A 57671-nucleotide genomic window follows, 5' to 3' on the forward strand; every position below is an offset into this window, starting at 1 on the left:
TTGGAGCGATACAAACAACACTTATGATTTAAGTCTAAACAAAGACCTAAATCTAACAGACGGAAGTATTACATTTGGTGATAGCTATATCAAAAACGGTGAATTTGTAGTTGCTAATGACGGCAATAAAACAACTATTACTCCAAATGGTTTAGTTGTAAATAGTGACGGAAAAACACTTAAATTTACAGATAACAATGTAAGTGTAGGCGGAAATCAAATTCACGATGTTGCAAAAGGAACTGCTGATGATGATGCTGTAAATGTTGCTCAACTTAAAGAAGCTAACACAACAGTTACTTCTAACAATGGCTCTGTTGGTGTAGTTAGAACAACTAAAACAGACGGACATACTAACTATGACCTAAATATCACAGATAGTTTAGAAAACATAGCAAGTATCATTGGTGGCGAAACTAAATACGACGGCAATAAAACAATCATCACTAATAACATAGGCGACACAGGCAAAAACACTATCCATGAAGCTATTAAAGCAGTTGATAAAAACATAACAGTCAATGGCTGGAATGAAGCAAATACAACAGACGGAAATCTACAACTAGCTTGGAGCGATACAAACAACACTTATGATTTAAGTCTAAACAAAGACCTAAATCTAACAGACGGAAGTATTACATTTGGTGATAGCTATATCAAAAACGGTGAATTTGTAGTTGCTAATGACGGCAATAAAACAACTATTACTCCAAATGGTTTAGTTGTAAATAGTGACGGAAAAACACTTAAATTTACAGATAACAATGTAAGTGTAGGCGGAAATCAAATTCACGATGTTGCAAAAGGAACTGCTGATGATGATGCTGTAAATGTTGCTCAACTAAAAGATGTTGTTGAAGCAAACATTACCAAAGTTACGGTCAATGGTGGCGTAAAAGCTCCTGATAGTGGTTATACCGACGGTAACCTACAACTAGCTTGGGGCGGCGATAGCAACAATACTTATGATCTAAAACTTAACAAAGATTTGGATCTTACAGGCGGAAGTGTCAAATTTGGCGACAATACATATATCAACGCAACTGAATATGTCATAGGCACAAGCGACGGTAATACTACTATCACTTCTGATGGCATTGTTATAAGCAAAAATAGTAAAAACGATATTCAAATCACACAAAGCAACATTAGCATGGGTGATAATGTTATCCATGATGTAGGTGCAGGCGTTGATGATACCGATGCCGTAAATGTTAGCCAACTTAAAAAAGCAACAGAAGGCAATCGCACTAAATTTACTATTGAAGGTGGCGTAGTAGCAGGAACAAACGGCACTTATACGGGTTCAAATTTATTACTAACACAAGGCAAAGATTCTGAGGGCAACTATACTTATGATTTAAAACTTGCCGATACAATCAAAATCGGTGGCGGTAGCGGTCAAGACGGCAACATAACCGTAGCCGATAAAAACGGCAATAATGGTGTTAGTATAAGTGTTGCTAACGGTACAGGAAGTATCGCTATAAACGGCGATAGTGGAACTAGTGCTACTATTACGATAGGCAAGGGCGATAATTCTTTAACAAAAACAAACCCTACTAGAATTATCTATAAAGATCAAGACGGCAACAATATGCAAGTTGCTACACTTGATGACGGAGTTAAATATAAAGGTGATTATGGCAGCGAAATAGCTAAAAATTTAAATCAAACACAAAATATCAAAGGTAATCACACAGGTGGTGAAAACAGCTTAACAAACGGCAATATCGGCGTGGTTAATGACGGAAGCGATTTGATTGTTAAGCTTGCAAAAGATATTGACTTAGGACAAGACGGAAGCGTAACTATCGGAAATACTGTCATCAATAATAGTGGTTTAACTATCGGTAGCGGTTCAAATACAATCAAAATCACCGATAATAATATTAGTATGGGCGGACAGCAAATTCACGATGTCGCAGCAGGAACGGCTGATACAGACGCTGTTAATGTTGGTCAGTTAAAACAAGTTCAAACAAATGTTACAAATATCCAAAATGATGTTACAAATATTACAAATATTGTAGGCGATCCAACTGGCGATAAGTTAAAAACATATAATGTTAAAGATAAAACGACTTATGTGCCAAATACCGTCGTCGATGCTATCCAAAAGATGAATTCGCAGGGTATTAAATTCTTCCATACGAATGACGGAAGCTGGGAAGGACAAGATCCTGCCATAACACAAGGCGCAAACAGCACAGACGATGCAAGTGCAGGTGGAAAATTCTCAACTGCGATAGGCGTTTTAGCTTCTGTTGAAAAAGGTGCAGATAGTGGTTTGGCTATCGGTAACGGCGCAACTGTAAAAGAAAATTCTAAAAATTCTATCGCTATTGGTGTAGGTTCGACTGTAAATGGTTCAAATTCTATCGCTATTGGAACAGGAAACAAAGTCCTAGCTAACAATGCTGGTGCTTTTGGTGATCCAAATACCGTAGCAGCGGGAGCAGACGGAAGTTATGTTATTGGTAATAACAATAATATAACAACAAATGATACTTTTGTAATAGGAAATAGTTCAGATCCTAATACACCAAAAGTAACTGTTGCAAATTCATTATTCTTTGGTAATGACGCAGCCTATGTCGATGAAAATACAAAAGGTAAAAATGGTAAGCCAGTTTCAAAAGGTAACGCAAAAGGCTACAAGGACGACGAAGTTAAAGCTACAAACGCAAACGGCGATGAAGTTATTATCGGTGTGAAAAAATTTGCAGGCGGCGATCAAGTCGTAGGCGTAGTAAGCGTCGGTAACGGCTCACAAACACGCCGAATTCAAAATGTCGCTCCGGGCTTAATTGGCAAAGATAGCACAGACGCAATCAACGGCTCACAACTATACTCTGCATTAGAGGGCGTAGCTGAGCATTTAGGCGGTCAAGTAGCTCAAACAAATCAAGCCGTCAATAACCTAGCAAATCAACTAGGCGAAGCTAAGAAAGAGTATAGAGGCGGTATCGCTTCTGCTATCGCTATCGGTAACTTGCCACAATCAACAATCCCAGGCAAAGGCATGCTAAGCGTTGGAACTGGTTATTATAAAGATCAAGGTTCATTGTCGCTAGGGCTTTCAAAAATGTCTGATAACGGCAAATGGATATTTAAGTCATCATTGTCTTATGATACGCAAGAAAATGTAGGCGCAGGATTGTCATTAGGCTTCCATTTCTAAAAATGGTATAATGCGAAACCGAATTTAAATTCGGTTTCGTTTTTGTAAATTTAAAGGTTAAAAAAATGAAAAAAACTATAATATCGGCTTTGGCTTTGGCAGGAATTTTATTTTTTAGTGGTTGCACCACTAGAATAAGTGATAATATTCCAGACGACGGTGTTATGCAGTGGGACGATGTAACTTTTCCTGATTCAGAAAAAACTTGGATCGATGCTCCAACTCACCCAAATTCAGAGAATTTAGGCAAAATCGAAAAAGGTATGAGTAAAGATCAAATTTATTTTCTAATCGGACATCCGCACCATCAAGAAGGTATGTATGCCGTTAGAGAATGGGACTATCTGTTTAATTTAAAGACAAAAGCAGGAGAACCTGATAAAATTTGTCAATTTAAAGTTATTTTTGATAAAGATTATAAAGTCGGAAGCACATTTTATAACCCAAAAGGTTGCGCAGGTGTTCCGCCCGTGCAGTTGCAAAATCAAAATTTAGAAATCGAAACAGATTTATTGTTTGATTTTGATAAAGATACTATTAAAGCAGACGGCTATGAAAAAATAGCTCAAAAAGCCAATGAAATCGATAGAAAAATGGTTCAAAAAGTGCAGGTCTTAGGCTATGCTGATAGACTTGGAGACGAAAGCTATAATCAAACTTTATCGCAAAAAAGGGCAAATGCTGTTAAAAATGAGCTTGTCAAACAGGGCATTCCGGCTGATGCTATCATAGTAGCGGGCATGGGAACAACAGATCAGGTTGTATCTTGTAGCGGCATAAAAGGTGCAGAGCTTAAAGAGTGTCTAAGACCAAATCGTAGAGTTATTATACAAACAAATTATTAAAAATTCGGATCAAATTTGATCCGAATTTTACATTCAAAAGGGGTTAAATTTGAAAAAATTATTTTTTATATTTCTTTTTATTGCAAATTTATTCGCTATTGAAGATACTAAATTTATCGCTTGTGAAAAAGGCGACAGTGGGGCCTGTTATGAAATCGGGCTTTTGCTTTATATCGGGCAGAATATCCAAAAAGACGACGACGGAGCGTTTTTATTTTTCAAAAAAGCCTGTGAAAGTGGTCATGAAAATGCCTGTATCGCACAAGCTCAAATGTTCGAAAATGGTCTAGGAACTAAAAAAGATACCACTACGGCACTAAATTTATATGAAAATATTTGTAAAAAAAATAATATTTTAGCGTGTCAGGGCGCTGAAAGACTGCATTCTGCGTCAAATAAAAACAAAAAACGCCTAAGCGAAATAAGGGCATTTTTATGTAAAAACGGACAAGATGACTACTGCGAAAATGCCAGTGTTACGCTAGAAAATACAAAAGCTATCGCAAGGCTTGATAGTGATTGCAAGAACGGAAATAAGGATTCTTGCGAGACTTTGGTAAATTTGTATTTTAAAGCGCAGGGAACACCTGAAAATATCCAGGCCGCGATTTTTTATACAGATCGTCTTTGCAAACTTGATGTAGGCACATCGTGTCGAAATTTAGCTATCATTTATCAAGGCAGAAGTGATATAGAAAATGCGAAAAACTACTACGCAAGAGCATGCGCAATGGGCGATAAAATTTCATGCACTGAGTATAAAAAACTTACGAAATGATTTTTTATTTTGTAGAATTAGGCAATAAATTTGGAGAATTGTTCTATTAAATTTGCTTTTAAATTTGGTAAAATTCGCTAAATTTACAAAAAGATTTTACACAATGCGAAAGATTTTAAAAAGAATTATGCTAGTTTTTTTGGTTTTTGTTTTAGGACTAATTATTTTTTGGATTGACATTGAAGGTGTTTTTTTAAGTGAAATTTCATCAACAAAACAACGCATTTTTAATTCACCAAATTTCATTAACGGCAAGGCGAAAAATATCCAAAACACCGCGATTATGATTCAAAATGATGAATTTAAAAGTAACGATAAAAACGAAGTTAGGCGAATGTTTTTTAATCCAAACAATCCAAAAAAAGTGCCAAGCGTAAAAGGAGATTTTAAAAATGAAAAGGGCGATTATTTTGCGTGGCTTGGGCATTCTAGCATTTTGTTTAAATTTAAAAATTCAACATTTTTAGTCGATCCGCTTTTTGAAAATTCTGCTTCGCCGTTTCCTTTTGTGGTATCGCCGTTTAACGGAAGTAGTGTATTTAGCGTTAGCGATTTGCCAAAAATCGATTATCTTATCATTACGCACAACCACTATGATCATCTAAATCGCACAACTATCAAAAAACTGGCAAAAAAAGATGAAATCAGGGCCGTTTTTGTTCCGCTTGGAGTAGGAAAATATCTTAAAAGTTGGGGCTTTGATGAAGCTAAAATTTTTGAGTTTGATTGGAACGAAAGCCTAGAAATTCAGCCGAATTTGAAAATTCACTGCCTAAGTGCTAGACATTTTTCAGGTAGAGCGATTTTTGATCAAAGAAAAAGTCTTTGGGCTTCATTTTTGATTGAATTTGATGATTTTAAGGTATTTTTCGGTGGCGATAGCGGATACGGCGAACACTTTAAAAAATTTGGCGAAAAATTTGGAAAACTAGATTTGGCATTTTTAGAAAACGGACAATATGATAGCGCATGGTCGCAAATTCACATGTTTCCATCCCAAATGCTACAAGCAGCAACGGATTTAAAAACGCAAATTTTAATGCCGATTCATAACTCGAAATACAGAATTTCTTACCATGTTTGGAATGCGCCTTTGCGTAATATTACAAAAATTTATGAAAATTCAAACTTTGATTTTACACTTATAACGCCTAAAATCGGCCAAATCGTGCCGCTTGATTTAAAAAATTTCAGAAGCGAAAAGTGGTGGGAGTAGTTTTGTAAGCAATTCTTTATGAATTTTTAAATTCAGTAAATTTTAATATATCTAAAATTAACCTTTTTTTGGATAGAATTTAAGAATTCCAAAGGAGAGTTATGAATTTTCAGACTTCTAAATTGAACCTTTTGTTTTTCGGAATTTTGTTTGGATTTTCTATCTATTTTATTATTTGGGGCTTCGGATTTATCGGCTCTGGAAACAAGATTGTATTTTTACTCTCCACTCTTTTTGGCATTTTTATGGCATTTAATATCGGTGGAAACGATGTCGCAAACTCTTTTGGCACAAGCGTTGGAGCTGGAACGCTAAGCATCACACAAGCCCTTTGTGTTGCGGCGATTTTCGAAGCAAGTGGTGCGGTTATCGCAGGGGGAGAAGTAACATCGACTATTCGAAGTGGAATTATCGCACTTGAAGGAATCGATGTAAATCCAAATGACTTTATATTTTTGATGATGAGTGCGCTCTTTTCGGCTGGACTTTGGCTACTTTTTGCTAGTAAAAAAGGGCTTCCTGTATCAACTACTCACGCAATCGTCGGTGGCATAGTCGGCGGCGGATTAACTCTTGGATTTTTAATGCAAAATCCTGACATATCGCCGACAAATTTGATAAAATGGGAAAAAGTAGGCACGATCGCCATTTCGTGGGTGGCTTCGCCACTGATTGGTGGAATTTTATCTTACACTGTTTATTCTGTCATTAAAAAATACATTATAAATTATAATAAAATCGCTCAGATTAAAATCGAACGGATAAAAAAAGAGAAAAAAGAGCTTCGAAAAAAACAGAAAAAAATTTATGAAACCCTAAACGATATTCAAAAAGCTGCTTACACACAAGCCATAAATCACGATATAAATGCTATGGAAAATCCTGATTTTACGCCCAATGAACTTGATAGCGATTATTATAAAAAACTAAATGAACTTGATAAGAAAAAAGAGAATTTAAAATCCCACAAAGCGCTTGAACTTGGAATTCCTATGGTTGCTGCTGGTGGAGCCATGGTGGTTTCAGGTGTTTTTATTTTTAAGGGGTTAAAAAATTTAGATTTAGGGCTAAGCAATTTTCATAATTATCTTATAATTGGCATGATAACGCTGATAGTTTGGCTCGCGATGTTTATTTTTGCTAAGACTTTGCGTCGCTCGGATCTGGATAAATCGACATTTTTAATGTTTTCATGGCTTCAAGTTTTTACTGCTTCTGGTTTTGCTTTTTCGCACGGCTCAAACGATATAGCAAATGCAGTTGGTCCATTTGTAGCGATCTTAGATACACTTGCTACAAATTCGATAAATCCGTACACCCCTACAAACCCGATGATAATGCTAACTTTTACAGCAGCCCTAGTAGCTGGACTTTGGTTTATGGGGCGAGAGGTTATCTCGACTGTGGGCGGAGGATTGACTAAAATTCACCCGGCATCAGGATTTAGCGCAGAGATTAGCTCGTCTGCTGTGGTTATGGCGGCTTCTATTTTTGGGCTACCGATTTCATCGACGCATGTTTTAATCGGGGCGATTTTAGGCATAGGGTTAGTCAATAAAAGCACAAACTGGGGACTGATGAAGCCAATCGGCTTAGCATGGATTATCACACTACCAGCGTCAGCTTTAATGGCAAGTTTTTGGTTTTTGGTTTTTAGAGCTATATTTTAGGGCGGTTTAATTTGCCGAAATATTTTCTATAAAATTTACTGAATTTTTTGAAATTCCCAAGAAATCGATTTGAAATTCGTTTGAAAAATTCTCCTTCATCATAAAAAAATTTATTGTTTTTAAAATTTTTTCAAATTTGGATTTTGTAAGGCGATATGCTGTTTCATATTCGCCAAGCGTGGCTTTTACTTCGATAAAATGCAGGATTTCATCTTTTTTGGCGATTATGTCGATTTCGCCGAAGCGAGAGTGGAAGTTTCGGCAAAGTATCGTAAAGCCGTGATTTTGTAAAAATTCACAAGCCTTGCTTTCCGCCGAAAATCCAAAAATATACTCTTTGAGCCCCATTACTCTTCTATTCGTATCATAAAAGGTCGTCCGGTAACAAATTCTTGCGAATCTAACTCGCTCATCGCCTTTTTGACATCTGCTTCAAGGCTGGTGTGTGTGGTAAAAAATAGCGTTACGGACTCTTCTGTTTTTAGTTTTGGTTTTTGCAAGAAGCTGTCTATTGAAAGGTTATTTTCGCTTAGCAAATTTGTGATTTTGGCTAAAACGCCTTTTTCGTCTTTTACGCGAATTCGCAAGTAATATTTGGTGCGAATTTCTTGCATAGGCAAAATGCTAAATTTGTTTTGAAGCTCTTTTTTATAGCCTAAAATCGGGTTTTTATTTCCCCTAGCGATGTCGATTAGGTCGCTTATAACGGCACTTGCAGTAGCGCTCCCACCAGCACCCGGACCATAAAACATGCTTTCACTCATACAATCCCCAAAAACGCCAACTCCGTTCATAGCGCCATCAACTTTTGCAAGCATTTTATCTTTTGGCAAAAGTGCAGGATGAACGCGAAGCTCGATTTGCGTGTCGCTTACGCGTCTTGCAATCGCTAAAAGCTTGATGACATATTCAAAATCATTAGCAAAATAGATGTCTTCTTGCGTGATACGATCTATGCCTTTGATTAAAATATCTTCTGGGTTTCCATGAACACCATAAGCGATACTAGCTAGGATTAAAAGTTTGTGAGCTGCGTCAAATCCGCCTATGTCAAAGGTCGGATCGGCTTCTGCATAGCCTAGTTCTTGCGCTTTTTTCAAGGCTTCATCAAAGCTCTCGCCCTTTTGCATCATATTTGTTAAAATATAATTACTAGTGCCGTTTAGTATGCCAATAATCTTTTCGATTTTATTTGCGCTTAGCCCTTCGCGTAAAGCTTTTATGATAGGAATTCCACCTGCCACACTGGCTTCATAGCCAAAAGGCGTATTCGCAGCTAAATCTTGCAACGCATATCTGTGATAAGCAAGAAGAGCTTTATTTGCAGTTACGACGGCTTTTTTGCGTTTTAAGATATGGCTTACTATTTCATAAGGCTTTTCAACGCCACCCATAAGCTCGACAAATACATCAATGTCGTCGCGGTTTATGACTGAGTTTATATCATCGCTTAGGGGCAAATTTGCCGTGCGTTTTTTGCTTAAATCACGCACAACGCCGATAACAGGGTTGATTTCAACCCCAGCCCTAGCAGTAATGACACTTTTATTTCGCAAAAGTATATTTGCTACTTCATTTCCGACCGTTCCGACACCTAGTATTGCGATATTCATTATAACTCTTTCAAATATTGTTTTATATTTCGTGCTGCTTGGCGAATTCTATTATCATTTTCTATGAGAGCGATTCTGACATAGTTATCCCCGGCTACGCCAAATCCGCCACCGGCACTTACAGCGACTTTTGCTTTGGTTAGAAGCTGTTTTGCAAATTCGTTCGAACCGATATTTCCGACTTTTGCAGGAAGTTTTGCCCAAACAAACATACTTGCTTTTGATTTTGGTATTTCCCAACCTGCTGCGCCAAAACTCTCAACTAAGACATCTCGTCTATGCTCATACATAGCTCTAATCTCTTCAACGCACGATTGATCGCCGTCAAGTGCGACTGTTGCGGCTACTTGGATAGGAGTAAACATACCGTAATCAAACCATGATTTTATTTTTTTTAGTGCAAAAATAAGGCGTTTGTTTCCGCAAACAAAGCCGACACGCCAACCTGCCATATTATAACTTTTTGAAAGCGTATAGCACTCAACAGCTACATCTTTTGCGCCATCTACTTCAAAAATGCTAGGGCTTTTATATCCGTCAAATGCAAGTTCAGCATAAGCAATGTCTGATATGATATAAAATCTCTCTTTTTTCGCCATTGCAACAAGTCTTTCATAAAAACTTTTGTAGCAAATGACGGTGGTCGGGTTGTGCGGAAAATTTACAACGACATATTTTGGTTTTGGGATACTCTCATCAATCGTTCTTTGCAAATTTTCAAAAAATTTATTCTCGTCAAGCTCTAAATTTTCATTATAATCAATCGGCATTTTAGCGACATTTCCGCCCGCTAAGATAAATGCTTGTGTGTGAATCGGATAAGCAGGATCAGGCACTACGGCTACATCGCCCGGATTTATAATCGCCGTTGTTAAATGCACAAAGCCTTCTTTGCTTCCCATAGTAGCGACAACTTCGGTTTCGGGATCTAAATCAACATTATATTTGCGTTTATACCAGTTGCAAGCCGCTAAGCGAAGTTTGTAAATTCCTTGACTTACGCTATATCCGTGATTTTTCTCTTTTCGTGCTGCTTCGCAAAGCTTTTCTACGATGTGTGGCGGAGTTGGACCGGTAGGGTTTCCCATAGAAAGATCGATTATATCTTCGCCGTTTCGCCTAGCCGCCATTTTCATAGCACCCATTTCGGCAAATGCGTAATTTGGCAATCTTTCAATTTTACTGAAACGAATTTCGTCAAACATAATTTTCTCCTTATTATTTCGAATTTGTTTTCAAATTTATATTGAATTTGCAAAAAATGTTAAATTTTACCACCCTTTGCCCCCGTTTAGCCTTGTAAATTCGGCACTGTCGATAAATGTAATATTTTTATCTTTGATTAGAATTTTCATTACACTTTTTTCTCTAATTTGCTGTTTTTCATCGCCAATATCCATGTCAAAAAAGCCATGTCCAGCCATAACTAGCATATCTTTATCCAAATCAAGCGTAATCTTATCCGTGACCACAGTGTCCCATTTTTTACCGGTTTTTAAATCAATAGTTCCTAGCCAAAGTTGATAATTTGGCGTTATTGTAATTTGAGTTGGAAGCGTTAAATTTGCTTCGTTTTTTGTGATATTTTCATCGGTAGAATTTGCTTCATTTTGCATTTGTATGCTAAGATCGAGCGCATTTGGAGTTGATATATTGCTATCATTTTCATCAATACCAACAAAAAGTTTTGACGGCACTAATAGCGAATTATTTTCATCAAATTTAGGCACTTCGATACCTACCCTATTAAGTGTTTCTTCGGCTTGGTTGATGATAGGATTATTTGAGTATTCAACTTTTTTCTCATTTAAAAACTCATCGATAGGTTTTTTGATTAAATCATAAAATTTAAAATAAATCACCGCCAAAACTAAAAGTAAAATCAACAAAAACCAAATTTTCCAGTTTGTTTTTTTGTGATTTTGCAAATTTGGCATAGCAACTTGCCTATCTATCGTTGTTTTTGTTGTTTTAGTTTCGCTTTTGATTTTATTAAATTCTTCCAACCACTCACTTAGATCTACGCCGTAATCTCGCTCTAAAATTTTAACAAAGCCATTTGCATTGCAATCAAGCAAATTTTCATAGTTTTGATTTAAAATCGACTCTATGTGTTCTTCTTGGATATGCGTTGCCTTTGAAATTTCCCTAACGCCGATTTTTTCGAGTTTTTTCAACTCTTTTTGTAATATGCTTTCTTTCTTATCCATTTAAAATCCTATCGCAAAGTATCGCAAAAGCCGCACTTACATTTAGACTATCAAAGTCGTTTTTCATAGCTATTGAGATACTTTCATCACATTTTTCAAAAACTTTATTTGGCAGTCCGTCGCCTTCACTTCCCATAACAAGGGCGATTTTGCCGTTAAATTTAATATCTTTAACACTTTTTGCGTTTGCTTTTGTAGCGTAAATTTTAAAACCAACTTGCTTTAATTCATTTAACAAATCAAGCCCGTTTTCGCACTTTGCGATATTTATTTCGAGTGCAGCCCCGCTACTAGCGCGTAAAATGCCTTCTATGTTAAAACTTTTACCGACTAAAATAACGCCACTAGCACCCAACGCATAAGCCGAACGCACGATAGCGCCGATATTTCCGACATCGCTTAGTCCATACAAAACGGCTAAAAAATTCGCATTTTTTATGTTTTTAATGTCGCAAAATTCAAAATCCGAAATTTCAGCCAAAAAACCTTGATGATTTCCGCCGTGAGCCAACGCCTGAGCCTTTTTAGGATCAACGCGTTCAATCTTAACACCAAGTCCGGCGATTTTGGAAAAAAGGCGTTTGTCGCACTCTTTTGCGAGATAAATTTTTTCGAATTTATTGCCGTGCTTTTCCAAAATATGCAAAAATAGCTGTTTTCCGTAAATAATCATCTCGCAATGATACCAAATTCGGGTTAAAAAAGAACTTATTTTGTAATATTTTCGTAAATTTCTTTTGAATTTTTGCCTGTGATTTTGGCTAGAAGTTTTGCTTTTATTTTTGGCGGAATTTCTAAGCTTAAAATGTCGTTTTCGCTTATGCGTTCAAAGCCTGAATTCGGGCTTTTATCAACCACAACGCACCACTCACCATTTAAATTTGCTTCTTTTAAATTTGATAAAACTTCACAAATTTTGCCCTTAAATTTGGTTTCAAATTTTTTTGTAGCTTCTTTTATAAGAAAAATTTCTCTATTTTTGTCGATTTTTTCTAAATTTTCTACCAAATTTAAAACCCTTTTTGGAGATTCGTAAATCACGCAAGGATAAGGCGATTTCATAAAATTTTCTATCGCGCAAATTCGCTCTTTGCCGGTATTTGGTAAAAAGCCCAAAAATGAAAATTCTTTCTCTACTATGCCACTAGCGGCAACTGCCAAAAGAAGCGCATTTGCTCCGCTTAAAACTTCATAATCAATCCCATTTTGCAAAGCGAATTTAACCAAACTAACGCCCGGATCGCTAATGCAAGGCATTCCGGCATCACTTAAATACACGCAGATTTTTTGTCTAAATTTTTCGGTATCAAATTTGGAAAAAAATTCGCTTTCGTTGTGCGTGTGAAGTGAGTAAAATTCGCTGATATTAAATTTCGTATCAAATTTTTGAGATAATAAATTTAAAAGCTGTTTGCTAACTCTTGTGTCTTCGCAGATAGCGACTTCGGCACGGCTTAAAATATCAAGCGCGTGAGCCGAAATGTCGCTTAAATTTCCTATGGGAGTAGGAACGAAATAGAGCAATTATTTCATTCCGTATTTTTGTTTGAATTTTTCTACGCGTCCTGCGCTATCTACGATTTTTTCGCTACCTGTGAAAAACGGGTGGCAGTTTGAGCAAATATCAACGCGGATTTCGCTTTTGTTTGATTTTGTTTTAAAACTATTGCCACAAGCGCAAGTTACGGTTGTTTCGACATACTCTGGGTGAATATCTTTTTTCATTTTTTCGACCTTTGGGTTTGAAATTTTGTAAAGGTTGGATTATACAATTTTTTTATTTAAAAATCAAATTTAAAAAATCAACCTTGCGCAAGTTGTTAAAATTGCGGTATTTGAGCGCAAAATATATGGTAAATTTAGCTCGTAAGATTTGCTAAATTTTTTGCGTTCATTTTCGGAAAAACCACCCTCAGGTCCTATAAAAGGAATCTCATTTTTATCAAAAATTTCCAAGCTTTTGCCCTCAAAATCAATCAAAACCGAATTTGGATATTTAGCCAAAAGTTCATCTGAACTAGCTAAAATTTCAAGCTGGACAATCGAATTTCGTCCGCACTGACACGACGAATTTGTCAAAATTCGTTCAAATCTAGCCAAATCCAGCCTAACATTTTTTTGCGAAAAATCGCTATAAACAAATATGATTTTTGCCACGCCCATTTCATTTAGGCTAGGAAGCGTTTTTTCGATCACGCTTGGCTCGACTACCGCCCAAGCAAGGCAAAATTCGTGCTTTGGCGCGATAACGGAGTTTTTGAAAACCAAATTTGCTACCGCGTTTTTGCGTGAAATCTCGGTAATCTCATAGATATAATTGCTCTCATCGCGCAAATTTCTAAAATCCACTCTATCGCCCACGCTAAGGCGTCTAGCCCTTAAATGCGAAAAATTTTCGCTAGAAATTTCTAAATTTTCGTTTCCTGCAAATTTATCGTAAAAAAACACCATTATATAAAACTCACTATCAAAATTAAGATTAAATTTACACCTATTATAACAGAAATTTGCTTTTTATAAAGAGCAAAATTTTTGGTAAAATACGCCATTTTTAAGCGTTTATAGCCTATTGCGCTAAGTGCGATTATAGCGATTACGGCTATTATCATAAAAATGATTTTGTAGTTAAATTTAAACTCTAAAATGGGTAAAATCACGCTACCGGTAAAAATCAAACAAGCTAAAATCGTATAAAAAAATGGTAAAAAAAGTCGAATTCGCTTTATATAAGCATTTTCGCCGTTGCCATAGCGGGTCAAAAATAGATAAACTGGGAGCAAAACGCCAAAGAAAACAACAAAAAATTTATGCAAAGCAAGTGCGGTTGTGTAGAGTTCTTGCATTTTTACTCCGTTACAGGCACCGGCGGAAGCTCTTTATCCACTTCTGTTTGCGGTTCGCTTTTTGCGATCGGCACATCGCTTGGAATTTCGCTCTTTGTAGGCGGTATTTTTAAGGCTTCATCTTCTTTTTTATCGCAACCTGCAACAAAAAATGCTAAAAGTAAAATCAAAAAATATCTCATCTTTGCCCCTTAGCAGTCTTTCTCAAAGACGAATTTCTCGCCACCAATGAGCTTTTCAAAGATTTTTTTATCTCTTAAATCGTCCAAAATCGCTTCGCTAAATTTGATTTCATTTAAATTTATCTCGCCCATTTGTGGGTTATATGCATCTTCTTTAAAGCACTGAGCGTATCCTGTGGCAGTCTCATGCACGATAATGCTATGAAGCGTAACATTTTTTTCGCCGTTATTAAATTCGCTTAAATTTAATAACCTGTCAATCAGCACAAAAAATATCCGACAAAACTGCTCCGCACTCGGATTTAAGGGTATTTCTATCCATCTAGCAGAGTGTTTTTTTATATCATTTTTATACTCATCGCTATCGCCTGAAAAAATGGTCGTGGAGTGGTCAAAACAATCGATAATATCGCGAATTCCAAGCTTCATATAACCAAAATCATAAACCATTCCTGCATTATCTAAAAAATTTGAAGCCAAAAGGACTTCGCATTTGTATGAATGCCCGTGAATCGCCGTCCGACAGCGTTTTGAGCCACAAAATCGCACTATGTGGGCATTTTCAAAGTCATAAAGTTTTCTAATTATCATTTTTTACCTTTGCGAAATTCTAATATGCAATCTATCGGAATAATTATAGCCGTTTTTTATGCAAAATTTAGCTACCTTTGGTGCATTTTTTTCAAGTTCGCTTAAATTTTTGCCCAAAGGCATACAATAAACTTCATTTTCGCAATTTTGCAAAATCTCGCAAATTTCGTCATTTTCGCTCTTTTTACCTGTGATTACGAATTTATAAAAACTATCTTTTGCGTTTTGTTTTAAATTTAATAAAGCGTTGAAATTTAGCCTTTTTTCCTTTTTTTCTCCACTTAAATTTAGTTTCGGCGAGATTGCAAAAATACATTTTTTATAATTTGGAAATTTGTCAAATTCTACAAAAATTGTTCCGTTGGTTTCAAAATGCACTTCGTAATTTTGCCTTAAAAGTTCGCTGATAAATTCATAAAATAGCGAATTTGCATAGTAAATCAAAGGCTCACCGCCTGTGATAACGATTATGGGTTTTTGGAATTTAAATTGCCTAATTCTCTTTAAAAGTTCATTGCAATTTGATATTTTTTTATATTTAAATTCATTTACGAAAACAGCTCGCAAAGTATCGCAACCAATTAGAGTTTTGCCTGATTTTTCGCTTTTGGCTCTGTTTTTAAAGCCGACACAACGCAGATTGCACCCTGCAAATCTAAAAAAATATGCTAACTTTCCGCTAAATTTACCTTCGCCTTGAATGCTTAAAAAACTCTCAACTAAATTTAGCATTATCCGCCCGTTTCGTAAAATGCACGATTTGAAATCTCTGTTTTGTTTTCAAGTTCCCAGCGATTTTTTTCAGGCTTGTTTGCTAAAACTTCTTTTAAAATTTCTCTTGCAAGGTCCAAATTTCCGCTTCGCACGGCATCTTTTATGCTTAGTGCATCTTCAAAATATAAGCATGGTATCAAATAGCCTTCTGCGCTTAGACGAATTCGGTTGCAACTCTCGCAAAAATCGTGCTTGTGCGGATCGATTATGCCAAAAGAGTATCCGTCATCAGTTTGATAAATACTAGCAGGAGAGTTTTCGAATTTTTTTAAGAATTTAAAATTAAATTTTGTGCTTAAAATTTCTAAAATCTCATCACGATTTAAGCCCTTTAAATTCGCATTTGCGTGGGTGTTTTCCATAAATTCGATAAATCTTATCATACAATTTTTTGATTTTGCAAATTCAAGCAAATAGGGCAGCTCATCGTCGTTTATGCCTTTTAGTGCAACCGTGTTGATTTTGACTTTAAGTCCTGCTTCTAATGCACTATCAAGTCCAGCTAAAACGCTATGCAAAACGCCTTTTTGCGCGATGAAACGAGCCATTTCCGGGCGAAGTGAATCAAGCGACATATTTATGCGTTTTAAGCCATTTTGTTTTAAAATTTTTGCATAATTACTTAAAAAATAGCCGTTTGTGGTAAGCGCTAAATCGACATTTGGAGCATATTCGCTTATCATTTTTATAAATTCTGGCAAATCTTTTCGTATCAAAGGCTCTCCGCCTGTTATGCGAATTTTTTCTATACCTTCGTCGATCGCGATTTTAACGAAGCTAAAAAGCTCTTCAAAGCTTAATAAATTCTCTTTTGGCGTCCAGTTAAACGGAGTGTGCGGCATACAGTAGCGACAACGAAAATTGCACCTTTGGGTTACCGAAATTCGCAAATAATCAATCTTGCGACCGAATTTATCGATTAGCATATCTACCTTTTATGAAATTTGATTGTCGGATTATATAATAAATTTGCTAAATTTGCAAAATTTATTTTGTGCCAAAAAGCCCAAAAAATGGTTACTTTAAAATGATATTTTTTTGTTATTTTCTTAAATTTGAAATCATCTCGCCGATAGTTTCGATCGATTTTTTTAACGGCATTAATCTTTGCTCCATCTCTTCGTCTATTACTTCGCCAAATTTGCCCAAATCCATAGCATCTATCGTCTCTTTTATCTTTTCTATCTCTTTTTTAAGTATAAAATTTTCTTGCATATTATCGGTCAAAACTTGTTCAAATCTCTCAAATTTTTTATCTGCTTGTTTATCTTTTAAATACATGACAACTAAAATAATCAAAATAACAACGCAAAGTCCCAAAACAATGATAGTATTTAAATCCATATCAAATCTCCTAATTCCACAAATCAATAAAGATAAAACAAAAAAACAAAATTCCCAAATAGCCATTTAGCGTAAAAAACGCTCGATCGATTTTCGAAAAGTCCCTTCTGACAATTCTATGTTCGAAAAATAAAATTATAGCAGAAATTATCACTCCTAGATACGCCCACGCTCCAAGTCCCGCTGCACCGCAATAAAACAGCCAAAAAAGCACGGCACAAAAATGGAAAATTTGCGAAATAAACATTGCAGCTTTTTCGCCATACATTGACGGTATGCTAAAAAGCCCCGCCTTTTTGTCATAATCCATATCTTGAAGCGAATACAAAACATCAAATCCGGCTACCCAAAACATAACTCCGACACATAAAAGCAAAGACCAAAGCGGTATGGCGCCACTTACTGCGATTGCGCCTGCTACGCTTGAAAGCCCCAAACAAAGCCCAAGCACGATATGAGCGGTTTGGGAAAAGCGTTTAAAAATGCTATAACCTGCTAAAATAATCAAAATCGGAAATGATAATTTAAATGCGAGTGAATTTATAAAATACGCTACAACAATGAAAATAACGGCATTTGCAATGATAAAAAATAATAAATTTTGTCGCCCAATACGACCATCGACGCTTGGACGAGAAGCGCATCGTGGGTTAAATTTATCAATGTCTTCATCTGCATATCTATTAAAAGCCATAGCAAAACTTCTAGCGCTAACGGCACACAAAATGCCTAAAATAAAGAGTTTCCAACCAAACCAAAGTGAGCCGTTTGCGATTTTTGAAGCCGTTATCATCGCCGTAAAAATAAAAGGCAACGCAAAAACAGAGTGTTTGAAAACAATTAGTTCGTTAATGTCGCTTAAAATTTCTTTGAATTTTGCCATTATTTCCCTTTTTAAAGCGTTATTGTATCACAAATTCGCAATAAAACAAAAACAAATTAAAATTTGATATAATTTTTCCTAAAAAATTGACTAAATTTAAGGAAAAAAATGTTTTGTGAATTTGCGTTAATCGGCACGACGGCAAGCGGAAAAAGCGATCTAGCTTTAAAAATCGCAAAGGAATTTAACGGCGTGATTTTAAGCCTAGATTCTTTAAGCGTTTATAAAGAGATAAATATCGCAAGTGCCAAACCAACCGCATTAGAGCTTGAAAGCGTGAAACATTTTGGTATAAATTTGATTTTTCCAAACGAATATTTTAGCGTTGGCGAATTTATAAAAGAGTATGAAAAAGCAAAATCTTATGCGCAAAATTTGCAAATTCCACTCATTATCACGGGCGGAAGCGGGTTTTATTTAAAGGCGATGATGAGTGGTCTAGCTCCAAAAATAGGGGACATAAAATGTGATTTAAATTTGGAGCAAATTTATGAACTTATTTTGAAAATCGATCCCGAATTTGGCTCTAAATTTAGCAAAAATGATAAATTTAGACTTGAAAAATGGTATAGTATTTATGCTACAACAGGTGAAATTCCTAGCAAATTTTTGCATGAAAATACCGCCGAGCCGATTATTTCAAATTTGCAAATTTTTGAAATTTTGTGGGACAGGGAAGTTTTGCGAGATCGCATAAAAATTCGCACTGAAAAAATGTTAGAAAATGGCTTGATAGATGAGGCAAAATATCTTTTTGACAAGTATGGTTTTGAAACTAAGTCTTTAAATTCAATCGGTCTTAAAGAGTGTGGAGAATTTTTGCGTGGAGAATTAGGCAAAAATGAGCTATATGAACAAATTTGCACTCATACCGCACAGCTGGCAAAAAGACAACGAACTTTTAATAAATCGCAATTTTTAGAAAATAAAATTTCACAGGATTTGACAAATTTGGAAAATTCTATAAGAAATTTTTTACAAAATTTATAAATTCGTATTTTTGTAAATTTACTAGATTGCTTTGCATTTGCAATTACAAAATTTATTTAATTTTTTAAAAAATACTCAAGGCAAATTTAAACGATTAATCTAGCCTAGAATTTAAAGCTAGGCTGGATTTTATAACAAATTTGTCAAATTCAAACTAATACCCACTTAAAAATACAAAGCTATTTATCGCAGGTATCGCAAATTTAACTATAAAAGGCGATAAAGCACAAGCAGTTGCGGCAATCGCGATAATAATTCTAAGCGGATTTGAAACATTTGATAAATAAACGCTTTTATCTTTGATAATCGGCTCATGCAAAAACATGCAAACAATTAGTTTTAGATAATAATACATCGCTATTGCGCTATTTAACGCCATTATCAAAGCTAAAAATATAAAGCCTGAATTTATCGCGGCGCTCATTAGATACATTTTGCCCCAAAACACGCTAAATGGCGGAATTCCGGCAAGCGAAATCATAAAAATCGCCATTACGATTGCGGCCATCGGAATAGTTTTGATTAGACCGTTAAATTTCTCATACGGGTGCTCGTAGCGTTTGTGCCAGCTGTTTTGTCTTGTTCTTGTTACCCAAAGCATAGAAAATGCGCCCAAATTCGCAAATGCGAACAAGATCCAATATAAAAATAGCGAGATATTTGCCTGAGTTGAACCAATCACAATAGCACTTAGCACGAAACCTGCGTGTGAAATCGAGCTAAATGCAAGCATTCGCTTAACATCGATTTGCACGAGCGCCATTATATTTGTTAGTGTCATCGTTATAACAGCTACTATGTAAAGCACCGAATTTAGCCACGAAATCTCAATTCTCATAAGCCCTTCAAAAAGTCTTAACGCGACGATAAAACCTGCGATTTTAGGCACAACCGAGATAAATCCGGCAAGGGCAGCACTTGCTCCTTCATAAACATCGGGCGCCCAAGTGTGAAACGGAATAAGTGAGAGTTTAAACCCAATCGCACATATCATAAAAACACAACCCAAAAGTAAAATTATATTATTTTGCGAATATGAAGCGCTGCTTATGATTTGCAAAATCTCAACGCTTCCGCTAGATAGATAAAAAAGTGCCGCACCAAAGGCAAAAAAGCCTGAACCAAGTGCGCCCATAGTAAAATATTTAACCGCTGCTTCGATTGATTTATTTCGATTATTTAGTGCAATTAGCGTATAAAGCGAAAGACTAGAAGTCTCTAAACCCACAAAAATCAGTATCAAATTTCCCGAACTTACCATAAATTCAAAGCCGATTAGCATAAATAAAAATAAGGCAAAAAATTCAGGCAAGGTGTATTCGTGAAAAGTTTTAGCACTAAGCGCTAATGGAATAAACAACGCCGATGAAATAAGTATAATAAACATCGATAAAATGGCAATTCCGTCTATAAAAACAAGCCCAAAAAATCCACTTACTCCGCCGTTATAACCAAATAAAATTCCAATATCCAAAACTACGGCAATAACCGTTAAAACGGTATAGAATTTAGTAGATAGCTCGTTTGTTATCACGCTAATGCAAAGTATAAAAATCGCAAACGCACAAAGCACCGCCATAGGGGCGATACTATAAAAATTTAACGCACCAAAATCCATTATTTTGCCCCTTGTGTTGAATTTGCTTTGTTTAAATGTTCTTTTGTTTTAGCTTCGCCTTTGTCATACATAAGCACCACTAAATCTTTGCTTGATATGTCAATATGCTTTAAAATCGGTCTTGGATAAACGCCAAAAAACAAAACCAAAGCGCAAATCGGAACAATTGCTAAAATTTCTGTTTTATTTAAATCTTTTAAGCTTTTGTTTTCTTCTTTTGTTATTTCGCCAAAAAATGTCTTTTTGAATAAATTTAGACTATAAATCGCCCCCATGATGATACCAAAACCGCCCAAAAATGCAAAAATCGGAGCAGTTTTAAAAATTCCTAATAAACTTAAAAACTCGCCCACAAAGCCAATCGTCAAAGGAAGCCCAATGGAAGCTAGCAGCACCAAACAAAACGAAAACGCATAAAATGGCATTATTTTTGCTAGACCCCCAAATTCGCTAAATTCTTTTGTATGTTTTCGCTCGTAAATAAAACCGACAAGCATAAAAAGTCCGCCGCTAACCACGCCGTGGCTTATCATCAAAAAAACTGAGCCTGAAATTCCTTCTACACTAAATGAGAAAATTCCAAGCATTATAACACCCATATGCGCAATCGAGCTATAAGCGATGACCTGTTTTATATCTTTTTGTGCAAAGGCGATGAAAGATGTGTAAATCACCATGATTATGGCGATTATGCACATTAAATTTGAAAAATACAAGCTTCCGTCCGGAAACATAGGTAATGAAAAACGCACAAAGCCATAAGTTCCCATTTTAAGTAAAACAGCCGCTAGTAAAACCGAGCCGATAGTCGGAGCTTGTCCGTGCGCATAAGGAAGCCAAGTGTGAAACGGAAAAAGCGGTGTTTTGATAGCAAAAGCGATTCCAAAGGCTAAAAATAGCCAAATTTGCAAATTTAACGGAAGTTTGAGATATTGCCACTCTAAAATATTAAAACTATATGCTCCTGTCGCTTCGTGGTAAAGATATGACATAAAAATAAGTCCAAAAAGCATAAAAACAGAGCCAAAAAATGTATATAAAAAGAATTTAACAGCCGCATAAATTCGCTTTCCGCTTCCCCAAGCCCCGATAATATAGAGCATAGGTAAAAGCGAAAGCTCCCAAAAAATGTAAAATAAAATCGCATCAAGAGCTGCAAAAACCCCAACCATAGTCATTTCTAAAAATAAAATGCTAACTACCAAATTTTTTAATCTGTCGGTTATTGTTAAACTAATCAAACTAATAAGCGTCATAAATGTGCTAAGAATTATTAAAAATAGCGAAAATCCGTCGATTCCGATGAAATAATTTATACCAAATTCTCTGATAAACGGGAAAAATTCGACAAATTTAAACTCTCCGTTAAAATTAGAAAATTCAAACCATAAAAATAGCGAAAGAATAAATTCGATAAAACTTACCGAAATGGCGTAAGCTTTTACGCTTTTTTCATCTATCAAAAATCCCAAAATCGCAGCAATTGCAGGAAAAAATATAACTAAACTTAAAATATGATCCATTATTATCCTTTATAAACAAACGCTAAAACAAGTAAAATCACAAAACCACAAACCATATATCTAAGCATCAAAGAAAGCTCTCCGCTTTGCATTGTGCGGTTTGCTATGCCACCGCTTTTTAAGATATATTTTGCGATCAAATCGACACTTTTATCGATAAAATTTGCATCCATTTTGGCACAAAATTCACTAAATTTGAAGTAGTTTTTGGTAACAAATTTCTCATAAATTTGTGGAATATAGTATTGATTTGACAAAATTTTATAAATAGTTTTTTCTTTTATGCTATCTTTAAAAATTCCTTTTTTATATGCAAATATCGCAAAAATAGTGCTTAAAACTACGCACAAAGTCGTTATAAAAATAAGCAAAATAGCAACGGAGTGATTTAAGATAAAATCATACTTCGGTAAAATCTCTCCTGCAAAGCTTTCAAATTTATATTCAAAAAATCCGGCACATATCGATAAAGCAGCCAGAAGTCCCATAGAACGAAGCATAAATCCTTTTGCTTCGTGTGCATGATAGTGTTTTCTTTCTTCGCCAAAAAATACAAGCATAATCAACCTAAAACTATAAAATGCCGTCAAAATCGCACCGCATAGCAAAACAAACCATATAAAAAAGCTGTTTTCATTAAATGCGACTTCTAAAATTTTATCTTTTGAGAAAAATCCCGAAAGCGGGTAAAATCCGGCAAGAGCCAAACTTGCAATTATCATCAAAACGGCTGTCGGTTTTAAAAATTTATACAAACCACCCATTTTTTGGATATTTAACTCATCGTTTGTGGCATGCATGATATTTCCTGCACCTAAAAACAGAAGTGATTTAAAAAATGCGTGTGTCATAAGGTGGAAAAGCGCAATCCAATACGCCCCAAAACCCGCAGCCACAAACATATATCCAAGCTGTGAAAGCGTTGAGTAGGCGATGATTTTTTTAAGATCGTTATGCACAAGTGCCATACTTGCGGCAAAAACTGCGACAAAAGCCCCAAGATATACGATAAAATGGCTAACTTCTGTGATTTGCGAAAAAATTTCATTTGAGCGAATTACTAAATAAACTCCTGCTGTTACCATTGTTGCAGCATGTATCAAAGCTGAAACAGGCGTTGGTCCTGCCATAGCATCAGCTAACCATGTGTGAAACGGAAACTGAGCTGATTTTCCCATAGCGCCGATAAAAAGCAAAATTCCGATAACACTTAGTATAAAATAGTCTAAATTTGCAACTTCATTAAAAACTATATCATAGCGAAGCGAATCACACTGCCAAAAGATTAAAAACATCGCTAATAAAAGCCCAAGATCGGCAATTCTATTCATAATAAATGCTTCATTTGCGCACCATGCGTAGTTGTGTTTGTCATACCAAAAGCCGATGAGTAACCACGAGCAAAGTCCTACGCCTTCCCAGCCGATGAAAAGTCCGACAAAATTATCGCTCATAACCAAAACTAGCATCGAAAACACAAAAAGTCCAAGATAGCTAAAAAATTTGTTAAAGCCTTTGTCTTTTTCCATATAGCCTATGGAATAAACATGAACAACACTTGAAACAATGCCCACTGTTACCATCATAATAGCACTTACGCTATCAATTAAAATGCCGTAATCAACGCTTAAATTTCCTGTTTTTATAAATTCAGTAAAAAAAATGCGAATTTGCAAATTTCCTATGTAGATATATTCAAGCAAAGCAAAAGATGAAATAGTGCTTAAAATGATTAGCGCACTGCAAATCACGCCGATTGCGAAAGATTTTTTCTGCGTAGCAAAAATTCCTGCTATGATAGAGCTTAAAAGCGGTCCAAATAGCGATAAAATAATATAATAATATTGTCCGCCCATTATTCGCCTTTCATATTAGTTAAACTTTCAAGCTCGATCGAACCTGTCTTTTTATACCACAAAATAAGAAGCCCAAGTCCAACTGCCATCTCGCTAGCTGCAACTGCGATGATAAAAATGGCAAAAATTTGCCCGTCGATATTTTCTAAATATTTGCTAATCGCTACAAGTGCGACATTTGCCGAATTTAGTAAAATTTCAGTCGAGAAAAAAAGCATTATTAAATTTTGTCTTTTTAAAACGCCAATAAGTCCTAAAATAAACATTAATGAAGCCAAAATTAGATAGTGATTTAAGCTTATCATAAATTTTCCTCTTCTAAATTTAGAGATTTATCCATCTGTTTGTGAGCTAAAATAATCGCGCACACCATCGCCACAAGTAGCATAAGGGCTGCTAACTCAAACACGATTAGATAATTTTGAAATAAAACTCTGCCTATGATTTCGGTATTTTCCAAATACTCGATATTTGGTGTTTTTGAATTTATTAAATTTATCGGCACAGCAAACGCTAAAACAATCAAAACAGCAGATAAAACGCCTAAAAAATATATAGTTTTTTTGCCTTTGATTTTTTCTTTTACGCTTTTGTTTGCGTCAAAAAACATAATCGAAAATCCATACAGCACCATAACAGCACCACAATAAACCATAATCTGCACAACGCCTAAAAACTCAGCACCCAAAAGAAAAAATAGCCCCGAAATAAATATCATTCCCGCTGCTAAGGCACTCATCGCGTAAAGGACATTTTTACTAAAAATGCTTATCGCAAAAAAAGCAAGGCTTAAAGCTCCAAAAAAATAAAATGAAAAAATCTCAAACATTTTCTTCCTTTTCATCGCTTTGTAAATACGCGTTCGGCGTTAGTTTGACAAAATTTTTAGCATTTTTATCCAAACTACCATAGCCTTCAAATTCGCTTTGTGAATTTAAATTTTCGCTTTTTGTAAGCAAATCTTTTTTAAATCCAAAATAGGCTCTTTGCTCACTTGCTAGTTCGTATTCGCCGCCATGAACGATCGCGATTTCAGGGCAAACATCGGCACAAAGTCCGCAATATACACACCTACCAAAATTTATAGAATAATTTTTTACTTTTTTTCGTCCGTCTTCGCCAAGCTCGGTATCAATCGCGATACATTTGCTAACGCAAATTTTTTCACAAAGCCCACAACCAATACACCTTTCATCGCCACTTTCAAGTAGTCTCATTAGCCTATGAATTCCCCTGTAACGAGCATTAAATTCAAATTTTTCGGCAGGATACATAAGTGTGTGTGAGTTGCCTTTTTTTAGCATTTCACGCAAAACCACCCAAAGTCCGACAAAAAGCTCTGGTTTTACGCTTTTTTTCACAAAATTTTTAAATTTAGAAAAATTATCTCCAAGCGGTTTTCTAATATCAAGTTCTACATATTTTCCCATTTTCGCACCTTATGAAATCGCAATTCCGGTTAGAACTATGCAAAGTAATGCTAATGGCATACAAACTTTCCAGCAAAGCGCCATTAACTGATCCGGTCTTAAATGCGGCCACGCAGCCCTTGCCCATAAAAACAAAAAGAAAAACAAAGATGCTTTTATGATGATAACAATTCCGCCCGGAATAAACCAAATAGGATTAAATCCGCCCAAAAATATAAGCGAAATCACAACCGAATAAGTTATCATATTTGCATACTCTGCGATAAAAAACATACCCCAGCGCATACCTGAATACGCTGTGCTAGCACCTGCGACTAACTCGGTTTCGTTTTCGGTTAGACAAAGCGGGGTTCTATTGCACTCTACAAACGACGCTATCAAAAACAGAACAAAGCAAATCGGCATTTTCCATATAAACCAGCCGCCAATGCCTGAACTTTGGGCATTTACAATATCAATTAAAGACAACGAACCAACCACCATAATAATCGGAATTAGGCTTAATCCGTTGATAAGCTCGAAGCTAATTAGTTGCAAAATGCTTCTAACCGAGCCGATTAAGCCCCATTTATTGTAACTTGAAAGACCGCCGATAAGCGTTCCATAAACGCAAGTTCCGCTAGCTCCAAGCAAAAATAAAATTCCTACATTTATATCGCTTAAAATCGGTCTTATTGTATGCCCAAAGACGGTAAATTCAGGCAAAAAAGGCACAACAGAAAGTGCTACAAATGCCCCAACTGCCGATATTATCGGAGCGATTTTAAAGGTAATTTTATTAGCACCTGCCGGAATTATATCTTCTTTTGTAAAAAGCTTTATCATATCGGCTAAGACCTGCAAAAGTCCAAAAGGACCCACCACGCAAGGTCCGATTCTGCGTTGCATGTAGGCTAAAACTTTTCGCTCGGCATAGGTGCCAAACCCGGCTAGTGTCGCAATCACGGCTAGGATTACAACTGCTTTTACTATGGTTTCGATTATCAAAAATGTTGTTTCGCTCATGCTTTTGCCTTTTCTACGCTAACTACGCTATAACGCCCATTTTCAAAGAATTTGTCAAATTCAATCTTTTCGTCAAAATACGGCAAAATCGCGCCTTGTAAATTTTTGTCTAATTTCACAGCAATTGCAAGTGCAAATTCGCCTTTTTTTAGCGTTACAACTTCGCCGTCATTAACTTCAAATTTAGCCAAAAATTCGCTTCCTACTATCAAATTTGCTACTTCGTTTAGCTGCGAAGTGGCGTTTGTAAATTTTGAAAACTGATGAATAGGATTTGCTTTATAAATTTGAACTTCGTTTTCATTTAAATTTAGCGTTTCATTTAAATTTGTGATTTCAAATTCATCTGTTTTGGCTTCATAAATTTTGCTTTCTAGTTCGTAACCACGATGATTCACTCCGCCGTTATCATAAAAATTTTCCAAATCATCAAATTTGATATTTTTGAAATTCTCTCCCAAATTTGAAGTGTAATCAACACTAAATTCACTTTTTACGCCAAGAGCGTTTGCGATGTCATTTAGCTCAAATCCCCCATAGCTCAAAGCCGCATTTGTAGGCACTACGCGTTTGTCGTAGTTTGTGAAAGTGCCTTCTTGTTGGATTAGGCTAGGCATGTCAAGATCGCCTTTTAAAACGCCCATTGTAATGTCGCCGTTATCGTTATAGCCTAGCACTTTGCCTTTTGCGTCTTTATCCAAATCGCAAATCAGCGAAACGCCGAGCGAATTTGTTCGTGGCGGAATTATGAGAATTTTAAACGGCGTAAATTTTTGAATTAGCCCAGCAAGTTTTGCCAGAGTTTTGGCATTTTTGCTAAAAATAAAATCTTCGCCGATGATGAGAGAAAATTTCTCTTTTTTGGCTAAAATTTCGCCAACTTTTGCTTCATCAAGACCAAGCATTTTTGCAAATTTACTCGTTTTTATTTCGCTAGTTTGCGTGATTTCATCGCCGTTTTCATTTTTTTCGGTTTTTGAAATTTGCGAAATTTCAAATTCGTTTTGCAACTTTTCATTTAACCAAGACGGCAAATTTTCGCCAAATTTTTGCAAAATCCAAAGCAAAATTTGTGTATCAAATTTACTCTCATGTTTAACGCAAATAAAGTTTTTAGCGTAGTTTTCTACCACTTTATCGCCTATGGTATGAAAATAAATTCCGCCTGCTTTATTTATTTTTAACGCATTATTTACTTTAAAGCCTAAATTTGGGCTATCACTTCGTAAAAAACTACCACAAACTACGATAAAATCGCTATTTTTTATCGTTTCGCTAGTTGCATTATACAAATTTTCACCGCTAAATTTAGCAAATTCTTTCATGAAATTTTGATATGCAAAAGCTTCGTCATTTACTAAATTTAAATCAAATTTTTCTTTTAAAAGCGAGAGAATTTTAGCTTCTTCATTTGTGATAAAGCTATTAAATTTAATCGTTTTTATCTCGCCGTTTGCGATTTTATCAACGATTTTTTCAAAAACTTCTTTATCTTTTACGCTTTTAGTTTTGCTAAAATCAAAGCCAAACCTAGCAGCAGTGCTTATCTCGCCAAAATCGTAGTCATTGCTAACTCTATAAATTCTTTCTTTTTGATCTTCAATGCCGCTTCGCTTAATATCATAATAAATCAACTCGCAGTCGCTACTATGCGGATTTGAAGCAGGAATTTTAGTTAGTTCCCACGCATTTGAGCTGTATTGAAATTTGCTTCCCACTAACGCGCCAACTGGGCAAACTGCCGTGCATTCGCCACACTGCGAACACTCCAAATTCTCTCCATTTGCAGGTGCGATTAAACTTTTTTGAAATTTATTCCACACGGCAAATGCGTCTTTTGGCATAGAATCTTTTAACGCTTTATCAGGCATATCGCCACCACGAGCCGTAGTTTTTAGAGCAGCTTCGCCGATTTTATCTTTACAAACCGTAATACATCTTTCGCAAACTATACACAAACTTGGGTCGTAGTTGATCAAACCCCAGTTTTTTGGCATTTTGTGCGTATCTTTGATAGCATAAATTTGCTCATCAACGCCTAAATGATGAACGAAATTTTGCAACTCACACTCGCCACTTTGATCGCAAACGCCACACTCTAAGGGGTGATTTATGCAGTAAGTTTGCATTATAGCTTTTCGCTCAGACGCGATTTCAGGCGTATCTGTGATGACAACCATGCCGTCTTTTGCTTTTGCATTACAGGCATATACTCTTTTTCCGTCCGCTTCAACCATACAAAGCCTACACGCCAAGGTCGGACTACAACCGCTTAAATAGCAAATCGCAGGGATAAAAATTCCGTTAGCCCTTGCGATTTGCAAGATATATTCGTTTTCTTCGCACTCGCAAATTTGGTTATTTATTGTGATTTTAGCCATTTACAACCTTAGTGATTTTTGCTACTTCATAGTTGTATCCTTGCGGATTTTGCAAACCCAAAAGCGCAATCGTTCCTTTTAAATTCGCATTTAGCTCAAATTTTTTGCGAATTTCTAAATTCTTTGTTTTTATTATAACTTCATCGCCGTTAGCGATTTTTGCAACCATACAAAAGTAGTTTCCGCCCACAAATTTATCGTCTTTATCGTGTTTAAAAACAACTGCGCCGTCGTAAATTTCAAGCTCTTTTAATTCGGTTAGCTCATTTAAATTTGGAGCGATTTTTTCATTTTTTAAATTTATTATTTCAAATTTAAACTCTTCCTGCAAAATCGCCAAAAAAGTTTCTATATTTTTGGCTTCATTATGCGAATTTAGCAAATTTTCATCGATTATCACAAGTTCGCACCCGTTTAAAAATTCATAAATTTCATCAATCTCTTCTTCGCCGACATTGCTTTCGCCACTTAAAAAACCAATGTCTAAATTCGCAAAATATTCTCTTTCATCGAATTTAGCACAAAGCATAGCCAAAACATAGCCTTGTGCGCCAATTTCGCATTTTATAAATTCGCCCTCTATCGCATCATCATTTGCGCTGAGCGTTAAAATTTCATCGTTTGCGTAAGTTTTTGCTAAACTTGGTGCTTGTAAGCTTAAAATAGAAGCTAAATTTAAAATTTTCATATTCGTCCTTTCTTTACGACTATACTCCAATCAACTTGATTGTATCTAAGTGAATTTAAAAGCGTGGAATTTAGCCCATCAACTAAATTTGCGCTTTTTTGAACTCCGCTGAAATCGCCGATTTCAAATAAAAAAATCATTACATCACCTTGATTTGAATTTTTTATTATCTCTCCCATGCGATTTAGAAAATCACCTTTTAAACGGCGTAAATCGTATCTTTTCATCTATCAACCTCGCCAAAAATAATATTTGTGCTACCGATTATAGCAACTGCATCTGCCAAATAATGTCCCGGCAAAATCTCTTCTAAAACCGCACAATGAAAAAAGCTTGGAGTGCGAATTTTTAATCTATACGGACGGCTTTCGCCTTCGGAGCGAATAAAAAATCCAAGTTCGCCTTTTGGGCTTTCGCTTGCATGATAAATCTCGCCAACAGGCGGTTTTAGCCCTTGCGTAACTAATACAAAATGTTGCATAAGCGAGTAATTTTGCGTCATCAACTGCTCTTTTGAAGCACTTACAAACTCAGGATTATTTGCCAAAATTTGCGAATCGCTAAATTTATAAAGCCCTGCACATTGGGTTAAAATTTTCAAGCATTCTCGCATTTCTTGCATATAGCATTTATATCTAGCGTAGCAATCACCCGCACTAGCATAAGGCACATCAAAGTCAAGTTCATCGTAGATAAGATATGGCTCTTCTTTTCGTATGTCCCATTTAACGCCACTTGCTCTTAGCATAACACCGCTACAACCACAGCTTAAAGCCTGTTCTTTGCTTAAAATTCCAACACCTTGCGTTCTAGCTAGCCAAATTCGGTTCCCGTCAAGCAGATCTTCGTAATCTTTTAAATCGTTTGGAAATTTATCGCAAAATGCTAACATTTCATCCAACCACTCATCAGGGAAATCCAAAAAAACGCCGCCGATTTTGATATTATTGTGTGTTAGCCTTGCTCCGCTATATTTTTCGATTAAATCAAGTATGTATTCTCTTTCTCTAAAACAATATAAAAACACGCTCATCGCTCCGATGTCAAGGGCATGTGTGCCTAAAAATAGCAAATGCGAAGCAATCCTTGCAAGTTCAAGTATGATTACTCTTATGATTTGTGCGCGTCGCGGCACTTCGATACCGCAAAGCTTTTCAACACTAGCACAAAAGCCGTAGTTATTTGCCGCACTTGCGATATAATCAACCCTATCAGTAACCGGGACGAATTCGTTATAAATCATATTTTCAGCCATTTTTTCGATACCACGGTGCAAATAGCCGATTTGCGGTCTAGCTCGTTTTATCAACTCGCCGTCCATTTCAAGCACAAGTTTTAGCTGACCGTGAGCTGATGGATGTTGGGGACCAAAATTTAAAATCATATTTGAACCGATTTTTTCAAATTCGATATTTTCAAAACTAGGTCTTAAAATAGTCGCTTTTTGCATTATTTTCTCTTTTTTATTAGTTTAAATTTATCTTTTTTTAACTCTTTTACAAAAGGCACACCGTCTTTTTCTTGATACTCTTGCGAAATTGCGTCATTTGGAATTTCTCCGCCAAATTCGCACTCGTGATAAATTCTTGAAAAATTAAATGTATCTTTGCTATCGATGAAACTAGGATTACGATTTTCTTCGCCGAATTCATCTCTTCTATTTTTGCCAAAAATTTTATCTATCTCATACCAGTGTGCAAATTCGTCTCCCTGTAACGGATAAGATTTTAAAAGCGGGTGTCCGTGCCAATCATCTGGCATTAGGATTCTTGCCAAATTTGGGTGATTTTCAATCCAAACACCCATCATATCATATAGCTCTCGCTCTGCCCAGTTTGCACTTTTGTAAATTTCGCTCACACTTTGCAAAAATGTTTTATTTTCAACTAAACATTTGATTCTTGCTCTTTTGGCTTCGTTTGTGTTTAAAATTTGGTAAAAAACTTCGATTCCGTTTTGTTTTTCTGTCAAATCAACACCACTTAACTCGCACAAAATTTCATAACCTAAATCTTTAAAAATTTTTAATGCTTTTAAATTATCATTTTTTTTGATATAAACAACTAAATTGTCAAATTCTACATACGAATTTAAAATTTCAACGCCAAATTTGGCTAATCTTTCTATTTCGTTTTCAAATTTAGTGCCTAATACTCCAAATTTAGTCGTTGATTTATTTACAAAAAATCTATCTTTGTAATAATTTTGCTTTGATTTATCGCCTTTTGGATTATATTTTCTCATCACACAAGCCTTTTTGCTTTTTGTTTGCGATTTGCTTTTTCGCTTCTTATTTTTTTCTGCAAAATCATAAGCGCATATTGCAAAGTCTCAGGCCTTGGCGCACAGCCGGGCAGATAAATATCCACAGGGATTACTCTATCACAGCCCTGCACGACTGAATAAGTATTAAACATACCGCCTGTATTAGCGCAACTTCCCATACTGATAACCCATTTTGGCTCAGGCATCGCATCATAAAGTCGCCTAGCAAATTCGGCATGTTTTTTTGTTAGCGTTCCTGAAATTATCATAACTTCGCTTTGCTTTGGACTAGCTCTAAAAATAGTTCCAAATCTATCAAAATCGTATCTACTAGCCCCGCTTGCCATCATCTCTATCGCGCAACACGCTAATCCGTAAGTCATCGCCCAAAGCGAGTTGCTTCTGCCCCATTGCACAAGTTTATCAACAGTTGTCAAAACGACAGGAAGCCCGTTTTCTCGTCTAAAATCTATCTTATGCTCTGCCAATCTAACGCTCCCTTTTTCCATGCATAAACAAAACCAATCGTTAAAAGCACGATAAATAATACCATTTCAACAAGCCCAAAAATGCCTAAAATTTTAAAATCCACTGCCCACGGAAACATAAAAATAATCTCAACATCAAATAAAATAAACAGCACGGCAACCATAAAAAAGTTCGAATTCATCTGATTTGGCTGTTTTACACTTTCCGGACCGCTTTCGTAAATCGCCGATTTTAGTCGCTCGTCGTTTTGGTTTGCAAATTTATTGCCGATGATTGATGATAATTTTACAATTAATCCAAAAATCACAAAGCTTAAAATAAGCATAAAAAATGCACCAAAATACGGGTGAGCAAATAACATTCTAGACATTTTTACCCTTTTTTTAAAATAAGCACAAATTCTATCCTAGAAAAAATTTAAATTTCCTTTATGATTATATTTTTATGCAAATTTAAGCTATTTTTAAACGAAATTTACACACTTTGGTTTCAAATTCGCAAATTTAGTCAGTGCTTTTATTTAATTTATGCTAAAATAGACAAATTTTATTAAATTTTTGGGAGAGAATTTATGAAAAAAACTATTTTATCTGTCGCTTTTGCCTTGTTTTTGGCAGGTTGCACTCACACAGCCCAGTATAATAAAAACGCAGAAACAGCGCCTATAAATGAGAATATTCAAATAGAAAAAGCTTTGCAAAGCACAATCATTTATGTAAGCTCCGAGCAGTTTAAAAGCCAAAAATTTAAAGCTTCAAGTAGGCTCGGAAATGACGAAAGTGTAAGCATAAATTTAGGTGAATTTGCTTCCGGGGAAACTCAAAGATTTTTTTCAAATTATTTAACAAATTTAGTCACAAGCAAAGATCAAAACTCGCTAAATTCGCAAGGACTGGTTATCATACCAAATATTAGCTCATTTAGATACGGATTTTACAGCGCAGATGGTTTTGATGTAACGGCAAAACCTTTTGTGAGCTATGATTTTAATCTTAAAATTTTCAAAAATCAAAAATTAATCTATAATAAAAATATCTCTTCTGATGAAAGACATTTTGGCGAAAGTGCATTTTACGGCGGCGGGGACGCTCATCACGCTCAAATCGCTCCGATTTTCCAAAAAGCCATTTCTACCGATTTAAACGCTCACGCCGAAGAGATCGTAGCGGCGATAAATTCGGTAATGTAAGGAAAAAATTTGAGAGCTCAAATGGTTTTAATCTCGGTTGCGTGTGTAATCATCATTTTAGCGGGTCTTAAAGCAGCTTCAAGCGTGGTTGTACCGTTTTTACTGGCAATTTTTATCGCCGCAACCGTTTCGCCTTTGGTGCTTTATATACAAAAATTTGGAATTCCAAGACTTATCGCATTTTGCGTTGTTACGGCGTTTTTTATAGGAATTTTGATATTTTTTGGCGACATTGTTTTTAATGCCGTAAAAGGCTTTACAGCACAACTCCCGGAACTCCAAAGCAAATTTAGCGAATTTAATGAAGCATTGATAAATAAGATAAATTCATACGAAATCATAGAGCTTGACGGAAACAGCGTAGGTTTTGATATAAATTTAATCATAAATCAAACAACAGCCGTGCTTAAAAAAACAGGAACGCTTCTTTCTATGGGCTTTTTTGTTTTTATAATGGTCGCTTTTATGGTTTTTGAAAGTAAAGAAATCAAAGAAAAAATCGAATATTTTTCAAGCAAAAATGAACAAGCAGGAATTTTTGCCGAAAATTTTACGACAAATTTGAAAAAATATCTACTTATAAAAACGATTGCTTCTGTTGCAACAGGGCTTTTGATTGGGCTTTTGCTTTGGGTTTTAGGTGTTCCTTATGCTGCACTTTGGGGAATATGTGCCTTCATATTAAATTATATTCCGACAATCGGCTCGATAATGGCAGCAATCCCAACGCTTTTTGTAACGCTAAGCACGATGAGCGTGGGTGTTTCGATTTGGGTTGTTGGAATTTACCTTTTTGTAAATGTTTTAATCGGCAATATAATCGAACCAAGATTTATGGGAAAAGGGCTTGGGTTATCGGTCGTGGTTGTTTTGGTAAGTTTGCTACTTTGGGGTTTTGTTTTTGGAATCGGCGGAATGTTTTTAGCAATCCCGCTAACAATGAGCTTACAAATCGCTCTAAATTCAAATCCAAAAACAAAATTTTTAGCTGTTTTGCTAAGCAATAAAATAAATGATGAAAATAGCGTTGAAGTGGCAAATTCAGCAAATTCGACAAATTCGCAAGAAAAAAGGGCTTAAAAATGAAAATAGCAATCATCGGTGCAGGGAAGTGGGGAAGTGCGTTATATAACGCATTAAGTGAAAAAAATAGCTGCGTTATCACTTCAAGAACGCCTAGAAATATCCCAAATTTCGTTAGTATCGATGAAGCATTAGATTGCGAAATGATTGTTTTGGTTATCGCAGCCCAACAAACCGCTTCGTGGTTAGAGACAAATTTTGTAAATAAAAATCAAAAAATTCTTGTTGCCTCCAAAGGAATCGACGCAAAAAGCGGTAAATTTTTAAATGAAATTTTTGAAAAACATATAAATAGAGAAAATTTAGCCTATCTTTCGGGTCCTTCATTTGCCAGTGAAGTTATACAAAAGCTCCCATGCGCTGTCGTCATAAATTCCACAGACAAAAGCGTCGCAAACGAATTTGCAAATTTATTTCCCGATTATATGAAAACTTACACTTCTAGCGATGTCATAGGCGCAGAAGTTTGTGGCGCGTATAAAAATGTAATCGCCATTGCTAGTGGAATTTGCGATGGACTAAAACTTGGAAATAACGCAAGGGCGAGTCTTATCGCAAGGGGATTAGTTGAAATCACCCGTTTTGGCAAATTTTTTGGCGCACAAGATGAGACATTTATCGGGCTTAGTGGCGTCGGGGATCTATTTTTAACTGCTTCTAGCGAACTTTCGCGTAATTACCGCGTGGGACTTGGCTTAGCACAAGGAAAGAGCAAAAGCGAAATTTTAAGCGAACTTGGCGAAGTCGCCGAGGGCGTTTTTACGGCAGAAGCGATTGTAAATATCGCTAAAACTCATCAAATTTACACGCCGATTGCGAACGAAGTTTTTGCCATTTTAAACGGGAAAAATGTCAAAATCAGCCTTAGTGATTTGCTAAGAAAGAAATAAATTCATTAAATTTAAATTCAAAATTTTGCAAGTTTAATATAAAAATTTACAAAATTTGTTGCAAATTTTGTAAATTTTCACTCTAAATAATAAAAATTACAATTTAGTTTAAGGAAAAAGTTGTATAATGTCACGAAATAATAAATTTTATTATTTAAATATTTTTAGCAATTATCTTTAAAAAATTTGTAATAAAATTACTTTTTTATTAATCAAATTTAAGTATAATTGCGAGAAAATTTTACCTAAGGAGAACAAAAATGGGAAAATACATAGAACTAACATCTGAAAATTTCGATGTGGCAAAAGAAGGCGTTGCGCTTGTAGATTTTTGGGCGCCATGGTGCGGACCGTGCAGAATGCTAGCACCGGTTATTGATGAGTTAGCAGAAGAATTCGACGGCAAAGCAAAAATTTGCAAAGTGAATACAGACGATGACAATGCCCAAAGCTTGGCAGTCGAGTTTGGAATTCGCTCTATTCCTACAATGCTATTTTTTAAAGACGGCGAAGTTGTAGCTCAACTAGTCGGCGCACAATCAAAACAAGTAATCGCCGATAAAATCAACTCACTTTTATAATTTTTTTGGGGCGCAAAACGCCCCTTTTTTATTTTATTTATTAAATTTGCGCCCACAACTTTACTCAATAAAATAAAATTTAGGAGATAAAAATGTTAGATTTAGCGATTATCGGCGGGGGTCCAGCAGGGCTTGCGGCAGGACTTTATGCAACCAGAGGCGGATTAAAAAGCGTTGTAATGTTTGAACTTGGAATGCCGGGCGGTCAAATCACAAGTAGCTCGGAAATGGAAAACTATCCGGGCGTTGCGACGGTAACAGACGGAATGAGCTTTATGGCGCCGTGGCAAGAACAATGTTTTAGATTTGGTCTAAAACACGAAATGGTAAAAGTAGAGCGAATTTTAAAAGATGATGATGAAAATTTTACGATTTATTTAGAAGGCGGAAAATCTGAGCGCGCAAAAGCCGTCATCGTCGCTACGGGCTCGACTCCGCGTCGTGCAAATGTAAAAGGCGAAGATGAATTTTTTGGCAGGGGCGTAAGCACTTGTGCGACTTGCGACGGATTTTTTTACAAAAATAAAGAAGTCGCCGTGCTTGGCGGCGGAAATACTGCACTTGAAGAAGCGCTTTATCTTACAAACATTTGCTCAAAAGTTTATTTGGTGCATAGAAGAGACGAATTTAGGGCTGCTCCCGTTACCGTGCAAAAGGTAAAAGAAAGCGAAAAAATCGAGCTAATCACAAATGCGCTCATAGATGAAATTTGTGGCGATAATATGGGCGTAACAGGCGTAAAAGTCAGCCTAAAAGACGGAAGCCAAAGAGAAATAAAAGTTCCTGGAATTTTCGTTTTTGTGGGGCTTGATGTGCGAAATTCGGTCTTAAAAGATGAAAATGGAAACTTTATCTGCGAAACCTTGCCAAGCGGCCAAGTAAAAGTAAATTTAAAAATGCAAACAAGCGTAGAAGGGCTTTTTGCAGCAGGCGATCTTCGTCAAGATGCTCCAAAACAAGTAGTTTGTGCAGCAGCCGACGGCGCAACAGCAGCTCTTGGTGTGCTTAGTTATCTAGAAGAAAAACGCGGATAAAATTTTAATTTTTGGTAAGATTTATATAAATGTTTAAATTCGCGGTAAATTTATCTAAATTTACCGCAAATAAGATTAGAATTTATAGTTATAGCCAAAATATAAGCCGTAATTGCTTCCTTTTATTTTTATGCTGTCATTGTCTTCATCGGTTCTTTTACCGTAATTTGTATAGTCTGTTTTAAATCCAAATTCCAATTCGTTGTTTGAATTTAATTCATAAATTCCGCCTATTTTACCACCTATTAGCCAACCTGTTTTGCTCCATTTGTCAGTTCCGCTCTCACCCATATTAGTATCAGTCCAATCGCCTTTGATTTTTAACACAGAAGCACCGGTGTATGCACCAAAGACTAGTTTGAAACTTTCACTAAGTCTTGGAGTATAATCTGCTCCGATTAAAAATTGATGAGTTGTTATCTTATCTTTGCCGTATTCGATCTCATCGCCCCATTTTTGATCTGCGCCGAAACCGTAAATATACTCGCCATAAACTCTAAAAGCATTAAAATCATAACCGCCTTTTATGCCTAAACCAAATGCGGTGTCTTTCATTTTGTATGAGTTAGAAAAATCATCTTTTAACTCTATTTGCGTTTTACCGACTACACCGTCAAAACCGACAAACGCACCTTCTGCAAAAGCTAAGTTTGCGACTAATGAACTTGCTAAAATCAATTTAGCTAAACTAGATTTCATAAAAATCCTTTGAAATTAAATTTTTTATTAGAGTTAAATTTATATCTTAATTTAAATTCTAATAAATTCTAGTTATTTTACCCCCCCCCCCCCATAAAAATAGCTTAAATTTAAACTTCAATTTACTAAATTTGGTAAAATTATGAAAATTTGTAACAAATTTAAGAGAATTTAAACGATTTGATTAAAAATTTGTATAATTTTCAAAGAAAGCGGTAAATTTAACAAAATTTGCTAAATTTACCGCAAGTTTTTTGTAGTTAGATATTATTTTTGTGTTTCGTCGATAACGGTTTGTCGTTGTTTATTTTTTGTATCGACCCAGATATTTGGCACAGCTCCGCCCGGAGTTAAGAAAATTTGAGCGTCGTTGTTTTCACGCAAAGCTTCGTTAAATTTAGCCTGAGTTTCGATTTGTTTTAAATTTAGCAGATTATTATCCAAGCTTTTTGCGATTTCTTTGTTCGCATACGCTTGTGCGTCAGCTTCGATTTTAACGGCGTCTGCTTTACCTTGTGCTTCGATTTTAACGGCGTCTGCATTACCTTTGGCAAGGGCAGCTTTTTTAAGCGCTTCTTGGTTAGCTCTTTCGACTTCGTATTTAGTTCGCTCGGCTTCTTGTTTTGCGATTTGAACGCGCTCGATCTGCTCTTTTACCTTTGCAGGAAGTATGATTTCACGCAACTGAACCGCTCTTAAATCAACAGGTTTGTTTTGCAAACCTTCGATATTTTTTCGAATTCCGTCATCAATGAGTTTTGCGATTTCATCGCGTTTGGTCGGTAGCTCTTCTGCCGTGTAGTTACCGATGACGCTTCGCACGACATCTTTAACCACCGGATCTATCATCTTATCTTCCCACGCAAAGCCCCATTGAGCGATAGTATTTGGCACGGTGTCTTCATTTAGTTTGTATTGAACGGTGATGTCAATGCTAACCGGCAGGTTTCTTGAATCCAAAACCGAGAGCGAATTTTTCTTTATAATGCCGCCGCTTGCGCCTTTTGCGAGTGCCGAGTTCATATCTTCCGTGTTTGTGTAGTTGATGATTCTAACGCGCGTATCAACTACGAAAACTTGTTGGATAAATGGCAAGAAAAAGTGAAGTCCCGCACCAAGCGGATCTTTATCAAATTTACCCAAATTTGCTTTGATTCCGACTTCGCCTGATTGGATTGTTACAAAAGGTTTTGCGATTATCAAAACAGCAATAATGCCGATTATGACATATAAAAGCCCTGAAAATTTGTTAAAATTCGGCAAATTTGGTGTTTTGAAATTAAAATTTCGATTTTCTCCGCCGCCGTTGCCGCCGCTGTTTGAACTGCGTTTGTTAAAATAATCATTTAAATCTGCTGGCATTAACGCTCCTTAATTTACATAAGTTAGATATTTTTCAAATTTAGGATTTTCGCCCATAACTACGGCAAAATACGCTTTTTGCAACTTGCTTGTGATTTCGCCCATTTCGCCTTTGCCGATGATTCTGCCGTCAATGTTGCTAATTGGGGTAACTTCTGCTGCCGTGCCTGTAAAAAATGCTTCATCTGCGTTGTAACACTCATCTCTTGTAATGCGTCTTCGCTCAACTTTATAGCCCAAATCTTCGGCGATTTCGATAACTGTCGCTTGTGTGATACTTTCTAGGCTTGTATCATTTGGCGGAGTTATGATAACGCCGTCTTTAACGATAAAAAAGCACTCTCCCGGACCCTCAGCTACAAATCCTTGCGGATCTAAAAGCAACGCTTCATCATAACCTGCCTCTGTGGCTTCAAAATTTGCCATTTGTGAGTTGAAATAGTTTGCACTTGCTTTTGCTTTTGCCATCATCGAAAACGGCGCAGGTTTCATCCACGAGCTGATTTTTACCTTTGTGCCTTTGCGAAGTGCTTCTTCGCCCATATACGCACCCCATTCCCACGCTGCTACGATGACATTTACAGGGCAGCCTTTAACCGCAACGCCCATTTTGCCGTATCCTAAAAACGCTAACGGGCGAATATAAATAGTTTCTTTAAAATCGTTTGCTTTGATAACTTCGATGTGGGCTTTTTCAAGCTCTTCGGCTGTAAAAGGAATATCGATTAAGCAAGATTTTGCAGAAGCAAAAAGTCTTTTTGTGTGTTCTTTAAGTCTAAAAATCGCAGGACCTTTTTTAGTTTGATACGCTCTAACGCCTTCAAAAACCGCGTTTCCATAATGCAAAGAGTGAGTTAAAACATGCACGGTGGCGTCTTTCCAAGCGACCAATTTTCCGTCCATCCAAATAAATTTAGCTTCGTTCATAGCTGATGCCATTTTTTTGCCTTTCATAATAAAAAATTTGCGTTAGATTTTATCTAAAAATTTATAAATTTTTGGTTATCTTATAAATTTGGTCTTTAAATTTGGTATAATTTGCCAAATTTTTTTAAAAAGGATAAAAAATGCCGTTAATTAAAGTAAGATTGGCTAAACCTGCACCGTCAAAAGAAGTTCAAGACAAAGTCGCAGCCGAAATCGCAGAAGTTTTTGTGCGAAATTTGGGAAAAAATCCTGCAAGAATAGTTATAAATTTCGAGTATGACGAAAAAGAAAATTTCTATATCGGCGACGCAATCAAAAAAGAAGATAAGTAAATTTACAAAACAGTTCAATGTAAATTTAAATACCAAATGCCGACGATTTTTCGTTAGGCAAACGAAGGACTAGACTAAATTCGTCTGTCCAAAGTTCGCATAACGAAAAAGCTAGGCTGATTTCAATTTAAAATAAAGGATAAATTAATGGCTTGTTGTAGAAAAAAAGCAGACGGCGAAAGAAAAAGCGAAATTTGCGAAAGCGAATTTAGCAAGGAAGATTTAGAGCGAAAAGTAGTTTTAACTATCGGCGATAAGGCGCCTGAATTTAGTTTGCAAAACAGCGATGGCGTGAGCGTAAATTTGAAAGATTTCATCGGTAAAAAGGTTGTTTTGTATTTTTATCCAAAGGATAACACGCCCGGTTGCACCACAGAAGCGTGTGAATTTAGCGCGCTTTATGATGATTTTATCGCTAGTGATACCGTTATCATCGGCATTTCGCCTGATAGCGTGAAGTCGCATACAAATTTCATAGCAAAACAGAGTTTAAAACACATTTTGCTAAGCGATGAAAATAAAGAAGTCAGCAAGGCTTACGGCGTGTATCAGGTTCGCAAAAACTACGGCAAAGAGTATCTTGGCATAGTGCGAACGACCTTTGTCATAGACGAAAAAGGTAAAATCGCCAAAGTCTATAAAAGTGTCAAAGCAAAAGACCACGCCGCAAAGGTTTTGGCGGATTTGGTGAAGTAATTTTAACATATAACAACTCGGTAAAATTTGCCGAGTTGTCTGAATTTGCTTTTATTTTTTGTTTTATCTATGTTCCTAAACCAAATACTGCAAATTTTTTAAAAAATCTGATTATTTAAAATTTAATATTAATTTTTTATTTGATAATAAAACATTTTAAATTTTTTTTCTTAAACTATCTAGTTTATGACCTTAAATTTGTTATAAATTTATTTATATTGCGTTATTAAGGTTTGTATAAAGCAAATTAAAATAAATTAAAATATTTATTTAATCTAAAAATTTAATATTATTTTAAATAATAGCAAATTTATAAATTTAAAAAATATTTAATAAATATTAAATAAATCGTTTTTTTTTTTTTTGCTACTATTCCATATAAATTTTCTTATTGAAAGGATATGAAAAATGGTAAGGGAACTGATTGTTGCATCGGTTTTGGCGATAGGTTTTAGCGGTTGTGCTGAAAGTTTAGCAAATGTAGGCGTTCAAGAAAGTGGCGTTTATGTAAGTGAGAGCGATTTTGATTCGCTAAAAGTTAAAAAAGCAAGACAATCCGATGTAGAGATGTTGCTTGGAAGACCATCTAGAACGAGTTATCTAAATAACGGAACTATTTGGTATTATGACTATGAAAAAAATAGCAAATTCGGCGATAGTGCAAGTTCTGGCGTTGCTTTTGAATTTAACTCAAAGGGAGTTTTAACAAAGAAAGCTAAAACGAAAGGCAATCCAAATAAAACAAATTTTAGCAGTAGTGGTAGTTCAAATAGTTTAACAGATAGAGTTATAGATAGGGCTTCAAATAAAGCAGAAAATGCCATCGACAATGCATTTAATAGGGCATTAAATAAGATTTTTTAATAGAACAATATTGCTTATGCCGATATATAATATGACAATATCGGCATAACTAATAAAATAATACAAATTCAATTTAGAGTGCTAAATGAAAAATTTATTAATAACTTTACCAATTATTTTTTGTGTTAATATTTTTGCTAATGATAATGGAAGCTGGGAAGCAAAATGGACTTCCGTAAGCGTAAAAGGTGAAAAATTAGAGTGTAAAAATGGTGAAAATTTGATTGAATTTAGCAAAAATGTTCCCATTGACGGCGGTTACTCTGGTAATGGCGATATGACAACTATATATTGCATACAAAACGATAAAAAAAATAAAAATTCTTGGGCTGTTCAAACATATAGCAATAAACCAAACCATGCAGATATAAGCTTAAACTGTTCTATTGAAGAAACACAAATTGATGGTCTTGATGGGATTATGCATTGTGATAAATACTTAATAGTCAAAATAAGCGATATAGAATTTGAAATTGATAAAAATTCGATTATTTATACAAATAGCACCGATAGTATCGAAACCAAGATAAATTGATAGTTCAAAAAATTTAAAACACATTACAAAACGATGATGATAAAGGAATAGAGTTTATTAATAATGTTTTAAAAAGTTTTTTGAAATAAAATATAAATTCACAGATATATAATGAAATAAAAAATTTGATACAAGAAAAAATCAAACTTGAACCAAACAACCACAAATTTATAGAAATGTTATAAATTATTAATAAGTAAATTTAAATTATTAAATTTTTAGAGTAAATTTGATTTACTCTAAAAAAATCTCAAATTTAATCTTTTATAAAATAATCTCCGTCAAAGCTATCAAGCGAGTATTTTCGCTCATTTCCTAGACCTGTGATTAGTTCATCTATACTTAAAAATGTCAAGCTATCGGCACCGATAAATTTGCGAATTTCTTCTATACTCATATTTGCGCTAATTAGTTCAGTATAACTTGGCGTATCGATTCCGTAGCGACAAGGGTGCTTTATTTCGGGGCTTGCTACGCACATGTGAATTTCTTTTGCTCCTGCATTTCGCAAAAGTTCTACGATTTTTTTGCTAGTCGTTCCACGCACGATACTATCATCAACCACGACGATTTTTTTATCTTTTAGAACTTCGCTCATAGGATTTAGTTTGAGTTTTACCTTTAAATTTCGCATTTCTTGTGTAGGTTCGATGAAAGTTCGTCCCACATAGTGGTTTCGCACAATCGCCATTTCAAAAGGAATTTTGCTTTCATTTGCAAAGCCAAGTGCGGCAGGAACGCCACTATCAGGCACAGGAATAACCAAATCAGCCTTAATACTAGCGCATTTTTTAGCTAAAATTTCGCCTAGTTTTTTACGAATATTATAGACATTTTTACCATCAACCATGCTATCAGGTCGCGCAAAATAGATATATTCAAAAGCGCAAATTCTAGGATCTGTGTTCCCAAAAAGTTGAACGCTTTTAAATTCGCTTTTTCCTTCTTCAAAAACCACCATTTCACCGGGACACACATCTCGCACAAACTCAGCTCCGACTAAATCAAAAGCACAAGTTTCACTAGCTACGATGTATCCGCCGTCTTTAAGCCGTCCGATACTAAGCGGTCTAACGCCAAATCTATCACGCACGGCAAACATTTTGCTTCTACTTAAAATAAGCAAACAATAGCTTCCCACGCATTTTTTCACAGCCTCTATAATACGATCTTGCAAATGCGTCTCTTTGCTTCTTGCGATTAGGTGTAAAATGTTTTCAGTATCCATGCCGCTTTGAAAAATCGCGCCTTCTTCGATGAGTTTTGTTCTAACTTCGTTTTTATTTACCAAATTTCCATTATGAACGATTGAAATCTCGCCAAGAGCGTAGTTTGCAGCAACGGGTTGCGCATCTTTTAGGCTATCGCTTCCTGCTGTTGAGTAGCGATTGTGTCCGATTGCGATATTTCCTTTTAAAAGCTCAAACTCAGCTTCGCCGAAAATCTCGGTTACCAACCCTTGCGATTTTATCGTTTTTATGTGGTGGTTAAAACTTGCACTTATTCCGCTTGATTCTTGTCCGCGGTGCTGCATAGAAAATAGCCCGTAATACGCCTTTTTAGCTGCGTTTTCTGAATTTATAACTCCTACAATCGCACACATTTTAAATTCCTAAACAATCATTTATATCGTATAAGCCGTTTTTTTGTTTGCTTACCCAAATTCCTGCTTTTATCGCACCTTTTGCGAAAGTCGCTCGACTTGTAGCAGTGTGATTTAGCTCGATATATTCGCCATCGTTATAAAAACCAACCGTGTGGCGACCGACTATATCGCCACCGCGAAGTGCCATAACGGCGATTTCATCTTTGCTTCGCTCTCCGATTAGTCCGTCTCTGCCACTTACTCTGACATTTTTTAAGTCTAAATCTCTTGCACTAGCGGCACTTTGGGCGAGTGTCAAAGCCGTTCCGCTTGGAGCGTCTTTTTTGTGTTTGTGGTGCATTTCTACAATCTCGCAATCAAATTCACGCAAAGCCTTTGAAGCTAGACTTACAAGTTTATTTAAAACAGCAACCCCAAGGCTCATATTTGTGGCATAAAGTATCGGCATTTTTGCGCTACACTCTTTTAAAAGCGCCATGCCGTCTTCACCTAAACCGGTCGTTCCCATACAAATCGGTTTTGGGTGGTTTTTTGCGTAATTTAGCAAATTTAACGCCCCTTGTCTTATGGTAAAATCAATCACGACATCACAAGAGTTAAAAAATTCATCAAAATCTTCGGTAACAACGCAACTAGGCGTATAACTAAGCTCTTCAAAAGTCCAAATCGCACTTACTTTTGCATCTTTACTATCTTTTAGGCACTCATAAATCATAGTCCCCATTTTACCGCTTCCGCCGTGAATTCCGATATTTATCATAAGTTTTCCTTTTGTGGCAAACGCCGATTTTATGAAAACAAAGAGTATATCAAAATTTAAATAATAGCTTTATTAATTTTATTTTATGTGAAAATTTACCTAAGCAGATTTTTTTTAAGTAACAAAAAATTTAAATTTAACAATGTAAATTAAAATTACAAACAAATTTATAAATTTAATCATCTTGCAAGTTGCCTTTTTAAGGGGGAAGTGGGCTGACTTGCGAAGCGCCCCCTTCCCCCTTAACAACCCCCAAACCCCTGCACGCTAGAAGTGGCAAATTTAAAAAGCTTTTACAAGCTTTTTAAATTTGATTTTACGAAAATTTGCTTCGCAAATTTAATTTTTCAATCCAAGTTTTAAAGGCACGAAAATATCTTGTTTTGGTTCGCTGTCTTGGGCTTTTTCGATTATGATTTGATTTTGTGGGACACCTAAATTTAGCAAATTTGATTTTAAATTTTCTACTCTTTTAAGCGCTAGTTTTTCTAGACGCGAAGTATCAAATTTAACGGCGTTTATAACTTCATTTTCGTAGTTTTCGCTCTTTTGCACACGCAGTTTTGCCCCTAAATTTGCAACTGCATTATCATAATTTAAATCTTTTTCGCTCATTAAATTTGATATTTCCCTATCAAAAATTTGCTTTTTAAATACAAAAGCGTCTGCCTTTTCGCTGTAAGTCGGTGTTAAAATAAGTTTAATATTCTCTTTTTCTTTGGCGATTTTGGCTAAATTTGCTATTTTTTCATTTTCACTGGCTAAGATTTCGCTTTCTCCTGCGTTAAAATCGATGGTATCAAGTCCCTTTGTATCGATATTTAAAACACTTCCGATAAGTTTAAACGGGCTTAGGGCGATGTCTGAGAAAAGTTTTAAAATCGTTCCGCCGATAACTCCGCCAAAACTAAATTTTGGATCTTTCAAATCCCCGCTAACAGGCAAATTTACATTGATTTGATCTTTTGAATCTTTTAGCACAGAAATCGCTAAATCAAGCGGTAAATTTATGGCATCTTTACTCTCTACCGCTTCTCCAAGCGTGAAATTATCCAAATTTACTTCATTTGTAGCGTTTAGCTTTGAATTTTTTATTTCATAATTTAGCTTTAAATTTGCCTTGCCACCGTCTATTTTGCGACCGATAAATTTCGCACTATACGGCGTAGTTTCGCTAAGGCTAACACCTTTTGTGATGAGCGAAAGATTAGTTTGTTTTTCGTATGCAAACGGATACAAACTCAAATCGATTTGAGCGATACCGCTTTTGCCGACATTTCCGTTAAATTTGAGCTTTGCTGGGCGTTTTTGGCTGATTTCATTGACGCTTGTATTGATTTTAGAAATCAAAAAATCAAACGGCATATCTAGGCTTTGATCGACGAAATTAACCCTGCCGTTTTTGATATTTATATTTTTAATTAAAATGTCAAAATCGCTTTTTGAGCCTGAATTTTGCGGTTGTTTTGGTTTTGACGAAGTTTTTACCAAATTTGCTAAATTTAGCTTTCTATTTTTTGATACTACGATTTTTGAAAACGGAGAGTTTAAATTTATATTTTCTAAATTTAGCGAATTTTGAGTAAGTGCGATTTTGCCGACTTTTAGATTATCAAAACTAGCGAATTTATCGCCATTTGCAAAACTCATTGCCAAATTTGATACTTCGCTTGTGCCATTTAGGCTAAAACCATTTTGTAGCGTAAAATTTCCGTCAAATTTGTTTGCTCCGCTAGTGATTTTTGCATTTAAAAATTCGCTTACATAAGGGTTAAAATACTCTAAATTCGGCAAATTTATGCTAAAAGCCGAGCTTAAATTTAAAGGGATTATATTTAAATTCGTGGTTGAATTTAGTGAAATTTGCTTTGAGTTAATCGAATTTTTGATGATAAACGGCGAATTCAAGTTTATATTTTTTGCGGTTGTGTTAATGCCTGAGATTTCGTGCGTCATCGGCGTAACGAAGCTTTCTGTGATTTTAGCGTAGCCGTTTTTAACTTCTGCGTTTTGGATAAGAAAATCAAATTTTGGGCTTGATGAATTTTTATCTAAATTTGTGGAATTCGCATCGATTTTGGCGGTTTTTGCGCGGTTTTTATCTTGGGTTGCAAATTTTACAATCGCAAGAGAATTTATGCTTTTTGCTCCGTTTTCGTTGATTTCAGAGATAAATTTTGGCGAATTTACAACGGCATTTTGGACTTTTAAAAAAAGTTTATTTATATCAAAACTAAGTTTTTCTGCTACCGAGCTTTCAAGTCCGCTAAAATTATCTTGCCCTGAGAAAACGCCCGTTTTACCGAGATTTGCCGTATCGATTGCAGCACTAAAATTTTGATCATCTAAAATAAAATTTGTTCCTTTTAAGGCTAAATTTTCGCTTCGCACAAAGTCGTGGTTTTGGAAATTAAATTCGATATTTTTATGATTTATATTTTCATTTTTGACACTTAAATTTGTAGAATTATTCTCAATTTTTAAATTTAAAAGTGTTTTGTCAAGGTCGTTGTTTTGGGAACTTACTTTAAAATCAGGACTAGTATAAACAAAATTTGGTAATGAAATTTTGTCTATATCTATATCTAAATTTAAATCATCTTTTATATCTAAATCCAAATTTAGATTTTTAGCCGTTATTTCACTAAAATTTATAATGTCGCCGAATTCGCTAAATTCGTTATCTAAAAGATTTAAATTTGCATTTTTTATGCTTAAATTCACGCCGTTATTTAAATTTAAAACATAAGGAATTTCGGCACTCAAAAGCGATTTTGTTAAATTTAAATCTCTCAAATCAACAAAACTTTGCCAAATGTGGCTTAAATTTAGCTCAGAAATTTCTAAATTCCCTGTTATTTCAAGCGGATTTAGGCTGATATTTGCGCCGTGTTTGATATTTTTCGCGATTTGCGAGTTTGAATTTAAATCATGCAATCCGATCGAATTTTTACCTAAATTTAGATTTTTTATCTCATAATTCAGATTTTCTAATTTCACTAAAAAGGGCTTTGCAAAGCTTTCATCGCTATAAAGTGCCTTTCCGTTTTGGATTTTGAAATTTTCTAAGACGAGATTGAAAAAACTTGTTGAATTGTCATCTTCTTTGGCTTCATCGCTTAAAAAACTATCAAAGTTAAAACTGCCGTTTTTGTCCCTGTAAATTTGCGTATTTGGCTCGTTTAAGGTCAAATTTTTTATAAAAATGTCTTTTTTGAAAAGTGATTTTGGGTTTAACTCTAAATTTGCTTCATCTACGCTAAAAAGCGGTTTGTTTGTGCTTAGTTCTAAATTATGCAAATCAAGTTTAAAAGAAAAAGGGTTAAATTTGGCTTCTTTTAAACTTAAATTTGCTTTATCACTAAGCAAATTTGGCAATGTGTTTTTCAAAAAATACGGCACTCCAAAAAAGCCCACAATGGTGTAAAATGCGAAAAAACAGGTAACGCCGAAAAGAAATTTTTTCCAATGTTTTTTAAAAAAATTCATATTTTTACCAAAATTTTAAATTCAAATCGTAAAATTATAGCTAGAATTTGTTTATAAAGGTTAAATTTGTTAGTTCATATTTGTTGCAGTGTTGATAGTCATTATTTTTTAAGAAAATTGCGCGAAACTACGGACGAGCTGTTAATCGGCTATTTTTACGATCCAAATATCCACCCGTATAGCGAATTTTTGCTCCGCTATGAAGATGTAAAACAAAGTTGCAAAGAACTTGGCATAAAGCTATATTTAGGCGAGTATGATTTTGCGTCTTGGCTTGATGGCGCAAAAGGGCTAGAAAATGAGCCTGAAAAGGGCAGAAGGTGCGAGTTTTGTTTTGATTTCCGTATGCAAAAAACTGCCGTTTTTGCTAAAAAAATGAACGAGAAAAAAATCACAACAACGCTTTTAATGAGTCCGAAAAAATCGCACTCTCAACTTGCAAATTCGCTTGAAAAAATCTGCAAAAATGAAAATTTGGAATTTATCGCTCCTGATTTTCGCAAAAACGGTGGCACGAACGAGCAATTTAGCTTAGCTAAAAAAGATAAACTTTATCATCAAAATTTTTGCGGTTGCCTGTATGCGTTGGCTAAACAGCGGGAAAATTCGCAAATTTATGAGCTTATGAACCCGCTTGATAAACAAATTTTGCCAAATTCGATTGAAGAAAAATTAAAATTTTACAAAAAAGTTCATAAACTAAAAAATAAAGGCGTGAAATTTGAAATTTTAAGAGATAAATTTATGAATTATCGCTTGCTTAGCGGTGTGGTTAAATTTGACGGCACGGCTATAAAAAGCTATATTTTTCATAACTCGCATTTCAAGCGAAAATATAATAAATTTAGCCTTGAAAATTCGCAAAATTCGGCTTTTGTCGATAGAGATGAAATCAAATTTATAACTCTAAATTTTTTCAATCAATTATCAAATAAAAATTATAAAAATATGGACGAAATTTTAAAAAATCCGCCGAGCCTAAAATGCCAAGAAAAAGTGCGAGAAAAAATCGCTTTTAAAGGCGGTTTTTCGCCGATAATTTTGGTTGAAAAAATCCCGCAATGTCGCGTTGAAATTCTCGCAAATTCGGATTTGTATTTAGATGTTAGGGAAATTTTAGTAATAATTTGATAAAATTGCAAGATTTTTAAAATAATCAAAGGATAGCGATGATTGACATTAACGAAATTTTAAACATTTTACCACACAGATACCCTTTTTTATTGATTGATAGGGTTACGGATTTAAAGGTAGGCGAGAGTTTGACAGCTTACAAAAATGTAACTTACGGCGAACAAATTTTTCAAGGACACTTTCCGGGACACCCGATTTATCCGGGCGTTATGATTATCGAAGGTATGGCTCAGGCTGGTGGTGTTTTAGCATTTAAAAGCACAACGGATGAAGATTTAAGCGAAAAAGTTGTTTATTTTATGAGTATTGATAAGGCTAAATTTAGAAAACCTGTCCGTCCGGGAGATAGACTAGAATACAAAATCAGTGTCATCAAACACAAAGGTAGAATTTGGGTGCTTAAAGGCGAAGCCTATATCGACGGCGTTTTAGCCACAGAAGCTGAACTTCAAGCGATGATAATGGATAGATAAATGAAACAAATTCACAAAACGGCGATTGTCGAAGACGGAGCGATTTTAGGTGAAGATTGCGTAGTCGAAGCCTATGCTTTTGTAAGCAAAGACGCTAAAATCGGCAATAATGTCTGGATAAAGCAAGGCGCTAGGATTATCGGCGATACTACTATCGGCGATAATAGCACGATATTTTCGTATGCGATTGTCGGCGAAATTCCACAAGATATGAGCTTTGAGATTGGCGAAAAAACAGGGCTTATAATCGGCAAAAATGCTACAATCCACGAATTTACAACTATTAGCTCTGGCTCTCACAAAGGGGACGGCTACACGCACATAGGCGATAATCTTTTTATGATGTCATATTGTCACATAGCGCATGATTGTATCTTGGGGGATAATATCATTATGGCAAATTGCGCTACACTGGCAGGGCATGTCCAAATGGGCGATTATGCTGTTATTGGCGGACTAACGCCTGTTCATCAGTTTGTCAAAATCGGCGAAAGCTGCATGATAGCAGGAGCTAGTGCTTTAAATCAAGATGTGGTGCCGTTTTGTTTAGTAGAGGGTAACCGCGCTTATATCAGGGGATTAAATTTAACAGGACTTCGCCGTAGATTTGATAGAGAGCAGGTTGAGATCATAAATAAAGCTTATAAATTTTTGTTTAATACTGGCGGGGATTTGAAGTATCAAGCAGGTGTTTTGCTTAGTGAAACAAAAGATGAAAATGTCAAAAAAATGTGCGAATTTATACTAAATACAAAACGGGGAATTCCGTTAAATAAAGGTAGAGATTAATGGAGAAAATTTGCAGTTTTTGTAATGTTTCAAGTAAAGACGGAAGACGAATTTTTCCTAACGAAAAAGAAAATTCTTTCATCTGCGAATACTGCGTAGATGCAGCTTATGAAGTGCTTCACGGCGGAGAAAATGCAGAAAATTTAACGCAAAAAGAAAATATAAGCGAAATAAATTATGATGATATAAAGCCAAAAAAACTAATGGAAGTTTTAAATAACTATGTCATCGGGCAAGAAAGAGCCAAAAAGGCTTTTAGCGTGGGCGTTTATAACCACTACAAAAGAATTTTTAAGCAAAATGAAATCAAAGACGATGATACAGAAATCACAAAATCAAATATCTTGCTAATCGGACCAACAGGAAGTGGAAAAACGCTTATGGCACAGACTTTGGCAAGATTTTTAGATGTTCCAATTGCCATTAGCGATGCAACAAGCCTAACAGAAGCAGGATATGTAGGCGAAGATGTCGAAAATATCCTAACTCGCCTACTTCAAGCAGCAGGTGGCGATGTCAAAAAGGCTGAGAGGGGAATCGTTTTTGTCGATGAAATTGATAAAATTTCGCGTATGAGCGAAAATCGCTCTATCACAAGAGATGTTAGCGGTGAAGGCGTGCAACAAGCGCTTCTTAAAATCATCGAAGGAAGCGTAGTTAATATCCCGCCAAAAGGCGGCAGAAAGCACCCAAACCAAGATTTTATACAAATCGATACGACAAATATTTTGTTTGTTTGTGGCGGTGCGTTTGACGGATTAAATGAGATCATTGCCCATAGAATCGGCAAAAATGTTCTTGGTTTTGGGCAAGAAAAACGAAGCAAAAAAGAAAATGAGAATTTGCTTTTTATGGTCGAGCCCGATGATTTGGTTCATTATGGTTTGATACCTGAACTCATCGGCAGACTTCATGTAACGGCAACCCTAGAAGCAATCGATGAAGCAAGTATGGTTAAAATTTTAACCGAACCAAAAAACGCCATTTTAAAACAATACCAAAAACTTTTTGCTATTGATGGCGTGAATTTAAAATTTGATGATGAAGCTTTAAAGGCAGTAGCAAATTTAGCAATAAAACGCAAAACAGGAGCTAGGGGCTTACGAAGCATAATGGAAGATATTATGACAGATATTATGTTTGAGTTGCCGGAACTTGCAGGTTATGATGTTATCATTTCAAAAGATGTCGTTTTAAAGACGGCAAAACCGATTTTAGTAAAACTAAGTGCTTAATAAAGGAAAAAAATGTTGTTAGATTCAGTTTTAGGACTATTTTCAAGCGATATGGGGATAGACTTGGGGACGGCTAATACTTTGGTATTAGTCAAAGACAAAGGTATTATCATTAACGAACCAAGCGTTGTAGCTGTGCAAAACGAAAAATACGGCAAACAACGAATTCTCGCAGTAGGACACGAAGCAAAAGAGATGGTCGGAAAAACTCCGGGCGATATAGAAGCTATTCGCCCTATGAAAGACGGCGTTATAGCGGATTTCGATATGACTGAAAAGATGATTAGATATTTTATTGAAAAAACGCATAAACGCAAATTTTTTATCAGCCCACGCATTATCATTTCTGTTCCTTACGGACTAACACAAGTTGAGCGAAAAGCCGTCAGAGAAAGTGCGATGATAGCAGGAGCAAGGGAAGTTTTTTTAATCGAAGAACCTATGGCAGCGGCAATTGGTGCAGGACTTCCTATAAAAGAGCCAAAAGGATCACTTGTAGTTGATATTGGCGGTGGAACGACCGAAATCGGCGTTATTTCTCTTGGCGGACTTGTTATTTCAAAATCTGTTCGCACAGCAGGTGATAAAATCGATAGTAGCATTGTAAATTATGTAAAAGAAAAGTATAACTTGCTTATCGGTGAAAGAGTCGGCGAAGAGATAAAAATCAAAATAGGAACGGCAATTCAACTTCCAAAAGAGCTTGAAATGAGCGTAAAAGGACGCGATCAAGTGCGCGGACTTTTAAGTAGGATTGAAATAACAAGCGAAGATGTTAGAGAAGCTATGAGAGAGCCTTTAAAAGAGATAGCCGATGCCCTAAAAACGGTCTTAGAAATGATGCCGCCTGATCTTGCAGCCGACATCGTAGAAAACGGCGTTGTGCTAACAGGCGGTGGAGCTTTGATAAGAGGAATTGATAAATATCTAAGCGATATAGTTAAACTTCCTGTTTTTGTTGCAGACGAACCGCTTTTGGCAGTCGCAAAAGGAACAGGTAAAGCACTTGAAGAAATTGGTTATTTAAAACAATTAGCAAATGACTAATATAAAGCCGCTTTTTATAGCCGTAGCTTTTGTTATTTTATCGCTTGTTTTCGGATCGCAGATAAGGGGCGGTGTGGTTGAATTTTCCGGTTTTATTATAAATAAATATTACGAAACAACCGCTTTTATAAAAAATACGATAAACGAGCATTTTAGACAAGCCGAAGAGATAAAAATTTTAAGAGAGCAAAACAAAGAATTAGAAAAATCCGCTGCTTTGCTCTCAACTTTTGCTTGGGAGTTAAATCAAATTTTAATAGATAAAAATTCGTCTAAATTTGCTCCCGATGTAAGACTTGTAAAAATTTTAAGTTATGCTCAAACGAGCGATTATAATAAATTTTGGGTCGAATTCCCCGAATTTAAGCAAGATAAAGTCTATGGGCTTATTAGCGAAGGCAACACGGCAGGGATTTTGCTAAATAAAGATAATAAGCCCTTGGCTATTTTGCAAAGGGACGAAAAAAGTGCTTTTGCCGTTTTTGTTGGAGAAAATAAAATTCCCGGACTTGCAAACGGAAATTCAAATGGTATAAGTGTTAAATTTATACCACAATGGTTAGAGCCAAAAGTAGGAGATGAGGTTTTTACTAGCGGACTTGATGGCGTATTTTTCGCAGGAGTGCCGGTTGGAAAAGTAAAAGAGATAAAAGATGAACAGCTATACAAAAGTGCCGTCGTTGAGCCATACGCAGGGCAGAGTATGCCGACATTTTTGTATGTTGTTACAAAGGATAAATAATGCCAAAAAGAAGCGATATTAAAACAATTTTGTTGATAGGTTCTGGTCCTATCGTCATCGGTCAAGCTTGTGAATTTGATTATAGTGGCACACAGGCTGCTAAAACTTTGAAAAATTTAGGTTATAGAGTAGTTTTGATAAATTCAAATCCGGCTACGATTATGACAGATCCTGATTTTGCGGACGCAACATACATTGAGCCGATTACCAAAGAGAGCATTTTGCGAATTATCGAAAAAGAAAAAGTCGATGCTATTTTGCCTACTATGGGCGGACAGGTTGCCCTAAATGTCGCTATGGAAGTTTATGAAAGCGGAAAGCTAGGCAATGTAAAATTTCTTGGGGCAAAACCCGAAGCTATCAAAAAAGGCGAAGATCGCGTGGCTTTCAAAGAAGCGATGATAAAAATCGGTATGGATTTACCAAAATCAAAATATGCTTATAATATCGAAGAAGCGATGAACGCTGCTAGTGAAATCGGCTTTCCTTTGATAATTCGCGCTAGTTATACCTTGGGTGGCGCAGGAAGTGGCGTAGCATATAATATCGATGAATTTAAAGAAATCGCGCAAAACGGCATTGATATAAGTCCGATTCACGAAATTTTGATTGAAGAGAGTTTGCTTGGCTGGAAAGAGTATGAAATGGAAGTTATCAGAGATAATAAAGATAACTGCATTATCGTTTGCTCTATCGAAAACCTTGATCCTATGGGTGTGCATACGGGTGATAGCATTACGATTGCACCGGCTCTAACTCTTACAGATAAAGAGTATCAACGAATGCGTGATGCGAGTTTTGCGATTTTGCGTGAGATTGGCGTCGATACGGGCGGAAGCAATGTGCAATTTGCCATAAATCCAAATACCGGTCGCATGATAGTAATCGAGATGAATCCGCGCGTTAGCCGTAGCTCAGCCCTAGCTAGTAAGGCCACAGGCTACCCGATAGCCAAGGTCGCTACCATGCTAGCTGTGGGATTTAGCCTAGATGAAATCAAAAACGACATTACAGGCACTCCTGCAAGCTTTGAGCCTGTGATTGATTATATCGTTACAAAAATTCCGCGTTTTGCGTTTGAAAAATTCCCGGGATCAAACCCATATCTTGGCACTGCGATGAAAAGTATCGGTGAAGTAATGGCGATAGGTCGCAGTTTCAAAGAGAGTATCCAAAAAGCCTTGTGTTCTATGGAGAAGAGTTTTTACGGATTTATCGAGCTAAATTTAAGCAAAGATGATTTGATTTTTGGGCTTAGAAACGCACAGGAAGCTAGAATTTTATATATCGCACAAGCTTTTAGAAACGGTTTTTCGCTTGATGAGGTCTTTGAATTTACAAAAATTGACCCTTGGTTTTTACGCCAAATTCACGAAATCGTCGAATTTGAAAGCAAAATCGATATGGATATTATAAATAACCCTGAGTTGCTTAGAAGGGCTAAAACTATGGGCTTTTCAGATCGCATGATAGCATATTTGATAAATAAAACAGATAATGTCGAGCTAACGCAAAACGATATTTATTTTGCTAGAACTAAACAAAATATCACTCTTGAATATAACGAAGTCGATACCTGTGCGGGAGAATTTAAGGCTCTTACGCCATATTTGTATTCTAGCACAAATATAACGGCTGGGATTCCAAGCAGAGTGGTTGATAGCTCAAATAAAAAAGTTCTAATAATCGGCGGCGGACCAAACCGCATAGGACAGGGCATCGAGTTTGATTATTGTTGTGTTCATGCAAGTTATGCGTTAAAAGATATGGGAATAACTACCATTATGTATAACTGCAACCCTGAAACGGTTTCTACTGACTATGACACTAGCGATATTTTGTATTTTGAACCGATTGATTTCGAGCATGTTAGAAGTGTAATCGAAGCAGAAAAGCCTGATGGTGTAATCGTGCATTTTGGTGGTCAAACTCCGCTTAAATTCGCAAAAAGATTAAATATAATCGGTGCTAAAATCATAGGAACTAGTGCTAGAACAATCGACATGGCAGAAGACCGCAAAAAATTTAGCGAATTTATAAATAAAATCGGCGTAAAACAGCCTAAAAACGACACAGCTATAAGCGAAGCCGAAGCCATAGAAAAAGCTAACGCTATTGGCTATCCAGTATTAGTAAGACCAAGCTATGTGCTTGGCGGTAGAGCGATGAGAAGAGTGCATAATGAAACCGAGTTAAAAGCCTATATGAACGAAGCAGTAAGTGTAAGCTACCACTCGCCTGTGCTAATCGATAAATTTTTGCTTGATGCCGTTGAGCTTGATGTCGATGCTATAAGCGATGGAAAAGATGTCTATATCGGCGCGATTATGGAGCATATCGAAGAAGCAGGAATTCACTCAGGCGATAGTGCTAGTATCTTGCCGCCGATGAGTTTAAGTGCCGAGATGATTGATTTGGTAAATCGTCAAACAAAAGAAATCGCCCTAAATTTGGGCGTTGTAGGGCTTATGAATATCCAGTTTGCCATTTATGAAAACGAACTTTATATGATTGAAGTAAATCCTAGGGCTAGCCGCACCGTGCCGTTTGTGAGCAAAGCAACGGGAATTCCTATGGCAAAGGTCGCAACTCGCGTTATGTGGCAAGGAAATTTAAGAGAAGCTTTGAAATTTTACGATCAATTTGGCGTTCTAAGCGAAGAAAAAGGCATTTTAAAACCAAAAATCAAAAACCATATCTGCGTAAAAGAAAGCGTTTTTCCTTTCAATAAACTCACGGGAGCGGATTTGATTTTAGGACCCGAGATGAAAAGCACTGGCGAAGTTATGGGTATCGGCGAGAATTTCGCAAAAAGTTTTGCAAAAAGCCAAATCGCTGCAAATAATGTCTTGCCAAGCGACGGGCTAGTATTTTTGTCTTTGGCAGAACATGACAAGCTTAGAGCCGTCGAACTTGCCACTGCTTTAACAAAAATCGGCTTTAAAATTTGCGCTACAAGCGGAACGCACAAACTTTTAACTGCTAACGGCGTTGAGTGCGAATTTGTTTATAAGATTAGCGAAGGCAGACCAAATATCGAAGATAGGCTCAAAAACGGCGACATTGCGTTAGTGATAAATACAAGCGACAGCAAATCTAGTAGTAGCGATGCAGCTAAAATTCGCCAAAGCGTATTAAGATTTAAGTTGCCGTATTTTACAACGGTCAAAGCTGCCCTTGCTGCGACACTTTCTGTTTGCTCTATGCAAGATGGCTCTGCACTAGAAGTAAAAAGTTTGCAAGAGTATTTAGGTCAAAAATAAATTCACAAATTCGGCAAATTTGCGTGAAATTTATGCTAAATTTGCCGAAATTTTATAAATTTAATTCAATTAATATGAAAACGCAAAGTATAATTTTTGGAATTTTCATAACACTTCTTGGCGGAATTTTTTGGGGGTTTAGCGGGGTTTGCGGTCAGTATCTTTTCGAAGTAAAGGGCGTGAGCGCAAACTGGCTTGTTCCGTATCGACTTTTTTGCGCTGGCGTGGTTTTGCTTTTTTATTGTGCATTTCGTTTGCGCGATAAAAGATTTTTTGCACCGCTTAAAGATAAAAGACTTTATCCGCAGTTTTTAGCTTTTTCGCTTTTAGGTTTAATGCTAACGCAGTATTTTTATTTTTATTCTATCGAGCTTTCAAATGCCGCAGTCGCTACCGTGATCCAATACACAGCACCAGCTATGATTTTAGTGATTGTATGTGTAAATGAAAGACGATTGCCAAAAATCAGCGAATTTATCTCTTTGATTTTAGCAAGTTTGGGTGTTGTGATTTTAGCTACGCACGGAAATTTAGACTCACTTGTTATTAGTCAAAAGGCACTT

The 57671-nt window shown here is 35.9% G+C and carries 58 protein-coding genes (1 of these 58 running past the window's edge); 23 read left to right on the forward strand and 35 right to left on the reverse strand.

Annotated elements, in window-relative coordinates:
• Positions 1-220 precede the first annotated feature (220 nt).
• The 5 genes from PF026_RS00005 to PF026_RS00025 all read left to right on the forward strand — a co-directional run bounded on the left by PF026_RS00005 (position 221) and on the right by PF026_RS00025 (position 7693).
• Entirely contained in the window at positions 221-3184 is a 2964-nt protein-coding gene (locus PF026_RS00005) for a YadA family autotransporter adhesin (RefSeq protein ID WP_270877199.1), read from the forward strand.
• Positions 3185-3249: 65 nt separating this feature from the next.
• Positions 3250-4029, forward strand: a complete 780-nt coding sequence (locus PF026_RS00010) for an OmpA family protein (protein ID WP_270863009.1) — start codon at positions 3250-3252, stop codon at positions 4027-4029.
• 49 nt (positions 4030-4078) lie between these two features.
• The gene (locus tag PF026_RS00015) at positions 4079-4807 is read left to right on the forward strand and encodes a tetratricopeptide repeat protein (protein ID WP_270863010.1); all 729 of its coding nucleotides are present in this window, start codon (positions 4079-4081) and stop codon (positions 4805-4807) included.
• Between the two features lie 103 nt (positions 4808-4910).
• The gene (locus tag PF026_RS00020) at positions 4911-6023 is read left to right on the forward strand and encodes an MBL fold metallo-hydrolase (RefSeq protein WP_270863011.1); all 1113 of its coding nucleotides are present in this window, start codon (positions 4911-4913) and stop codon (positions 6021-6023) included.
• A 101-nt stretch (positions 6024-6124) separates the two neighbouring features.
• Positions 6125-7693, forward strand: coding sequence for an inorganic phosphate transporter (locus PF026_RS00025; protein WP_270863012.1), 1569 nt, complete (start codon positions 6125-6127; stop codon positions 7691-7693).
• A 6-nt stretch (positions 7694-7699) separates the two neighbouring features.
• Here PF026_RS00025 and PF026_RS00030 read toward each other — a convergent pair whose 3' ends face one another.
• The 15 genes from PF026_RS00030 to mqnP form a co-directional block, all read right to left on the reverse strand.
• The gene (locus PF026_RS00030; protein WP_270863013.1) at positions 7700-8041 is read right to left on the reverse strand and encodes a YraN family protein; all 342 of its coding nucleotides are present in this window, start codon (positions 8039-8041) and stop codon (positions 7700-7702) included.
• On the reverse strand, positions 8041-9306 hold the full coding sequence (locus tag PF026_RS00035; RefSeq protein WP_270863014.1) for a homoserine dehydrogenase: 1266 nt from the start codon (positions 9304-9306) through the stop codon (positions 8041-8043). Before PF026_RS00035 ends, PF026_RS00030 begins: the two co-directional genes overlap by 1 nt.
• Positions 9306-10511, reverse strand: a complete 1206-nt coding sequence (locus PF026_RS00040; RefSeq protein ID WP_270863015.1) for an LL-diaminopimelate aminotransferase — start codon at positions 10509-10511, stop codon at positions 9306-9308. Before PF026_RS00040 ends, PF026_RS00035 begins: the two co-directional genes overlap by 1 nt.
• A gap of 66 nt (positions 10512-10577) precedes the next feature.
• Positions 10578-11516, reverse strand: coding sequence for a hypothetical protein (locus PF026_RS00045; RefSeq protein ID WP_270863016.1), 939 nt, complete (start codon positions 11514-11516; stop codon positions 10578-10580).
• The gene (rlmB, locus tag PF026_RS00050) at positions 11509-12189 is read right to left on the reverse strand and encodes a 23S rRNA (guanosine(2251)-2'-O)-methyltransferase RlmB (protein WP_270863017.1); all 681 of its coding nucleotides are present in this window, start codon (positions 12187-12189) and stop codon (positions 11509-11511) included. Before rlmB ends, PF026_RS00045 begins: the two co-directional genes overlap by 8 nt.
• A 35-nt stretch (positions 12190-12224) precedes the next feature.
• Positions 12225-13040 carry a 16S rRNA (cytidine(1402)-2'-O)-methyltransferase gene (gene rsmI / locus PF026_RS00055; protein WP_270863018.1) on the reverse strand — a complete coding sequence of 272 codons (816 nt, stop codon included), beginning with the start codon at positions 13038-13040 and terminating at the stop codon, positions 12225-12227.
• Positions 13041-13241, reverse strand: a complete 201-nt coding sequence (gene rpmE, locus PF026_RS00060; protein ID WP_270861373.1) for a 50S ribosomal protein L31 — start codon at positions 13239-13241, stop codon at positions 13041-13043.
• A 69-nt stretch (positions 13242-13310) separates the two neighbouring features.
• Positions 13311-13967, reverse strand: coding sequence for a 16S rRNA (uracil(1498)-N(3))-methyltransferase (locus PF026_RS00065; RefSeq protein ID WP_270863019.1), 657 nt, complete (start codon positions 13965-13967; stop codon positions 13311-13313).
• Positions 13967-14359: a hypothetical protein gene (locus PF026_RS00070; RefSeq protein WP_270863020.1), complete on the reverse strand. Its 393-nt coding sequence runs from the start codon at positions 14357-14359 to the stop codon at positions 13967-13969. The genes PF026_RS00065 and PF026_RS00070 overlap by 1 nt, the downstream gene beginning before the upstream one ends.
• A gap of 2 nt (positions 14360-14361) precedes the next feature.
• Positions 14362-14541 carry a hypothetical protein gene (locus PF026_RS00075; protein WP_270863021.1) on the reverse strand — a complete coding sequence of 60 codons (180 nt, stop codon included), beginning with the start codon at positions 14539-14541 and terminating at the stop codon, positions 14362-14364.
• Positions 14542-14550: 9 nt separating this feature from the next.
• A complete protein-coding gene (locus PF026_RS00080) occupies positions 14551-15132 on the reverse strand; it encodes a 6-pyruvoyl trahydropterin synthase family protein (RefSeq protein WP_270863022.1) in 582 nt (193 codons plus the stop codon).
• 3 nt (positions 15133-15135) lie between these two features.
• Positions 15136-15864 (reverse strand): 7-carboxy-7-deazaguanine synthase QueE, encoded by a 729-nt coding sequence (locus PF026_RS00085; protein WP_270863023.1) that lies wholly within the window; start codon positions 15862-15864, stop codon positions 15136-15138.
• On the reverse strand, positions 15864-16832 hold the full coding sequence (gene moaA, locus PF026_RS00090; protein ID WP_270863024.1) for a GTP 3',8-cyclase MoaA: 969 nt from the start codon (positions 16830-16832) through the stop codon (positions 15864-15866). The genes PF026_RS00085 and moaA overlap by 1 nt, the downstream gene beginning before the upstream one ends.
• 115 nt (positions 16833-16947) lie before the next feature.
• Positions 16948-17250: a hypothetical protein gene (locus PF026_RS00095; RefSeq protein ID WP_270861380.1), complete on the reverse strand. Its 303-nt coding sequence runs from the start codon at positions 17248-17250 to the stop codon at positions 16948-16950.
• A gap of 10 nt (positions 17251-17260) precedes the next feature.
• Positions 17261-18133 (reverse strand): menaquinone biosynthesis prenyltransferase MqnP, encoded by an 873-nt coding sequence (gene mqnP / locus PF026_RS00100; protein WP_270863025.1) that lies wholly within the window; start codon positions 18131-18133, stop codon positions 17261-17263.
• Between the two features lie 108 nt (positions 18134-18241).
• Between mqnP and miaA the strand changes: the two genes are divergently transcribed.
• Complete coding sequence (gene miaA, locus PF026_RS00105) at positions 18242-19123, forward strand: tRNA (adenosine(37)-N6)-dimethylallyltransferase MiaA (protein WP_270863026.1); 882 nt, start codon at positions 18242-18244, stop codon at positions 19121-19123.
• 154 nt (positions 19124-19277) lie between these two features.
• Here the strand turns inward: miaA and nuoN are convergent, their stop codons facing one another.
• The 14 genes from nuoN to PF026_RS00175 are packed head-to-tail and all read right to left on the reverse strand — an operon-like array spanning position 19278 to position 32748.
• The gene (gene nuoN / locus PF026_RS00110) at positions 19278-20741 is read right to left on the reverse strand and encodes an NADH-quinone oxidoreductase subunit NuoN (protein ID WP_270863027.1); all 1464 of its coding nucleotides are present in this window, start codon (positions 20739-20741) and stop codon (positions 19278-19280) included.
• On the reverse strand, positions 20741-22264 hold the full coding sequence (locus PF026_RS00115; protein ID WP_270863028.1) for an NADH-quinone oxidoreductase subunit M: 1524 nt from the start codon (positions 22262-22264) through the stop codon (positions 20741-20743). The genes nuoN and PF026_RS00115 overlap by 1 nt, the downstream gene beginning before the upstream one ends.
• A 2-nt stretch (positions 22265-22266) precedes the next feature.
• The gene (nuoL, locus tag PF026_RS00120) at positions 22267-24120 is read right to left on the reverse strand and encodes an NADH-quinone oxidoreductase subunit L (RefSeq protein WP_270863029.1); all 1854 of its coding nucleotides are present in this window, start codon (positions 24118-24120) and stop codon (positions 22267-22269) included.
• Positions 24120-24425 carry an NADH-quinone oxidoreductase subunit NuoK gene (gene nuoK / locus PF026_RS00125; RefSeq protein ID WP_270861386.1) on the reverse strand — a complete coding sequence of 102 codons (306 nt, stop codon included), beginning with the start codon at positions 24423-24425 and terminating at the stop codon, positions 24120-24122. Before nuoK ends, nuoL begins: the two co-directional genes overlap by 1 nt.
• Positions 24422-24949 (reverse strand): NADH-quinone oxidoreductase subunit J, encoded by a 528-nt coding sequence (locus tag PF026_RS00130; protein WP_270861387.1) that lies wholly within the window; start codon positions 24947-24949, stop codon positions 24422-24424. The genes nuoK and PF026_RS00130 overlap by 4 nt, the downstream gene beginning before the upstream one ends.
• Positions 24942-25550: an NADH-quinone oxidoreductase subunit NuoI gene (gene nuoI / locus PF026_RS00135; RefSeq protein WP_270861388.1), complete on the reverse strand. Its 609-nt coding sequence runs from the start codon at positions 25548-25550 to the stop codon at positions 24942-24944. The genes PF026_RS00130 and nuoI overlap by 8 nt, the downstream gene beginning before the upstream one ends.
• 9 nt (positions 25551-25559) lie before the next feature.
• Positions 25560-26555, reverse strand: a complete 996-nt coding sequence (gene nuoH / locus PF026_RS00140; RefSeq protein ID WP_270863030.1) for an NADH-quinone oxidoreductase subunit NuoH — start codon at positions 26553-26555, stop codon at positions 25560-25562.
• On the reverse strand, positions 26552-28936 hold the full coding sequence (locus PF026_RS00145; protein WP_270863031.1) for an NADH-quinone oxidoreductase subunit G: 2385 nt from the start codon (positions 28934-28936) through the stop codon (positions 26552-26554). The genes nuoH and PF026_RS00145 overlap by 4 nt, the downstream gene beginning before the upstream one ends.
• A complete protein-coding gene (locus tag PF026_RS00150; RefSeq protein WP_270863032.1) occupies positions 28929-29624 on the reverse strand; it encodes a hypothetical protein in 696 nt (231 codons plus the stop codon). Before PF026_RS00150 ends, PF026_RS00145 begins: the two co-directional genes overlap by 8 nt.
• The gene (locus tag PF026_RS00155; RefSeq protein ID WP_270861392.1) at positions 29621-29851 is read right to left on the reverse strand and encodes an NADH-ubiquinone oxidoreductase subunit E family protein; all 231 of its coding nucleotides are present in this window, start codon (positions 29849-29851) and stop codon (positions 29621-29623) included. The genes PF026_RS00150 and PF026_RS00155 overlap by 4 nt, the downstream gene beginning before the upstream one ends.
• Positions 29848-31074 carry an NADH dehydrogenase (quinone) subunit D gene (gene nuoD / locus PF026_RS00160; RefSeq protein ID WP_270863033.1) on the reverse strand — a complete coding sequence of 409 codons (1227 nt, stop codon included), beginning with the start codon at positions 31072-31074 and terminating at the stop codon, positions 29848-29850. The genes PF026_RS00155 and nuoD overlap by 4 nt, the downstream gene beginning before the upstream one ends.
• Positions 31074-31868: an NADH-quinone oxidoreductase subunit C gene (locus PF026_RS00165; protein ID WP_270863034.1), complete on the reverse strand. Its 795-nt coding sequence runs from the start codon at positions 31866-31868 to the stop codon at positions 31074-31076. Before PF026_RS00165 ends, nuoD begins: the two co-directional genes overlap by 1 nt.
• Positions 31868-32377, reverse strand: coding sequence for a NuoB/complex I 20 kDa subunit family protein (locus PF026_RS00170; protein WP_270861395.1), 510 nt, complete (start codon positions 32375-32377; stop codon positions 31868-31870). The genes PF026_RS00165 and PF026_RS00170 overlap by 1 nt, the downstream gene beginning before the upstream one ends.
• Entirely contained in the window at positions 32359-32748 is a 390-nt protein-coding gene (locus PF026_RS00175; protein ID WP_270861396.1) for an NAD(P)H-quinone oxidoreductase subunit 3, read from the reverse strand. Before PF026_RS00175 ends, PF026_RS00170 begins: the two co-directional genes overlap by 19 nt.
• 201 nt (positions 32749-32949) lie before the next feature.
• On the opposite strand from PF026_RS00175, the gene PF026_RS00180 reads away from it, so the two are divergent.
• The 5 genes from PF026_RS00180 to trxB all read left to right on the forward strand — a co-directional run bounded on the left by PF026_RS00180 (position 32950) and on the right by trxB (position 37155).
• On the forward strand, positions 32950-33567 hold the full coding sequence (locus PF026_RS00180; RefSeq protein WP_270863035.1) for a hypothetical protein: 618 nt from the start codon (positions 32950-32952) through the stop codon (positions 33565-33567).
• 9 nt (positions 33568-33576) lie between these two features.
• Positions 33577-34647, forward strand: coding sequence for an AI-2E family transporter (locus PF026_RS00185; protein ID WP_270863036.1), 1071 nt, complete (start codon positions 33577-33579; stop codon positions 34645-34647).
• A 2-nt stretch (positions 34648-34649) separates the two neighbouring features.
• Complete coding sequence (locus PF026_RS00190; protein ID WP_270863037.1) at positions 34650-35540, forward strand: NAD(P)H-dependent glycerol-3-phosphate dehydrogenase; 891 nt, start codon at positions 34650-34652, stop codon at positions 35538-35540.
• 260 nt (positions 35541-35800) lie between these two features.
• Positions 35801-36121 (forward strand): thioredoxin, encoded by a 321-nt coding sequence (gene trxA, locus PF026_RS00195; protein WP_270861400.1) that lies wholly within the window; start codon positions 35801-35803, stop codon positions 36119-36121.
• A 92-nt stretch (positions 36122-36213) separates the two neighbouring features.
• A complete protein-coding gene (trxB, locus tag PF026_RS00200) occupies positions 36214-37155 on the forward strand; it encodes a thioredoxin-disulfide reductase (protein WP_270863038.1) in 942 nt (313 codons plus the stop codon).
• Positions 37156-37230: 75 nt separating this feature from the next.
• Here the strand turns inward: trxB and PF026_RS00205 are convergent, their stop codons facing one another.
• The 3 genes from PF026_RS00205 to PF026_RS00215 all read right to left on the reverse strand — a co-directional run bounded on the left by PF026_RS00205 (position 37231) and on the right by PF026_RS00215 (position 40143).
• The gene (locus PF026_RS00205; protein WP_270863039.1) at positions 37231-37854 is read right to left on the reverse strand and encodes an outer membrane beta-barrel protein; all 624 of its coding nucleotides are present in this window, start codon (positions 37852-37854) and stop codon (positions 37231-37233) included.
• Positions 37855-38121: 267 nt separating this feature from the next.
• The gene (locus PF026_RS00210) at positions 38122-39216 is read right to left on the reverse strand and encodes an SPFH domain-containing protein (RefSeq protein WP_270863040.1); all 1095 of its coding nucleotides are present in this window, start codon (positions 39214-39216) and stop codon (positions 38122-38124) included.
• A gap of 9 nt (positions 39217-39225) precedes the next feature.
• A complete protein-coding gene (locus PF026_RS00215) occupies positions 39226-40143 on the reverse strand; it encodes a branched-chain amino acid transaminase (protein ID WP_270861407.1) in 918 nt (305 codons plus the stop codon).
• Positions 40144-40283: 140 nt separating this feature from the next.
• Between PF026_RS00215 and PF026_RS00220 the strand changes: the two genes are divergently transcribed.
• From PF026_RS00220 to PF026_RS00235, 4 genes are all read left to right on the forward strand, one after another.
• Positions 40284-40475, forward strand: a complete 192-nt coding sequence (locus PF026_RS00220; RefSeq protein ID WP_270861403.1) for a tautomerase family protein — start codon at positions 40284-40286, stop codon at positions 40473-40475.
• 147 nt (positions 40476-40622) lie between these two features.
• Positions 40623-41171 (forward strand): thioredoxin-dependent thiol peroxidase, encoded by a 549-nt coding sequence (gene bcp / locus PF026_RS00225; protein WP_270863041.1) that lies wholly within the window; start codon positions 40623-40625, stop codon positions 41169-41171.
• A gap of 408 nt (positions 41172-41579) precedes the next feature.
• Positions 41580-42035, forward strand: a complete 456-nt coding sequence (bamE, locus tag PF026_RS00230) for an outer membrane protein assembly factor BamE domain-containing protein (protein ID WP_270863042.1) — start codon at positions 41580-41582, stop codon at positions 42033-42035.
• An 85-nt stretch (positions 42036-42120) separates the two neighbouring features.
• On the forward strand, positions 42121-42570 hold the full coding sequence (locus PF026_RS00235) for a hypothetical protein (protein WP_270863043.1): 450 nt from the start codon (positions 42121-42123) through the stop codon (positions 42568-42570).
• A gap of 256 nt (positions 42571-42826) precedes the next feature.
• Here the strand turns inward: PF026_RS00235 and purF are convergent, their stop codons facing one another.
• The 3 genes from purF to PF026_RS00250 all read right to left on the reverse strand — a co-directional run bounded on the left by purF (position 42827) and on the right by PF026_RS00250 (position 48425).
• Positions 42827-44173 carry an amidophosphoribosyltransferase gene (gene purF, locus PF026_RS00240; RefSeq protein ID WP_270863044.1) on the reverse strand — a complete coding sequence of 449 codons (1347 nt, stop codon included), beginning with the start codon at positions 44171-44173 and terminating at the stop codon, positions 42827-42829.
• A 1-nt stretch (position 44174) separates the two neighbouring features.
• Entirely contained in the window at positions 44175-44936 is a 762-nt protein-coding gene (gene dapB, locus PF026_RS00245; protein ID WP_270863045.1) for a 4-hydroxy-tetrahydrodipicolinate reductase, read from the reverse strand.
• 339 nt (positions 44937-45275) lie between these two features.
• Entirely contained in the window at positions 45276-48425 is a 3150-nt protein-coding gene (locus PF026_RS00250) for a DUF748 domain-containing protein (RefSeq protein ID WP_270863046.1), read from the reverse strand.
• A 66-nt stretch (positions 48426-48491) separates the two neighbouring features.
• Here PF026_RS00250 and PF026_RS00255 point away from each other — a divergent pair, with 66 nt between their 5' ends.
• The 8 genes from PF026_RS00255 to PF026_RS00290 form a co-directional block, all read left to right on the forward strand.
• Complete coding sequence (locus tag PF026_RS00255) at positions 48492-49556, forward strand: epoxyqueuosine reductase QueH (RefSeq protein ID WP_270863047.1); 1065 nt, start codon at positions 48492-48494, stop codon at positions 49554-49556.
• A gap of 38 nt (positions 49557-49594) precedes the next feature.
• Positions 49595-50032 (forward strand): 3-hydroxyacyl-ACP dehydratase FabZ, encoded by a 438-nt coding sequence (gene fabZ / locus PF026_RS00260; protein WP_270860282.1) that lies wholly within the window; start codon positions 49595-49597, stop codon positions 50030-50032.
• Positions 50033-50821 carry an acyl-ACP--UDP-N-acetylglucosamine O-acyltransferase gene (gene lpxA, locus PF026_RS00265; RefSeq protein WP_270863048.1) on the forward strand — a complete coding sequence of 263 codons (789 nt, stop codon included), beginning with the start codon at positions 50033-50035 and terminating at the stop codon, positions 50819-50821. It abuts the gene before it with no gap.
• Entirely contained in the window at positions 50821-52056 is a 1236-nt protein-coding gene (gene clpX / locus PF026_RS00270; RefSeq protein ID WP_270863049.1) for an ATP-dependent Clp protease ATP-binding subunit ClpX, read from the forward strand. The genes lpxA and clpX overlap by 1 nt, the downstream gene beginning before the upstream one ends.
• A 12-nt stretch (positions 52057-52068) precedes the next feature.
• Positions 52069-53103, forward strand: coding sequence for a rod shape-determining protein (locus PF026_RS00275; protein WP_270863050.1), 1035 nt, complete (start codon positions 52069-52071; stop codon positions 53101-53103).
• Complete coding sequence (gene mreC, locus PF026_RS00280; protein WP_270863051.1) at positions 53096-53845, forward strand: rod shape-determining protein MreC; 750 nt, start codon at positions 53096-53098, stop codon at positions 53843-53845. Before PF026_RS00275 ends, mreC begins: the two co-directional genes overlap by 8 nt.
• Entirely contained in the window at positions 53845-57108 is a 3264-nt protein-coding gene (gene carB, locus PF026_RS00285; RefSeq protein WP_270863052.1) for a carbamoyl-phosphate synthase large subunit, read from the forward strand. The genes mreC and carB overlap by 1 nt, the downstream gene beginning before the upstream one ends.
• A gap of 74 nt (positions 57109-57182) precedes the next feature.
• Positions 57183-57671, forward strand: the 5' portion of a protein-coding gene (locus PF026_RS00290) for a DMT family transporter (RefSeq protein ID WP_270860276.1). It continues 405 nt past the right edge of the window; the window shows 489 of its 894 coding nt (coding positions 1-489); the start codon lies at positions 57183-57185; the stop codon falls past the right edge of the window.

Origin of the sequence: Campylobacter sp. CS_NA3 (genome assembly GCF_027797495.1) — a bacterium.
GTDB lineage: Bacteria > Campylobacterota > Campylobacteria > Campylobacterales > Campylobacteraceae > Campylobacter_B.

Bases quoted from the DNA above. Each gene is read 5' to 3' on its own strand.
- PF026_RS00010 (WP_270863009.1), top strand. From the start codon at position 3,250: ATGAAAAAAACTATAATATCGGCTTTGGCTTTGGCAGGAATTTTATTT.
- PF026_RS00020 (WP_270863011.1), top strand. From the start codon at position 4,911: ATGCGAAAGATTTTAAAAAGAATTATGCTAGTTTTTTTGGTTTTTGTT.
- PF026_RS00025 (WP_270863012.1), top strand. From the start codon at position 6,125: ATGAATTTTCAGACTTCTAAATTGAACCTTTTGTTTTTCGGAATTTTG.
- PF026_RS00030 (WP_270863013.1), bottom strand. From the start codon at position 8,041: ATGGGGCTCAAAGAGTATATTTTTGGATTTTCGGCGGAAAGCAAGGCT.
- PF026_RS00035 (WP_270863014.1), bottom strand. From the start codon at position 9,306: ATGAATATCGCAATACTAGGTGTCGGAACGGTCGGAAATGAAGTAGCA.
- PF026_RS00040 (WP_270863015.1), bottom strand. From the start codon at position 10,511: ATGTTTGACGAAATTCGTTTCAGTAAAATTGAAAGATTGCCAAATTAC.
- PF026_RS00045 (WP_270863016.1), bottom strand. From the start codon at position 11,516: ATGGATAAGAAAGAAAGCATATTACAAAAAGAGTTGAAAAAACTCGAA.
- rlmB (WP_270863017.1), bottom strand. From the start codon at position 12,189: ATGATTATTTACGGAAAACAGCTATTTTTGCATATTTTGGAAAAGCAC.
- rpmE (WP_270861373.1), bottom strand. From the start codon at position 13,241: ATGAAAAAAGATATTCACCCAGAGTATGTCGAAACAACCGTAACTTGC.
- PF026_RS00065 (WP_270863019.1), bottom strand. From the start codon at position 13,967: ATGGTGTTTTTTTACGATAAATTTGCAGGAAACGAAAATTTAGAAATT.
- PF026_RS00070 (WP_270863020.1), bottom strand. From the start codon at position 14,359: ATGCAAGAACTCTACACAACCGCACTTGCTTTGCATAAATTTTTTGTT.
- PF026_RS00075 (WP_270863021.1), bottom strand. From the start codon at position 14,541: ATGAGATATTTTTTGATTTTACTTTTAGCATTTTTTGTTGCAGGTTGC.
- PF026_RS00080 (WP_270863022.1), bottom strand. From the start codon at position 15,132: ATGATAATTAGAAAACTTTATGACTTTGAAAATGCCCACATAGTGCGA.
- PF026_RS00085 (WP_270863023.1), bottom strand. From the start codon at position 15,864: ATGCTAAATTTAGTTGAGAGTTTTTTAAGCATTCAAGGCGAAGGTAAA.
- moaA (WP_270863024.1), bottom strand. From the start codon at position 16,832: ATGCTAATCGATAAATTCGGTCGCAAGATTGATTATTTGCGAATTTCG.
- PF026_RS00095 (WP_270861380.1), bottom strand. From the start codon at position 17,250: ATGGATTTAAATACTATCATTGTTTTGGGACTTTGCGTTGTTATTTTG.
- mqnP (WP_270863025.1), bottom strand. From the start codon at position 18,133: ATGGCAAAATTCAAAGAAATTTTAAGCGACATTAACGAACTAATTGTT.
- miaA (WP_270863026.1), top strand. From the start codon at position 18,242: ATGTTTTGTGAATTTGCGTTAATCGGCACGACGGCAAGCGGAAAAAGC.
- nuoN (WP_270863027.1), bottom strand. From the start codon at position 20,741: ATGGATTTTGGTGCGTTAAATTTTTATAGTATCGCCCCTATGGCGGTG.
- PF026_RS00115 (WP_270863028.1), bottom strand. From the start codon at position 22,264: ATGGATCATATTTTAAGTTTAGTTATATTTTTTCCTGCAATTGCTGCG.
- nuoL (WP_270863029.1), bottom strand. From the start codon at position 24,120: ATGGGCGGACAATATTATTATATTATTTTATCGCTATTTGGACCGCTT.
- nuoK (WP_270861386.1), bottom strand. From the start codon at position 24,425: ATGATAAGCTTAAATCACTATCTAATTTTGGCTTCATTAATGTTTATT.
- PF026_RS00130 (WP_270861387.1), bottom strand. From the start codon at position 24,949: ATGTTTGAGATTTTTTCATTTTATTTTTTTGGAGCTTTAAGCCTTGCT.
- nuoI (WP_270861388.1), bottom strand. From the start codon at position 25,550: ATGGGAAAATATGTAGAACTTGATATTAGAAAACCGCTTGGAGATAAT.
- nuoH (WP_270863030.1), bottom strand. From the start codon at position 26,555: ATGAGCGAAACAACATTTTTGATAATCGAAACCATAGTAAAAGCAGTT.
- PF026_RS00145 (WP_270863031.1), bottom strand. From the start codon at position 28,936: ATGGCTAAAATCACAATAAATAACCAAATTTGCGAGTGCGAAGAAAAC.
- PF026_RS00150 (WP_270863032.1), bottom strand. From the start codon at position 29,624: ATGAAAATTTTAAATTTAGCTTCTATTTTAAGCTTACAAGCACCAAGT.
- PF026_RS00155 (WP_270861392.1), bottom strand. From the start codon at position 29,851: ATGAAAAGATACGATTTACGCCGTTTAAAAGGTGATTTTCTAAATCGC.
- nuoD (WP_270863033.1), bottom strand. From the start codon at position 31,074: ATGCAAAAAGCGACTATTTTAAGACCTAGTTTTGAAAATATCGAATTT.
- PF026_RS00165 (WP_270863034.1), bottom strand. From the start codon at position 31,868: ATGAGAAAATATAATCCAAAAGGCGATAAATCAAAGCAAAATTATTAC.
- PF026_RS00175 (WP_270861396.1), bottom strand. From the start codon at position 32,748: ATGTCTAGAATGTTATTTGCTCACCCGTATTTTGGTGCATTTTTTATG.
- PF026_RS00180 (WP_270863035.1), top strand. From the start codon at position 32,950: ATGAAAAAAACTATTTTATCTGTCGCTTTTGCCTTGTTTTTGGCAGGT.
- PF026_RS00190 (WP_270863037.1), top strand. From the start codon at position 34,650: ATGAAAATAGCAATCATCGGTGCAGGGAAGTGGGGAAGTGCGTTATAT.
- trxA (WP_270861400.1), top strand. From the start codon at position 35,801: ATGGGAAAATACATAGAACTAACATCTGAAAATTTCGATGTGGCAAAA.
- trxB (WP_270863038.1), top strand. From the start codon at position 36,214: ATGTTAGATTTAGCGATTATCGGCGGGGGTCCAGCAGGGCTTGCGGCA.
- PF026_RS00205 (WP_270863039.1), bottom strand. From the start codon at position 37,854: ATGAAATCTAGTTTAGCTAAATTGATTTTAGCAAGTTCATTAGTCGCA.
- PF026_RS00210 (WP_270863040.1), bottom strand. From the start codon at position 39,216: ATGCCAGCAGATTTAAATGATTATTTTAACAAACGCAGTTCAAACAGC.
- PF026_RS00215 (WP_270861407.1), bottom strand. From the start codon at position 40,143: ATGAACGAAGCTAAATTTATTTGGATGGACGGAAAATTGGTCGCTTGG.
- PF026_RS00220 (WP_270861403.1), top strand. From the start codon at position 40,284: ATGCCGTTAATTAAAGTAAGATTGGCTAAACCTGCACCGTCAAAAGAA.
- bcp (WP_270863041.1), top strand. From the start codon at position 40,623: ATGGCTTGTTGTAGAAAAAAAGCAGACGGCGAAAGAAAAAGCGAAATT.
- bamE (WP_270863042.1), top strand. From the start codon at position 41,580: ATGGTAAGGGAACTGATTGTTGCATCGGTTTTGGCGATAGGTTTTAGC.
- PF026_RS00235 (WP_270863043.1), top strand. From the start codon at position 42,121: ATGAAAAATTTATTAATAACTTTACCAATTATTTTTTGTGTTAATATT.
- purF (WP_270863044.1), bottom strand. From the start codon at position 44,173: ATGTGTGCGATTGTAGGAGTTATAAATTCAGAAAACGCAGCTAAAAAG.
- dapB (WP_270863045.1), bottom strand. From the start codon at position 44,936: ATGATAAATATCGGAATTCACGGCGGAAGCGGTAAAATGGGGACTATG.
- PF026_RS00250 (WP_270863046.1), bottom strand. From the start codon at position 48,425: ATGAATTTTTTTAAAAAACATTGGAAAAAATTTCTTTTCGGCGTTACC.
- fabZ (WP_270860282.1), top strand. From the start codon at position 49,595: ATGATTGACATTAACGAAATTTTAAACATTTTACCACACAGATACCCT.
- lpxA (WP_270863048.1), top strand. From the start codon at position 50,033: ATGAAACAAATTCACAAAACGGCGATTGTCGAAGACGGAGCGATTTTA.
- clpX (WP_270863049.1), top strand. From the start codon at position 50,821: ATGGAGAAAATTTGCAGTTTTTGTAATGTTTCAAGTAAAGACGGAAGA.
- PF026_RS00275 (WP_270863050.1), top strand. From the start codon at position 52,069: ATGTTGTTAGATTCAGTTTTAGGACTATTTTCAAGCGATATGGGGATA.
- mreC (WP_270863051.1), top strand. From the start codon at position 53,096: ATGACTAATATAAAGCCGCTTTTTATAGCCGTAGCTTTTGTTATTTTA.
- carB (WP_270863052.1), top strand. From the start codon at position 53,845: ATGCCAAAAAGAAGCGATATTAAAACAATTTTGTTGATAGGTTCTGGT.